The following is a 57,671-nucleotide window of genomic DNA, read 5'->3' on the forward strand; positions in this document are numbered from 1 at the left end:
GCCACAATTTCAGGTGGGGTTTGATATTTTTCTTTAACTTTTTATGAATTTTCTTTTATTTGATATGTTAATACTTCTAATTCATCTACTAAATTTGAAATATAGTTAATTGTCTCTTTTAAAGGGGCGTCAGTCGTAATATCAACGCCAGCTATTTGCGCCAATTCAATTGGAGATTGACTACCACCAGCTTGTAGCGTTTTTAACCAGCGATCAACAGCAGGTTGACCTTCTTTCTTGATACATTGTGATACAACTGTACCAATTGTCAATCCAGCAGAGTACGTATATGAGTACAATCCCATATAATAATGTGGTTGTCTCATCCATGTTAATTCAACCCCATCTGTCATTTCAACAGTGTCACCGAAAAATGCTTTATAAGTGTTCAACATTATTTCATTTAGCAGTGGGGCAGTTAATGACTCTCCATTGTCGACTCGGCTATACACTTCACGTTGATAAGCTGCTTCTAAAAGGTGGGTAACCATATTATGATAATAAGTTCGAGATAAAATCGAACCAATAACCCAACGTTTAAATCGAGGATTATTACTACTATTAAATAAGTAATTTGCCATCAACATTTCATTCATTGTGGAAGGTGCTTCTACAAAATACATAGACGCTTCAGATTCCAACAAATTTTGATGATTCTGCGCTAATGTAAAATGACCTGCATGTCCTAATTCATGCGCAAGAACGAATGTTTCAGCCATTTTCCCAGTCCATGAAATAAATACATATGAATGTGTAATGTATGGACTTGCACAATATGCTCCAGTATCTTTTCCTTTATTCTGAGCAAAATCAATCCAACGGTAATCATAGGCAGACTCTAACATTTTGACATAATCATCACCAAGTACTTTGAGCGCTCCATAAATGTATTTTTTCGATTCTTCAATTGATATTTCTGGTTCAAAGTTAGGGTCTATTGAAATTTTTAAATCCTCAAATCGCATTTTATCCAGGTTATGTACACGTTGAATAATTTTTGCATACTTTTGCATAACTGGGGCTAAATCACTCATAATGACATCAATTTGTCTATCGAACATATCTTTTGTTACTTCTTGATCTTGTAGTAGATAATCAATAACAGAATCATATCCTCGTAAATCCGCTTCAATCTTTTCTTGTTGGACTTGCATATTATATGTTGCGGCCGTCGTATGTTGATATTGTCGTAATGCATCACTAAAAGCTCTAAAACTTTTACGTCTAAATTCAGGAGATGGATGATCTTCATATTCATTTTCAAATGTTGCATAATCCAATGGATAGGTAACACCCTCATAATCAAACGATTCAAAATTAATATCCAAACTCTTTGTAGTACCATACAATTCAAACGGACTTCTCAATGTTGGTGTTAATGTAGCTAATACTTTTTCAACATCAGCAGATAATTGATAAGGCTTACGATCTTGAAGTTGTTTAATAAAATGAGGGTATTTTGTTTGAGACCTCAATTCGCTTATTATCTCATCGGGTAACTCCAAAATCTCGGAATCAACAAAAGATAATAAACCAGCAAGTTTTCCAGAAGTCGTATTAAGTTTTGCGTTAACTTTTTGTGCTTCTTCATTAGACGTATCAACGCTTAATCTAAGTTCTGGATAATTATATAAACGATCTATTTCTATAAGTATCCTTTCATATTCATCTAATGCCTTTTCTATTGTTTCTATGTTATTAAGTTTCTGATAATATGTATGATTAAAATCTAAAGACATTTGTACTACTTGTTCCAATGTTTGATAGAATGCTTGATCACTTGTAAATAAATCTTTCAAATCCCAAGTTTCTTTTACCGGAACTTCTTCTCTCAAAGGTAAACCTTCACTCATTTATGACACTCCTTTATAAATCATTTAATGACATTATACTAAAATTCAATAACAAACTCACAAAGGACGCCTAAACAGATGATGTGTAACATTTAGTAATGTTATAATTAGTTTAATCATATTATGAGTATTAACATATTCTTGTTAAATAAATAATATTAAAAAATGATTACTTCTTAAGTCTGAATGATATTATATTAATAAGTTGTATAATAGTAACTAAATATTACTTATAGGAGCACGTGCAATGACAATATTTGATATGCCAAACTATTTGTGGATTACCATTCTTGGTATGATTTTATTAACTGTATTTTACACACTTGTATTAAATAAATGGTTCCAGTCTGCAATCATTACTTTTGTAGTTTTAGCAGTACTTGCCTTTTTTATACCAAATTTTCAAAACATTTCATATCAACCACTGCTTGGATATGCAGGATTCTTAGGCATAATGAGCTTAATCATAAGCTTTCTTATTTGGTATTTTTCTAGAAACTGGAGAAAAAATCGTAGAAAAATAAAATTGGAAAAAGAGATTCGCAAATATGATGATGAAGAGTCACTTCGTCGTCATAAATAACAACTTTTCAACTTTGCTACCATCTTATCTTAAGCAAAGTTGTTTTTTATTTCTTTTTTATCTCTTTTCCTATTAATTTAAAAAAAGTCATACTATAATAGATTTTGATGAAAACAATTTAATAAAATTTATTATTTAATATTTTTTATATTCGTTGAAAGTGAAAGGATGCCAACATATGTTTAAAATGATAATTTATAAACTTTCACAAATGATTGTCGTACTATTTATATTAACTACAATCACATTTATATTAATGAAACTCTCTCCAGGTAATCCTGTAGACAAAATTTTACATCTTGATATTTCGCATGTATCTAATGAGCAAATAGAAACGACAGAGAATAAGCTTGGCTTAAATAATCCTATTTTTATTCAATGGTGGGACTGGTTAAATCAATTGTTTCATTTTGATTTAGGAACAAGTTATCAAACAAGCGAGCCTGTAATTAGGGAAATAGCAAATTATCTTGGTCCTACACTTATTATTACTTTTGGTACGCTTATAGTGTCATTAGTTATTTCTATACCATTAGGGATTATAGCAGCGGTTTACTACCATAAAATTTGGGATAGGATAATCCGTGTTATGACATCATTATCCGTAAGCCTACCATCATTTTTTATCGGTCTTATCTTATTATATATATTTAGCTTGAAGTTGAATATTTTACCAACTTCAGATGAGGGGCGTTTCGTTTCATATATTTTACCAATAATTACCATGAGTATTGGAATGTGTGCTTATTATATTCGATTTATTCGTTCTACTTTATTAGAACAATATCAAACACCTATAGTTGAATCGTCTCGTCTCAGAGGTATGCCCGAAAGATATATACTTTTTCAAGATATCCTTAAACCTACGATACTACCAATCATACCTCTATTAGGATTATCCATTGGTAGTTTGATAGGTGGAACAGTAGTCATTGAAAATTTATTTGATATTCCTGGGTTAGGCTATTTTTTAGTTGACAGTATAAAGTCGAGAGATTATCCAGTCATTCAAGGTTGTGTATTATTTATTGGTTTCTTTGTAGTGATTATAAACACAATTGCAGATTTACTTTCATTACTTATCGATCCTAAACAACGTTATGCTATTACTCAGAAAGAAACATCAAAGTTTAAATGGTTTAATTCACATAGAAAAGAAGGTCGTAACGATGAAGTTTAAGTTGTCAAAGAAAAACACTATATTTTTCATTTTTACGGTCTATATTATATGTCTTATTGTATTGCAATTTATAATCAATGATGAAGCTGCGTATCAGGTACATTTGTCAAACTCATTTGAACCTATGAGTATGAATCATTTACTTGGCACAGATGATTACGGACGTGATTTATTCAGTCGTTTAGTCGTGGGCTCTCGTGCAACATTGTTTGTTACACTACTTACTTTACTTTTCACTGTAGTGGTTGGAGTACCTTTAGGGTTACTTGCAGGCTATAAAAAAGGTTGGATTGATACGATTATCATGCGAATTATTGATATAGGATTAAGCATACCAGAATTCGTTATTATGATTGCCTTAGCAAGTTTTTTTCATCCTAGTCTTTGGAATTTAGTAATAGCTATTACAATCATAAAATGGATGAATTATACTCGCGTGACAAGAGGGATTGTCAATACCGAAATGAATCAATCGTATATACAGATGGCACAATTTTTTAATGTCTCAACTTTGAATATCTTATTTAAACACTTATTACCAAAAGTTTTACCATCTATATTTGTTATTATGATAGTTGATTTTGGAAAAATCATTTTATACATTAGTTCATTATCATTTTTAGGTTTAGGTGCACAACCACCATCTCCAGAGTGGGGGGCAATGTTACAAGCAGGGCGTGAATTTATTACTTCACATCCTATCATGATTATCGCTCCAGCATCTTTGATATCAGGTACAATATTGATATTTAATTTAACTGGTGATGCTGTAAGAGATCGTTTATTAGAACAAAGAGGTGTAAAAGTTGAAACTTTTAACAATAAAAAATCTAAACATCAATGATAAAGAAGGGCAAGCAATTATTAAAAATGTCGACTTAAATATATATAATCAATCTCTAAATGTCATTATAGGTGAAAGTGGTGCTGGAAAAAGTTTGACTGTTAAAGCAATATTAAATCATTTACCTACTCAGTTACATATGAGTTTCGATGAATTTAAAATGCAAGGTCAAAATACTTCTGGTATCAAGCAACTTTTAGGTAAACATATCGGCTATATCTCTCAAAATTATGCTCAAAGTTTTAATGAATATACTCGTTTGGATAAACAACTTATAGCTATATATCGTTATCATTTTAATGTTTCTAAGGATAATGCATTGAAAAAGATAAAAAAAGCTTTAACTTGGGTTAACTTAAATGATGAATCAATCATTAATAAATATAGTTTCCAACTTTCAGGAGGACAATTAGAGCGAGTTAATATTGCTAGCGTTTTAATGTTAGATCCAGAATTAATTATTGCAGATGAACCTGTTGCATCTTTAGATGTAGTGAACGGTCATCAAATAATGCAACTCCTTCAACACATTGTTAAAGATCATCATAATACTGTATTACTTATCACTCATAACATGAATCATGTCCTCAAATATGCTGATTATTTTAATGTAATGAGAAATGGCATGATGATTGAATCTGGAGAAATAGACAAATTATTTAATCACCATCATCTTCATCGGTATACAGAACAATTATTAAACTATAGAAGCAAGCTGCAAAAGGAGGACAACATCTAATTATGATTCAATTTGATCATGTAGATTATTCATATCATCGAAAACAGCCTGTTTTAAAAGATATTAATATAAGTATTCAACGTGGTGAAAAAATAGGGGTTTTAGGGGAAAGCGGTGCTGGAAAAAGTACTATTGGTTCTTTAATATTAGGTCAATTAAAGCCAACAAAAGGAAAAATAAGTATCGATTCAGGAAAGGTTCTACCTATTTTTCAACATGCGACAGAAAGTTTTGATCGTCAATTCACGATTGAACAGTCTTTGAGAGAGCCACTTTTATTTTATCGACAATTAATACGACAAAATATCAAAAATATCATTCTTAACTATTTAATTGAATTTAATTTGTCTACAGATCTAATAACAAAGTTTCCTCAAGAGGTAAGTGGTGGGCAACTACAAAGATTAAATATTATACGTTCTCTCTTAGCACAACCAGATATATTGGTTTGTGATGAAATAACTTCGAACTTAGACGTCATGGCCGAACAAAATGTAATCAATATTTTACTTAACGAAAAAAACATTCAAAATAAAACACTAATCGTCATCTCGCATGATTTATCTGTTTTACAAAGGTTAACGAATAGGATAATAGTTATCAAAGACGGTCAAATAGTAGATGATTTTAAAAGTAAAGATTTATTTAGCCATAAAAGACATCCATATACAAAACTATTAATTCAAACGTATGAATATTGAATATAGTCATAGTCATTTAAATGATTAAGATATTTTTCATTCACATAATAACCCCCAAAAGTTGGAATTAAAATCTAACTTTTGGGGGTTATTAGTTAATCATTTGAGTAAATTTTACCGCTATATAATCATTTTACTTTAGGAATGCCTGTTTAATTCTCTTTAGTTGTTCAATCGTTATTTGATTGCCACCTTCACCAAAATACCATGCATTGGACTCAAATTGTTAATTACAGATATCGATCTAAAACCTCACATATTGCATATATTGTGTCATCAATAACTGTAATATTTTTATTTTTAAAAAATGATGTGTGTTCTATAAATTGATTAGTCACAAAATAACCTTGGCTCGCATGTTCAAGCATATGAACATCATTGTGATCATTACCAAAAGCGATATAATCACTATTAGTTCCTAAAATATATTGAATAGTAGTATACTTATCAACGCCACGTGCCGTTACATCAATATAGGACTCACTGTAATGACGAATTAATTCAATACCATGAGACTGACTTACTAATTGATGAGCAATCATGTCAAAATCTTTGTTATCTATATTTAATAGAATTGCTTTTATAGGATTTCGAATCTCATCCATATCTAGAGATTGTGCTTTACCATCAGGATCAATGCGTTGATACAGTTCATTATTACTATCCAAATTTGAAGCATAATTAAATTTATCATCAATGATGTATGATAATTGATATTTCTTTATAATTTTTTTAATTAGACTGATATCATGCTCATTGATTACCGAAACAATTTCGATTTGTCCATTTTTAGAGATAATTGAGCCATTACCACCAATCAAGGTATCATCCGCAAATTCAGGAATGACTGGAAGCAAGTCTCTAATGGGACGTGCTGAAGCAAATATTACATTGTGATTAGCTTGACGTAGCTTGAAAAGTCGTTGCTTAATAGATGAATCGATGGAACATCCATCAAAACAAATCGTACCATCAATATCAAAAATAAAATTCATTATTAGTCACTCCAAAATTTTAGAATGATTTAATTATAGCATATGAGCACGAACTCAAATTTAAATATTTTCATTTAAATTGTATAAACTTGAAACTTGGCATTCCAACTTGTTAGTTTATATAAATTAACAAATATAGATTGCTATAATGAACTCAACTAAAAAAGTAAATAAGAGAAAACTCTGTAGATAATAAATATAAATGCCATGTAGATTTAACTGTAAATTGAGTGAAGGGCTTTTATGATTATATATACAACTTCCTATAATATATATTATGTAAACTAAAATAAAGAATTAAGATACTTAGCCATATAGATGAACATATGCTTCATTTATGTTGTTACATATACTATATATTTTTTATTTGGAAGTATATACACGTATCAAAAGTTATGTATTGATCAAGAGTTCTTTATTCATTAAAGACTTAAATATTTAATTCTTTGTATTTACAAGAACGTTCCTTTAATTAGCATCAGTAATAATTAATTACGTATTACATAATTGCATTACGTATTTATTTATCATGTTTAAATGCTAGTAAGTAGTATCATGATAAATATTATACGTTACAACAACTTAGCAATGTAATTGCTATTATCATGAATATTCATTTTTATATTTAGATAAATCATCAAAAATCTTTTGTTACAACACCCAAATACACAACTACAAAATTTAATATAAGAGAATTATAAGTATTATTATTAAATCGCAGTATAAATATACCTTTAGTTTACATAATGTTTTTATAATCTTCTCACCGCACTAAAAGAATTACATTTAAAGCATTTTAGTATTACAAAATTATAATTCGTATATAAAAAATATATTGGCGAGCATTATTGTATAGTTTTCATAATATGCTATGATTAAATATGTAGGGAGCAACATGAATTTTCATCCTAGACTCAAACATCCTACGCCGAGTGCTTTAGAGTACACAATCCTTCTCTAAAGCTAAACGAGCAGATTGGATATCTCAATCTGCTCGTCATATACTTGTATCATTTATTTTTACTTTTTCAATTTATTACGTATGCAATCTAATGTATTGAATAACCAATATTTCACTTTATTGATTGGTTTATAGAAATCACCGATTAATTCCTCAATCCTAACATTAAAACCTCTCTTAAAGCGATAAACACCATAGTCTTCACTGTTTTCAGTAAAATCACCTGATAAGCCATAGAAATTATATCTATCATAACCGTTATCAAAACAATAATTAATCATGTGCCAATGCATTGCATATGGTCCCATATATTGATTATATTTTTCTGAAGACCCTCCAGAGAAATAGTTCACTTCATATGCATTAGCAAAGTATACTCCTGAAGCTAAATTTAAAATTTCGCCATCTGTTTGACGTAATTCACTAGCTTGAAGCAATTCTTTTTTATCGTGATCAATTTGTTTATCTAACTCAGCTATTTTCTTTAACTGTTTATCTGTTTTATTTTCTTTCGCCATCATATCATCACGTCGATTTTCTTTATCATTTAGTGATTCTTGCAAATGTTGTATATATTCATTTAAATCTATGTAAGCTAAAGGAACTAATACTTTATCGCCATAATGCTCTATAAAGTTATAGAAATAATCGTCAGTTTTAGAAGCAAATCCAGTTCTAGCTTCAGTCTCTCGGTATAAGTCTAAGAATAAATCAAATTCATCCTTACTAAGAAATCTAACTTTCACACCGTAGTTTATCGCTTTATTAATATTTCGTTTTCTTTGACTATCAAACTCTTTCCTTAGAGATGCAGGGGTTTTGCCTTCTAAATCTAATACCCCCATCCATCTAACTTGGCTGGAAGAATCATATTGGGTTGTAAATCCGTGATGATCATAACCATGTGATTTAAATAGATTTACTAAAGCATCATTTTTTTCTGTTAAAGGATTAATATCTTTATCATAAACTTGATACAACCAGTAAGGATCTAATTTTACATATAAGCATTGATGTTGATGTAAATATTTATCAAGCTCTTTTAAATAAAAATCCACTAAACCTAAATCTGAATAGTCCATTACAGGGCCTCTATTGGAATAATACACATAACTGCCCATTGTAGGGATTTTAGAAAACAGGCTAGCTGCTATCACTCTATTGTCGTCGTCTTTTACACCTAATAACACTACTTGAAACCCATCTGATTCACGTGTAGCAATATTTTCCTTCACTTGGAAATAATGACTTTCTAATGATGGATTTTGTACAAAGTTTTCAAATTCTTTAACTGTTAACTCTGTAAATTTCATAATTAGATAATTCCCTTCTTAAAATCTATTTCTTTAGTTTTTTAAGTGTTCTATAAATGTTATACATTGGTTTATTAATAGGTTTAATAAAGTCACCAACGTATTCTATAACATCGGCATCATAGCCCTTTTTAAACTTAACTACGCCAGCATCTTCAGCATCTTCACTAAAGTCACCACTAATACCATAGAAATTATACCGATTAATACCATGTTCAATTGCATAGTTAATCATCTTCCATTGAACCGCATAGCTCCCTGCAAAATGGCGATAACGATTTGAAGTTCCACCAGCGTAGTAAACTACTTCAAACGGATTAATTATAAAGAAGCCAGCAGAGATGGGTAATTCATTGCCATGTTCTTGTTTTAAGTTTTTAGCTTCATTAATTTTTTGCTGATTTGCATCGAGTTGTTGTTCTAAATTTTCCTTTTTGTTATGTGCTTTTTTATTCTCTGGACGTTTCTCAATGTCTTTTAAAGCTTTATTATAATCTTTATTAAGCACATTTCTTTCATTATTTAGTTCCTCTATATACTCATCAAAGTTAATATAGGCTAGTGGTACTAAAACACGGTCTTTATAATGTTTGAATCTGTTGTAATAAAAACTATCTTCTCTATCTGCAAAATCTTTAGTTTCAGAGGTATCCTCCATAAATGACCTAAATATAGGTAACTCTTCTTCAGATAAAAAGCGGACTTTAACTCCATTTTTCTTAACTTTTTTAGTATTACGCTTTCTTAAACCATCCATGTTTTTTAAAACATCATTAGCACTTTTGTTTGCTAAATTTAGAACAGAATGATATCGGATTTGTAATACAGGATCAAATCCTTTGTGGAATCCTTCGTGTTTATATCCTAAACTCTCTAATTCATCAAAAATCCAATCATGACCTGCATTTCCAGTTATTTCTCCCTCATGATTTAAATATTGATATGGAAGGTATGGGTCAACTCTTAAATATAAACAATTATATTTTTTTACATATTTACTCAATTCATTAAAGAAAAAATGTACAAGCTCTTTATTATTATAATCTATTACTGGACCGCGATTGGAATAAAAATATTTAAATATTTTCATTACAGGAACAGCTGTTAATAAACAAGCTGCAATCACTTCGTTATCATTATTTTTAATTCCAACTAAATGTGACTCGGTACCTTCAGCAACCTTTAATTCGTAATTACCTTCCATTTGTGTAAAATGACTATATGTCATACGATCAGTAAAGTCACTAAATTCTTTAGCTGTCAAATTCGTAAACTTCATCTTCATAACTCCCATTTATATCTTTATATCTATTTCTTTTTATTTTTAGAAAAATAGGTCGTTTTACTTCACCTTTTATATTTAACATTCGGTTCATTTAATACTATTTATATTTCTAATCTAAACAAGTATACAATAGTTGTAGTGAAAACTAAAATATTATCCTGCAAAACTTTTATATAAAATTAAAAGTTAAATCTCGTTTATTCTGTTTATGTATAAAATAATATGGGCTAAACACTAATGTCGCCCATATCACTAATTATTTACTATTATTTTAATTCATTTGCAAGTGCTTTACCAATGTCTTCACTTGATTGGGGATTTTGTCCAGTGATAAATTGACCGTCTTTTTCTACGTGAGATGTAAAGTCATCTTTCACTACAAAATTTGCACCTTGCTCTTCTAATTTAGATTGAGTTAAAAATGGTACTTTATTTTCAAATCCCATTGCTTTTTCTTCACTATCAGTAAATGAAGTTATTTTGACACCATCTACTAGATAGTGATTATTTGCATCTTTTACACCTACAAACGCACTAGGTCCATGACATACTGAAGAGATTATTTTATTACTATTTTTAAATTGAAGTAAAATATCAGCTAATTTCTCATTATTGGCAAAATCGTATACAGTACCATGTCCACCTGGTAGATAAATAGCGTCATACTCATCTGCATTTACATTTTCGATACTAGGTGTATCGTTTAAGTGTGACACGAATTTAGCATACTGATTCAGTGATTCATTAGAAACAGAATTAGGATCAAGATTTACTTTTCCACCTTTAATAGAAATAACATCAACATTGATACCTTCTTCAGTCAATATATTATATGGTGCTCCAGCTTCTTCTAACCATAATCCAGTTTCTGTACCGTCTGTAAATTGACTTGTACTTGTTAAAACAAATAAAACTTTTTTACTCATGAATATATACACCTCTTCAAATTAATTGTGATTATTATTTACCCACATTAGTAGTAGGTTATTCAATAGTGATCATTTAATTTTTTGAAGTTACTATTAGTATAGTAGTTAATTCATAGAGTAATCATTGTTTTTGATATGTATATTTTTCATCTATTTTCTTAACTTTGATTTAACTTAATATTAATTTTTATAAAGAATTCAACGTGGTTCTTATTGATTTGATATAAGTGATAAATTCTTTTCTTGAATCTATTTCAATACGTTTTACAATTTCACTACCAATTACAATACCATCTGCAACGGACGCTATATCTTTAACATGTTCAGGATTTTTGATACCAAATCCAGCAACCACAGGAATTTTTGAAACTTTTTTTATATATTCAATTTTTCTCTTTAAATCTGGATGGAACTCCCCACTGTTACCTGTTGTGGCATTCATTGTTACCGTGTAAATAAATCCTTCTGAGTTCTTTGCAATTTGCATAATCCTAGCATCACTTGCGGTCATGGCAATTAACGATATTATTTTAACAGAATGATGATAAAAATCTTTTTTAAACTTTTTTGTAAGTTCGTAAGGTAAATCTGGAATAATTAAACCATAAACACCAGCTTCATCACACTTATCCAAAAATAATTCTTCTCCATAAGCACTTAGAATATTATAATAAGTCATTAATACATACTTAGATGAAATAGTATTTTTATTTTTTATTAATTCATCAAAAATGAATTTAATGTTTGAACCCTCGTCAATAGCGTTGCGCCCTGCTTTCATGATTATAGGTCCATCTGCAACAGGATCAGAAAATGGCACACCAATTTCAACAATGTCTGCTCCATTCTCAGTTAATGTTTTTAAATGATGAATAAAATTTAAATCACCCATAATATACGGAATGAATAATTTACTCATTTTGTTCACCACCGTTTTCTTTGTATTGTTTAATTGTTTCCATATCTTTATCTCCACGACCTGAAATAGTCACAACAATAATTTCTTTTTCATCCATATTTGGCGCTAATTTTTCAACATAACTCAATGCATGTGCACTTTCAATTGCTGGAATGATACCTTCAACTTTTGAGAATGTTATAAGTGCTTCCATAGCTTCATTATCTGTAGCACTTACATATGATACACGACCAATATCATTATAATACGAATGTTCAGGTCCAATACCTGGATAATCTAGTCCCGCTGATATAGAGTGTGCCAATTCAATTTGTCCATCATCATTTTGAATAAGGTACATTTTGGAACCATGTAATACACCTGGTTTACCTTTCCCTATAGCTAAAGCATGATTATGCGTATGACTTCCTTTTCCCGCAGCTTCTACCCCATATAATTTAACATCATCTTGTATAAATGGATAGAACGTACCTATTGAATTGGATCCTCCACCAACACACGCGACTAACGCATCTGGAAGTCGTCCTTCTTTACTTAAAATTTGGCTTTTAATTTCATTACCAATCACACTCTGAAAATCTCTGACCATAGTTGGAAACGGATCAGGTCCCAACGCTGAGCCTAATAAATAATGTGTATCCTCGACATGATTCACCCAATATTGCAAAGCTTTATTTACAGCATCTGATAGTGTTCCTTGCCCATCTGACACAGACACTACTTTAGCTCCTAGCAATTCCATTCTAAATACGTTAAGTTGTTGACGTTTGATATCTTCACTTCCCATGAAAACAATAAGATCCATATCGAATAAAGCAGCGATGGTGGCACTTGCTACACCATGTTGACCAGCACCTGTTTCGGCTACTAATTTAGTTTTCCCCATCCTTTTAGCTAATAGTGCCTGTCCTATCGCGTTATTAATTTTATGAGCACCAGTGTGATTTAAGTCTTCTCTTTTAAGATATATTTTGGCACCACCTAACAATTTTGTGTATGATTCAGCAAATGTTAAAGGCGTTTCTCTACCAACATATTCACTTAAATAATAATTAAATTCTTTCTTGAAGTGAGTATCTGATTTCGCGTCCTCATATGCTTTTTTAAGTTCAATAATAGCTGGCATCAATGTTTCAGGTACATATTGGCCACCATATTCACCGAAAAAGCCCAATTCATCTACTTCTGTTTGAATTTTCATTAATCATTCGTCTCCTTTCAAAAATTTTAATATTCGAGTCATCTTATTAAAATCTTTTTCATTATGTGACTCAATGCCAGTTGAGATGTCATAACCACATTGTCCAAATGAATATATTTCTAATCGTTTTATCTTTTCAAAATCCAAACCACCCGCAATGAGAAAATCAACGCCCTTTATTTTTTTTAATAATTTCCAGTCAAAACTTTGACCTGTCCCTCCGTATGTGATTGATGGTGTATCTATAATAAACATGTCTATCTCATCTTTATACTTTTGAATGTTATTATTTAAATTTCTTGTTGCTGGAATTGCTTTTATGATTCTTATTTTTGAATTAAGTTTCTTAATATTTCTAATTAATTGAATGCTTTCATTTCCATGTAATTGGATTGTGTTAATATCAGTTTGATTAATTATTCTCTTTATGGTGGACATTTGAGGATTTACTACGACCACTACTTTCTCTATATGATCTGGCACTATTTTAGCCAAATATTTTAATTGTTTCAGTGAGACATGTCTCTTACTATCGGGATAATGTATAAACCCTACTGCATCAACTTCTAATTTTTTAATTTTCTTAATATCACTTTCGGTTTTAAAACCACAAAATTTAACTATCATAGAGATTCTTCTTTAACTTTAAACTAGGCAAAAACTGACTTAAGTCATTTGTTTTCATTAATGCCTCCCCTACAAGTAAACCGTCAATACTTGAATCTACTATTTTCTCAACATCTTCTTTTGTATGAATGCCACTCTCTGAAATGTAGCAGCAATTAGACTTTTTAAACTTAAGTAATTTATTTGTATGTAGAACATCGGTTTCAAATCGTTTTAAATCACGATTATTAACACCAATAATTTTAGGGTTAATTTGGTGTGCACGTTCAAGTTCTCTAATTGTATGAACTTCTACTAGAGCTTCTAAATTATGGTTTGTTGCATATGAATACAATTCTTTTAATTGGTCATCACTTAAAATATTTACTATTAATAAAATAATAGATGCACCAGCTCGTTTTGCAACATCTATTTGAATTTTATCAATAATAAAATCTTTACATAAAACTGGTAACGATGTTATCTTTGATAACTGATTTAATCGTTCAAAACTACCGCCAAAGTATTTTTCATCAGTTAATATTGAAATAGCATTAGCACCATATTTTTGATAATCTTTAACTTGTTGAACAAGATCACGTTGCGGTAATTGAGGTACAGATGGGCTTTTCGATTTTATTTCAGCAATAACTGATAATGTTCTATCATAGTTAAGTGAATCAATCAGCTTTCTCCTCTTAACATTTCCGTTATCTTGTAAAATTTCAAGTTTTTTATCATAGTATTTACGCTCAAGCAAAGTTTTTTTATACTCAATAATTTCATTTAAAATAGTCATTACTTAACCTCCCATTTTTAAATATTGTTTCATTGCCATACCTGTATCAATGAGATATTTCGCTCTCTCTACGCCATGTTTGATACTTTCCACTTGCTCAGCAACATATAAAGCAATTCCAGCATTTAACAAAACTACATCTCGTTTACTTGAGTGATCCGTGCCACTTAGGATATTCAATGCAATTTGTTTATTTGTTTGAGGTGAACCACCTATCAACGTGTCATTATTTGCATAAGCTAAACCGACTTCTTCTGCTTTTAAACTATATTTTTTTAATGCTCTTTCGCTGCTAACTTCATAAATGATATTTTCACCAGAAAGCGTGGCCTCATCCATCCCATTTGCACCATGAATTAAAATTGCTCGTTTTCTACCTAAATCCTTTAATGTTTGTGCTATATTTTCAAGTTGTGAAGCTTCATATACCCCCATCACTTGATAAGTTAATTTGAAAGGATTAATTAATGGTCCAATCAAGTTAAAAATTGTAGGTGTTGCAATCGATTTTCTAATTGATTGAAGCTTTTTCATCATTGGATAAGAATCAGTTGCACTTATGAATGCTAATCCTTTCAAATTTAATTGTTGCTCTACTTCGTTCATTTTGTTTGTTTTTATATTCATTTCATGTAATACATCTGTACTTCCTGAATGTGAAGTAATACTTTTATTACCGTGTTTAATGACTGGCACTCCTGCACTTGCTACAACAAAAGCTACAGTTGTAGAAATATTAAAGCTATTTGATTGATCTCCACCTGTGCCACAAACACACATAGCTTTATTATAAAATGGTTGGTTTGGATAGTTTGTCTGGATAAAATATTCAACTAAATACGTTAGCTCATATTGACCCATGTCTTTATTTGTATAAGCTTTCAATAATTCAACCTTTACATTGGTTTCTATATTTGAATCAAACAGTGTAACAATAAATGATTGCATATCTTTTTTAGATAAAGATTTATTTTGTTTAATTTTCTCAAGAAGGGTCATTTTCAACTTCCTCTCGTTGCTATATTTATAAAATTAATAATGATTTGTTTCCCATTTTCTGTAGCGAATGACTCTGGATGAAACTGTATGCCATAATGTTTTCTGTTTTTGTGTTGGAAAGATTGTATACTATCATATGTTTGGCCAGTGATTAATAAACTTTCTGGAAATGAGCATGGATCACTAATTAATGAATGATAACGCATAACTTTGAAACTTGACTTAATTCCTTTGTATAGTGGTGACTGATTAACAATAGTTAAAGTATCTACTTTTCCATGTTTGACACAACTACCTTGTATAACATCGCCACCGTAATAACAAGTGAGCGCTTGTGCACCTAAGCAAACACCTAAAATAGGTAAATTTTCGAAATTTTCAATTAATTTAATTAATAATTGATTGTCTAATGGATGTCCAGGTCCTGGTGAAATAATAACTGCTGTAATACCTTTCAGATTACATATATCTGTATCATCGGGATATTTAACAATCGTTTCACATTGTTTTTCTACAATATCTACAAGATTGTAGGTAAAAGAATCATAGTTATCTATTATTAATATCATGGAGTTACCTCCAATAAACTTTTAGCTTTAAGTTTTGTTTCTTCAAGTTCTTTCTCTGGAATAGAATCATATACTACTCCACATCCTGCCTCGACACTGACTTTTTCCTCATCGATAATCATGGTACGTATAGCCAATGCAAAATCTAAATGATGATTACAGTTGATATACCCAACACCACCGCTATAGATACCTCTTTTATAAGGATAAGATTCGTATATTCTCTGTATAGCTCTAAGTTTAGGTGCACCTGAGACAGTACCCGTTGGTAGCAAACTTGCGATGACGCTCATAGGAGATAGATGGGGTTTTAATTCTCCAATAACTTCACTAACGATATGCATGACATGTTCATAACGTTCTATTGTCATTAGTTTGGTAATTTGTGAAGTGCCTGTTTTACTTATTCGATGAATATCATTTCTTCCTAAATCTACGAGCATACGATGTTCACTCAATTCCTTTTCATCTTTCATTAATGTCTTTTCATTATTTTCATCTTCTTTTTTATTTTGACCTCTTTTAATTGTTCCAGCTATAGGATTCGTATAAACTTTTCCATCTTTTACCTTTACAAAACTTTCAGGAGAACTTCCTATTACAATCGGTACATCTTTATTAATATAATACATATATGGACTAGGATTTTGTCGCTTTAAATTTTGATATAACTGAAAAGTTAATTGATGTAAATTGTGTTGAAAATGGTGTTTATAACTATAAATTCTTGAAGGAACTACTTGAAACATATCTCCTTCAGTAATTTTCTTTTTTAAAATTCTAATAGTTTGAACAAATTGTTGCTCTGATATATTGGTGGTTATATGTCGAGGGATGGATTTATAATTTATATCCTCAACCGAAAAATGTATGTTTTTTAAATCTTCAATTTTACGTTCAATAGATTCCTTTAATCTCTCTTTTGTTCTATCAGAAAATAAGTTACTTGCGATAATATATAATTCATCTTTATAATGATCAAAAACAAATACATCTTCCACTAGATAAAATTGGACATCATGAGTTTGATGATCTTCTAATTTAATATCTTGTAATTTTTTAAATTCATGTCGTACTAAATCAAAGCTACATGTCCCTATAAAGCCCGAAATAAAAGGTAAATCTTTTAAATATTTATCTTTGATTTCAAAATAATATTTATCTACAAATTCCTTAAGTCGTTGATACGGTTGATTCTTAACTATTTCACAATGATTGTCTAACTTAATTAAAAGTTGAGAATTATCTAATGTAATTTTGCCATAATGATCGAATACTACTATCGAGTACCTACCTTTAAGTTTCTGTTGATTTGTACTTTCAAAAATGATCTTTTTTTGTTTTAATTTTGCTAAAGCTTCTGGCGTAATTTGAGCATTCACCTTTTTGTATACAATATCCATTGATTTCCTCCTTTTCCGAAAAAAATCAGCCTCCTTCGTTATAAGGACGCTGACGCGCGGTACCACCTTTATTAGCAGAATATAATATATTCATAGCTCACTTGTTCAATTTATGTTAAGTTGTTCCACAAAACCCAATTTCACTAAAGACGGTGTTAGTTCTCATCTACCACTAACTTTCTGGTGCTACCTCAACTTTAGTTACTTCACTTTGCTTCAAAAAAACCACAATAACGCTATCATTCTATAAGGACGCGTTACCGTGGTGCCACCTTAGTTAACATATATGTTCACTTTAATGATTAAGTTAAAATTTGAAAGCCCATTTCATCTATTATCATGTGCTAATTTACATCTACCATTAGCTTTCTGCTTGCTACAAAATATAATGATTACTCTATCAATCAAATTATCTGATTTTTCTAATTATTTAGTATAATACCTATCCTCCTCCAGTTTGTCAACTAGCTTAAAATGAAAATGAAAAATTTGTTGTGTTTATCTTTATTTCCTATACAAAATGTACTGAAATCAAACTATAAATCTTTCTTTATTTAATATCTTAAAATCATACATAAGTTATATTTGTTATTGAATACTTGAAATGACTCATATACAATATTGTTATTCTGAAAATTCTGAAACAAGGAGGCGCTCTATGCGAAATATTTTATTTGTAGGGTTAGGCCTTATTGGCGGTAGCTTGGCGAGTAATTTAAAATATCATTACAGTAATTTCAATATTCTTGCATACGATTCGGACTACACACAACTTGATGAAGCCCTTTCTATAGGTATTATTGATCAAAAAGTTAATGATTATGCTACTGCTGTTGAGATAGCGGATATAATCATCTTTGCAACTCCTGTTGAGCAAACAATTAAATATCTATCTGAACTTACAAATTACAATACAAAAACTCATTTGATTGTAACAGACACAGGTAGTACCAAACTTACTATACAATCATTCGAAAAAGAATTATTAAAACATGATATTCATTTAATTAGTGGTCATCCTATGGCAGGAAGTCATAAATCTGGTGTTTTAAACGCGAAAAAACATTTATTTGAAAATGCTTATTACATTCTTGTATTTAATGAAATCGAAAATAATGAAGCCGCGACATATTTAAAGAAATTACTTAAACCTACGTTAGCAAAATTTATCGTTACTCATGCAAATGAACATGATTTCGTAACCGGTATAGTGAGTCATGTTCCACATATCATCGCTTCAATTTTAGTTCATCTAAGTGCTAATCATGTCAAAGACCATTCTTTAATCGAAAAATTAGCAGCCGGTGGCTTTAGAGATATAACTCGTATAGCAAGTAGTAATGCTCAGATGTGGAAGGATATCACTTTAAATAATCAAAATCATATTTTATCTTTACTTAACGAGATTAAAGAACAAATTACTGGTATTGAAAATTTGATACGAGAACAAAATAGTAATAGTATTTACGATTTCTTCGTTAAAGCTAAAGATTATCGTGATCAACTTCCTGTTAAACAACACGGTGCAATATCTACTGCGTATGATCTTTATGTTGATATCCCTGATAAGCCGGGTATGATAAGTCAAATTACAAACATCATAAGTTCACATAATATTTCTATTATAAACTTAAAGATTTTAGAAGTACGGGAAGATATTTATGGAGCTTTACAAATCAGTTTTAAAAGTCCCGAAGATCGAGAGAATGCTATAAAAGCCCTCGCAAATTTTGATACTTATTATTAAATAAATCCCCTTCAAGTCGTTATCTTTTCGCTTCTATATGTTGCACGACGAGGGGGACTCTCTTTGTATATCTACATTTTATGACCAGCCATTAGTCCTAATCGACCATGCTTTGTACCAGCTTCGGTGTATGAAGTCGCTTTTGACACAATTCCTTTTCCATATTTTAAATGTAAGTGATCAATGGTTTTAGCAAGTTTTACATCTTTCTTACGTTCATATTCATCAATGAATAAGTTGAGTTGTCGATCGCTTTCTTTAATAAACTGAGTTAACGATACACTTAACGTTCTATACAATGCTTTTTTGTCACACAGACGATTTGCAAAATAATTAATGACTTTGAATATATCTCTTTCTAAATTTGTAGGATCCTCCAAAGTATATTGCTTATGTATGCCACCACCTTCAGCATAACCGAAAGAAAAATGAATTGTTCGAGCAAGCTTCTTTTCTGCTCTTAAACGACTTGCTACATCTTCTATCAATTCTTGCATGACAACTTTGGATTCTTCAAATTGATAATCTCGCATTAGAATCTGACTTTTACATATTGAAGGATTTGTTACTTTATATTTTTCTCTTACTTTACTTTGATCAATACCGTTTGCATGTAGATGCATATCTATACCTAAAACTCCAAAATCTCTTTTTAAATAATGATATGGATACTTTGCTAAATCTCCTATTGTAAATATTCCTCTTTTATTCAATTTCTTTTCTGTACGCTTATTAATCCCCCAAAAATCTCTAAGTGGTTGAATTGGCCATAATTTTTCAGGTACATCTTGATAACGCCATTCAGCTATACCGTTTTCCGAATGCTTAGCTTCAATATCCATTGCAACCTTGCTCAATAGCATATTCGAGCCTATTCCAATGGTACAGTGAATACCTGTTTCTTCTAATATTTCATTTTGAAATCTTTTACAAAAAGCAAAAACTGTTGAATTAAATCTATGGTAACTATCCGTTACATCCATGAAAAATTCATCAATACTATACTGATGTAAATCTTCAGGTGGAACGTACCGCAGTGCAATCTTTGAAATTGCAACAGATACATTTAAATACTTTCTCATACTTGGATTAATAATATAAATGTCATTACGATGTGGTATCTCAAAAAGTCTTGATCCCGTTTTAATACCTAATTCTTTTAACTTTGGAGTTGCTGCTAGAACGACCGAACCTTGCCTTTTCGTATCTGCTACAACTGCTAGTTTAGTTGTTAATGGGTCCAATCCTTTTTCCATACATGATACACTCGCAAAAAAGCTTTTTTGGTCTATGCAGAGTACATCCCTATCTTCTAATAAATTGTAATCATACATAACTGATCCTCCCTTACAAAAACATTATATAAGAACACGTGTTCTATTTCAATATTTATAAGAACATTTGTTCTTATTCATTCTTCTCATTTTCATGCTATACTAAAAGAGCCAACGTTATATAGCAAAGGAGAATGTTGATTATGCCAATCATTAATGTGAAATTATTAGAAGGCCGTTCTGATGAACAACTTAAGGATTTAGTTACAGAAGTCACTCATGCTGTAGAAAAAACTACAGGTGCAAATAAAGAAGCGATTCACGTGGTCATTGAAGAAATGAGAAAAGATCATTATGCTGTCGGTGGCGTAAGAAAATCTGATCAGTAAACATAAAATCCCTGAAGAGGCTGGGACATAATTCCCTAGCATAATAGCCAGTAAATGAGTTTTCATAAATTCATTTACTGGCTATTTATTTACAATACTTCGTATTGTTGGCTCGCTTTCTTAGGGGACAGCTTCAGCCTGTAGTCTTCAGCTTGTCCTGTTCCCTCAAGAGTCTCGCCAAAATACTTTAAAAAAATAAAGCCCTTTCGTATAATTTAATAAATATCAATAAACTAAATTAACGAGGTGCCTTATGTATAAAGAATATAACTTGACTCAACATACTCTATGGAAACTTCAGTTCTTATCCCCACAAATGATATTTCACGACATGTAAATGATATTGTAGAAACAATTCCCGATACTGAATTTGATGAATTCAGACATCATCGTGGCTTAATATAAGAAAAGTAACAGCTCAACGAGCTGAAAATAATCAAAAAAATTATAAAAAAGACAATTTCTATATTTTTTCAATAGAAATTGTCTTTTTTACTTATCTTGAACCTTTTTGTCCCAGCCTCTTCAGGGATTCATTTTTTAATTATCTTCAAAGAAATTTTTGATTGCTTGCTTATTTTTCTCAGAGTCTATTTGAAGCGCACTACCATCATTATTTGTATTAATATCTTGATAGCTTCCTTTAATAGGGACTGTCAAAGATTGCACATCTTTATCTCCACGAATTCCAAAACTTATACCTGTTTGAAAAATCGCAGAGTTAGGCATATTTGTATTAACATAACCTCTTAAAATACCAGCAACTTTTGGTAGTTTCGCAACTGTATTGAAATTAACTAACTCTTGCTTTAATGTTTGCATCACTTGTTGTTGTCTTCTCACACGACCAAAATCGCCTTCCGGATCATGACGGAATCTAGCATAACCAAGTAATTCTTTACCATTTAACTTATGATGTCCTTTTTTCAAAGACACACCTATATTTTCAGACATGTCTTTTTCCACATCAATTGGGACACCATTAGGCTGTAGTTCATCTATCATTTTTTCAAATCCAGTAAAATCTACTACAGCGTAATACTCAGGATTAACACCTAAATTTTTGTTAAGTGTTTTTCTTAACAATTCCGGGCCTCCAAGTGAATATGCGGCATTAATTTTATATTTATCATAACCAGGAATATCAGCATAAATATCTCTCATGACAGACATCATTTTCATTTTTTTATGTACGTAATCATATTGAACAATCATAATCGAGTCAGTACGTGATTTACCACCTTGAGCCTTATCCGCGCCAAGGACAAGAACTGAAATCTTCCCATCATTTTTCATATTCCCATTAAATTTATGCACCTTAACATCCTTAGCATGTTCTTTAGCATACTTCATACCACTGTTATACTGATGGGTAATATACACAATGATAGAAATTAAAATAATAAGGATGACTAAAATGATAAAAGGTAACTTCCGCATTCTTTTTTTATTTCTTCGCCTAGAAGGTGTCGAAGTTGTTCCTTTCTGTCGTCGATACTCTGTTTCTTTAATATCCTTCTGTTCAGTCATATTTACCTACCTTATACCTTCAAAATTACATATCTATATACTATAATTAATATGTATTAACGTTATAGAAAAAGTATTCAAATTGCAAGAGTTTTTTAATAAATGGTACTAAGGTCCAATGAGAGGATGGCATAAATGAATATCAATACTGCATACTTTGCTGGTGGCTGTTTTTGGTGTATGACTAAACCTTTTGATACATTCGATGGTATCGAAAAAGTCACGTCGGGATATATGGGAGGACACTTAGTTAATCCTTCTTATGAAGAAGTAAAAACTGGATCTACTGGGCATTATGAAGTGGTTAAAATTGAGTATGATGTTGCTCTATTTTCATATCATAAATTATTAGAAATTTTCTTTTCAGTTATCGATCCTTTGGATGATGGTGGTCAATTTCAAGATAGAGGTTCTCAATATAAGACTGCTATTTTCTATTCAAATGAACATCAAAGACAGTTAGCAGAACAATATATATGTGAACTCCAAGATAGTTTTAACGCTGATAAAGCAATTGCAACAAAAATTTTACCGGCATCAACTTTTTATGAAGCGGAAGCATACCATCAAGATTTCTACAAAAAGAACCCTGAACGTTATGAACAAGAACAACAAGATCGTGCTAGTTATGTCAAAAATAATCATATGTAAATAATAGATTGGACCATGATTCATTTTGAATATATCATTCCATCTTGAGAATAAAAAATATGAATGAAGAATTTTGATAAAAATATTTTTTCAATTAAGTCAACAACTACCTTACATTAAAAATGCCTGGAACAACAATTGATGTTCCAGGCTATATTTATGGATGTTTAGAGATAAATGTTTAAAATATTCATTATTTATGGCGTATGACTCTCATCACTTTAAGCATACTCTCCCACAGAGAATAATGCTTTTGATAAACTAAAAATCTAGGTTCCCAATTGGGGCTATATTTTTCTTTATAACGTCTTAATCCTTGAAAACGGTATAAACCATTGAAATGTTCAAATACACGTCCTGCCATTCTCTCTCTTAAATAAGAATAATGCAATTGACCTACATTCGAGAGTGTCGCCATTCCCATATTAAATGCTTTATACCCCTTTTCTTTACTCCATAACAACATATGAAGATATAATCCATCCATTAAAGGTAAATCCAATTCAGGCAACCATCTAATTAAATCAACAGATATTGCATTATTAGAATAAGTAGGCATCAAACTACAAAATGCAATCATCTTGCCAGAGTGATCTCTCATTACTCCAATAGGTGCTTTCGATAAATAAGTTTGAGTAAATTGACCTACAGAAAAATGCATTTCACTTCTTCCATCCAACCATTTATCACTCACAAATTTAAGTTCATCAAAGAAATCTTGAGTAAATGGTGGTTCAATAATTTCAAAATTGATATTTAAATCATCAAATTTATTGAGCGTCGCTCTGAAACCACGTCGCTTTTTACCAGATGTTGTAAACGTTGTTAAATCAATAATAGCTTCTTCACCTAATTTGAAGAATTGATTCCCAAAATTATGATATAAAGGCATATATTGATCACTTATTTGATAAAAAATAATCTCATAACCTTGATACTCTGCAAACTGATAAAATGCTTCTAATAATGACTCGAATGATTTAGTATTGCCAATTGGATCACCCAAAACGACAAGGGCATTGGACTTATATCGATACATAATAAATGAATCTTTATTTTCATTAAAGAAACAATCTTTGTCACCACTATAAACAAGGTGACTTAAATAATTACCACCGTATTTTTGAATAATTGCATCGCAAAGTGTTAAATCAATGCTATGATGAGGGCATTTATACTTATAGTCAAAAAGCCAAGCAATAACGCCAACGAGTAGCATAATAATAACAATGGTCATCCAAAAGTAATATCGTAATAAAGACGTATCAATCTCAATATGATAAACATCTAATGCATATAAAGTTCCTGATATTAAAATATGATTTAAATAAAGAATAAAGATACTAAGAAGTAGCATAACCGCCAACTTTTTAAAGCGTAATGGTCGTTTAAGTACTTGAGCACGTTGATAAGCTAAAATCAGTAACACAAATATGATAATGAGCCATGACAATAATAAAAATGACGCATAAGTATATATAGTCGCACTAGCAATTAAAATAATAGAAATAAAGGCATAAATTATTGCACGACGACTGCCTTTATAAATACCTCTTACATTTAAAATAAGTAACAAACAAGCACTCGTTTGTACAGCTAAAGCAATATAATAGGCAAAATGATTTCCATCATACAATCCATCATAGACAATAGTTAAATTATTAATAAAGAAAATAATACTAGTTAAAAATATTAAAATCGCTAACGAAAATGAAGGCACTTTAGCTAAAATATCTTTCTGATAAGACCTCAAAAATGAAGTGAAGTCTTTTACAGGTATAAAGTACTTCGAATTGTCGAGATATTTTTTAGCAGTATTTCCAAATTCAAATGAAGATAGTATAAGTGCAATCATCACTGGCACAAAATAATAAGCAAATCGATATAAAACTAATGCTAGAAGTATCTTTTCTTCAGAAATACCAAGTGATTTCAGTCCTAGTAACACGACTAAATCAAACGCGCCAAAACCACCTGGAATAAAACTAACTAAACCAGATAAAGCTGCAATAACAAATATACCTACAAAAGTCATAAATGAGATATGTATATCGACAATCAATGCAGCAAAATATAATACAGTAGCTGCTGCCATCCACTCAACACATGATACAACTGTACAATACACACCCATATAACGATTATTTCTATCTACAGGTCGTGCGACGGTATAAAAAATAAAAATTGGTAAAAATAATGCAACAATATATAAAATCCAACGTACCCACGAAATTTCATCAATCATGTGAGAAGCATTAAATATACGCAGGACAACTAAGATGGATAATAAACTTAATCCCGTAAGCATAGATACTAAAATAATAGAAATATATTGTACAAGTTTTTTCGTGTCATTAGTATAATTTTTATACACAAAAGCTCTTACGCCTGCACCTATAAACCCTCCAAAACCAATTATAGAATTAAGGGCGTTGATAATATAACTCACTCTAAAGACTCTAATCAACGGCATTTTAAGTTTAAGAGCCTTTACTAAAATAATATCGTACAGTGATAATAAGATGAGTGACAGTCCCCCACCAGCAAATAGTAGTACGAGCCATAATCTATTAATTTTGCCGAACTGTATGAATGTCTCTTTAAAATTGATATGTGATAATTCTCTATAGAGTGTAAAAATTACAAAGATAAATAAAGCAGTGGCGAAAATAAATTTAAAAAAAGAAAGTAATTTACTTTTTAATTCTTGTGTCATGTTTTCACTTCGATTCTAATTCAATATGATATATATCAAAATATATCATAAAGCTATGTCATATAGAATATCAATAAGCAAGATGAACCTTACATTATTGTAATACAATTTTCACATCATCCGCGAGATTAATTTGAATAAAATCATTTATCATATGATTACTAAGCATATCATGATTGCAAATGTATGTGATTTAAAAATAAAAAAGACTGGAACATTGTTGTTTTGTTGTTCCAGTCTAAAATTATATATATTATTGTTTAATTCCTTTTTCTTCTTCAGTGATAATGTACTCACCAGCATCATTTCCATAGTAGCGATTGTATCTTCGTTTAAATAACATAAATATGTGTGAAACCAATACCTTAAGTACAGCGTATAGAGGAATACCAATAATCACACCAACAATGCCCATTAAATTTCCTGCACATAATAAAATGAAAATAATTGTTAAAGGATGAATTTTCAATGTTTTCCCCATAACGTTAGGAGAGATAAAGTGGCCTTCAAAGAATTGGACAAGCGTCCATACAACAGCTAACTTTAATAACATTAAAGGTGAAGTAATAATCGCGATAACAATCGCAGGTGATATTGCTATTGTCGGTCCTAAATAAGGAACCACACTAGTTACTGCAGCAATACTTGCTAAAACTAAGGCGTACTTAAGACCAATAATTGAATAGCCAATAAATAGTAATAATCCAATACAAAATGACACAATAATTTGACCTTGAATGTATGAACCAACTTGTACACTCATCTTTTCTAACAAGTCATGAAAATCTTTTCTAAATTTAGGTGGCATAATTTTTGTAGTATAATCTTTAAATTTATGACCATCTTTTAACATAAAGAATAACACAAAAGGTGTAGTCCCAATAACAATACCGATATTTGCGACTGCCTCAGCAAAAGTTGCGAGTTTAGATCCAAATCCGTCTGAGTAATCTGAAACCATAGATGGTATCTTTTTCTGAGCAGATTCTAACCATTCGTTCACTTGTCCCATGTAACCAGATAAAATGGTATTATTATTAAGTTTATCAAGTGAACGCGTAATTTTATGTAAATAATTAGGTGTATTTTTGATAAAACTTTCTATCTGTGATCCAATAATTGGAATAAGTAAATTAACTATTAATGTAATAATACCAACAATTGCAACATAAATAATTGTTATACCTAATAGTCTTGGAATACGATATCTCTCCATCATATTTACAATAGGATTGAATAAATAAAATAGCACTAATGAAACAATAATAGGTGCTGCTATTGTATTAAATACAATAATAAATGGTTGAAAGACATATGAAATTTTATCAAAGATAAAAATGACAATACCTAAAAGAACCAATGCAATTAAAGCATAAATAAGGTCATTTCCGCCTAAAAACCTCATAAATCTAGACTCTGACAAACTAAAAAAATGGCTTTTTTTTCCATTTATTTCTTTTTCATTTTTCATTAAATTCACCACGCCTTAAAAATACATCTATTTACTTTTTAATTTATTGTAAAAATAAGCTTAAAAACACAATATTTATCTTACCACAAATAACAATACTCTAATCATTAAAGTCACTTTTCTTATTAAAAGAATATTTTAAGATTTATTCACTACTAATTTGAACTTCAAAATGATTGATATGTAATGTTAAATAAACTATTTCCGCTTCGTATACATACACACTAAACTCACGTTGAATCATTTTTAATATTTTATAAGCCGTATTAAAACTACGAGGATACATAGTTTTTATCATCGATATAAAATTCTCCTGTGCTTCTAAATACTCACCTTTAGTTAATCGATATATTAAAAATTGTATGTGTCTTATAAAACGCTGATATTGTATTGTTTGTTTATCAATTGAATGTTGTAAATCAGTTTCAATAATTGTAATACTCTTATTGATTAACTTGTTTATTACTGAAATATCGTGAATTGATAATTTTTCAGAGTTGGATGCAATATGTAATGCGATGAATCCAATTTCATCTTCTGGAAAATGTACGTCTAAGGTTTTATTTAATTTATCGATTACCTTTCGAGCAACATTGTATGCATTACTATAGAGATGTTTTGTTTCAATCACAAATGGATTTGTAATCATTTGATGTTGCTTAAGTCTTTTATAGGCATAAATGATGTGATCTGTAAGTGCAACAACCAAATTTTTATCATCTGTAATTAGACCAGATTCATTGATAATATTAACTGATTCTATCACCGCTTGAACAACATGATCTTCTCCGAGCTCCAAAAGTGTTTTGTAGTGTTCTTGTTGCTCTTGTTGTTCTAATTTATAAATTTTTTCTATTGAAGCATTCTCTTGAACTGTCATACCAACCTTTTTATTAAAACCAATACCTTTACCAATTAAAACAACCTCTTGATGATTTTTTGTGCATATGATGACATTGTTATTGAGTGTTTTCGTTATTACATACTTGCTCATCATAATCACCTTTCTAATATCATTATTAAAATTATAATGCTTAATACCTAAATTGAAAAGGAATCTATTTTGAAATTTTTTACTGTTATATAGAGATTGAATCAATGACATCAATACTTTAAATCTTGCCAAAAATAAAGCGGCTTGATACATCAAGGGATATGTATCAAGCCGTTATTTTATTGATTTATTCACTATTTTTTTGGCATTTTTGCATGTTGTCCCCAAGTCTCAATGCCAAATAAATTTATTTCTAAGTTTTCGGGTTTAAACACAGGTCTCTGACCTTCTTTACGCTGTCTTTGATAATCTTTCATCACTGCAAACGCAATATTCGACAAACCTATAATTGATATGATATTTACTATTGCCATAAGACCCATAAATAAATCGGCAGTACTCCAAACTGTTTCTGTTTTAGCAACAGCACCTACAAATACTAAAAGTACTACAAAACATCTAAAAATAAATAATATCATCTTATTGTTAGATAAAAATTCAATATTGGATTGTCCATAGTAATAGTTACCTACAACAGATGAAAATGCAAATAAGGTAACTGCTACAGTTAAGAAAATACCTCCTGCTGAACCTAAATGTTCGTTCAACGCTGATTGCGTAACTGCTACACCTTGAGGCGCGCTATCACCAAATTGCAAACCAGAATATAATAAAATCATAATTGCTGTAGCTGTACAAACAAGCATAGTGTCAAAGAATACACCTAATGATTGAATTAAACCTTGTTTAACGGGATGGGGCACAGCAGATGTAGCAGCAGCATTAGGTGCAGATCCCATACCAGCTTCGTTTGAGAATAAACCACGTTTAATACCTTGAAGAATAGCAGCTCCTACAGCACCACCAGTAACCTGCTGAACTCCGAATGCACTTTTAATAATAGTGCCAATCATAGGTACAATTTGATCTATATTGAGTAATAAAATGATTAAAACCATACCTATATAAACAATAGCCATAATAGGCACAATAAGTGAAGATAGTGTAGCTATGCTACGAACACCACCAAAGATGATAATACCTGTAATAACTGCAAGTACTATTCCAGTAATTACCGGGCTAATATTGTATTGTGTATTTAATGATTCAGCAATTGTATTCGCTTGAACAGTATTAAATACAAAAGCAAATGTAACTGTAATTAAAACAGCAAATACAATTCCAAGCCATTTTTGGTTTAGCCCTTTTGTTATGTAATAGGCTGGTCCGCCACGGAATCCACCTTCTTTGTCATGTACCTTATAAACTTGAGCAAGCGTTGCTTCCATAAATGCACTAGCTGCACCAATAAAAGCAATAATCCACATCCAGAAGACTGCACCGGGGCCACCAAGAACAATAGCAGTTGCAACACCGGCAATATTTCCAGTTCCTACTCTTGACCCAGCACTAATCGCAAAAGCTTGAAATGGTGAAATACCCTTCTCACCACTACTTAAAGTTTCTGGCTTTTCAGTTAATGCTCTAAACATCTCTGGTAACATTCTGAGTTGAATAAATTTAGAACTAATTGTAAAGAAAAAACCTGCTGTTAATAATAATCCAATAAGATATTGAGACCAAATTAAGTCATTCCCGACTTGAACAAATGTTTTAAACCAGCCAGGAATTAAGTTATCAAAATCTTGCAAAACGAATCCCTCTCATCCACTTAAATTTATCGTTTTAAATACACCAAGAGATTTATGCTTTAATTTCATTAACAAAGATTAAACATTCATATTAACAATAAATGTATATTATCACTTTGATAGTTCAAATTAGACATAAATCCCTTGTGCTCATTTTAGTTGCTATTATTAATTTTTATTTTATCATTTTATTTTGTGATTGCATATACTTTTACTCTAGAATCATACTTTCTACTTCTCCAAAATCATCAGTATCAATAATAAATGATCCATTAGTATATTGTTCAGATAAGTGTACATCATCGATATTACCATATTCTTCATGATGTTGAGAGAATACAATATATTTCGTGTGATTTTCTTTAACTACTGCACCTGCCACAATTCGATGCGGTTTTTTCTTTAATTCTTTTAGTAAAGTAATTCCACGTTGTGCGCGTTTAGCTTCTTGAAGAACATTAAAATCAATACGCTTCATAGCACCACGTTGTGTAACCATTATTATGGAATCTGAGTCGTTCACATCTTCTGTCATAACAACATAGTCTTCATCTTTAAGATTAATTGATTTAACACCAGCTGCTCTTAAGCCTGTATCCGATAATTCATTAGTTGAATAAGTTAATGACATGCCTTTATGGGTTAGAACAGTAATTAACTGATCAGACTCTAATCGAACGACATTAATAAGTTCATCTTTGTCTTTAACCTTCATATTTATGAGTGGTTTATTAAACCGAGTAGTTTTAAATTGTGAAGCACTACTTTTCTTAATCATGCCGTTTTTTGTAGCCATAATATAAAAGGCTTCATTTTTAAAATCTTTTTCGTTGTATACATTTACCACTTCTTCATCTTCATCTATTGGCACAATTTGTGATATGTGTTGACCAAGCTCTTTCCAACGGATATCGGCTAATTTATGAACAGGTATAAACAAATATCTACCTTTATTTGTAAATACAAGAACAGTATCTTGAGTATTCACGCTTTCATGTTTTAATAAACGGTCGCCGTCCTTCAAACCGATTTCAGTCACACCACTTGCGTTAAAACTACGTGTAGATGTACGTTTTATATAGCCATGTTGCGTCAAACTTAAAATCACTTCTTCACTAGGCACCATAACTTCTTTATCAATTTTGATTTCGGAAATTTCAGCTTCGATTGTAGATAGTCGATCCACTTTAAATTTCTTTTTAATTTCATTTAGTTCATCTTTAATTACTGCTAAAAGTGCCTCATGATTATCTAAGATATTTCTTAATTCTTTTATTAAAGCTTCTAACTCTTCATGTTCTTTTTTCAAAGCTTCAATGTCAGTATTTGTTAATCTATACAGCTGTAACATGACAATAGCTTCTGCTTGAGCTTCAGTAAAGTCATACTCTGCAACTAAATTATCTTTAGCATCTTTTTTATTTTTAGAATTACGTATCAATGCAATAACTTCATCAAGTATAGATAAAGCTTTCATTAATCCTTCCACAATATGCATACGTTTTTCAGCTTGCTCTAAGTCATAACGCGTTCTATTTGTAACCACTTCAATTTGATGATTTAAATAACTTTCTATAATTTCACGTAATCCCATCAACTTAGGGCGACCTTCACTAATAGCAACCATATTAAAATTATATGAAATTTGTAAATCCGAATTCTTATATAAATAGTTTTTGATTGATTCGCTATTAGCATCTTTTTTTAATTCGATTGCAATTCGTAATCCAGTTCTATCAGTCTCATCTCGAACTTCTACAATACCATCAACCTTTTTATCGGCACGTAATTCGTCAATTCTTTTAACTAAACTACTTTTATTCACTTCATACGGAATTTCAGTCACAATTAATTGTTTACGTCCACTTCTTAAAGGCTCTTCATCTACTCGTGAACGCACGACAACCTTTCCTTTACCGGTCTCATACGCTTTTTTTATACCTTCTATTCCTTGAATGATACCACCTGTAGGAAAGTCAGGCCCTTTGATATATTTCATCAGTTGATTAATTGTAATATCAGGTTGATCGATATACTTCAATGTGCCTTGTATTACTTCGGCGAGGTTATGCGGCGGGATATCAGTAGCATATCCTGAAGAAATCCCCGTAGATCCATTAATTAATAAATTAGGGAATCTCGCTGGTAATACCATTGGTTCCAAAGTTGTGTCATCATAGTTTGGAATAAATGATACTGTTTCCTTATTAATATCCCTTAATAGTTCTTCTGATAATTGACTAAGTTTAGCTTCTGTGTAACGCATAGCAGCTGGAGGATCGTTATCGATACTACCATTATTACCATGCATTTCAATTAGAACATGACGTAACTTCCAATCTTGACTTAAGCGCACCATAGCATCATATACTGAAGAGTCTCCATGAGGATGATATTGACCTATTACATCACCGACAGTTTTCGCACTTTTACGGAAATTTTTATCATACGTATTCCCACTTGAATACATTGCGAATAGTATACGTCGTTGTACTGGTTTTAAACCATCACGTACATCAGGTAATGCACGTTCTTGAATGATATATTTACTATAACGTCCAAATCGGTCACCAATAACATCTTCAAGTGACAAATCTTGAATTATCTCACTCAATTCGTTTCCTCCTCAATATATTTTTCATTCTCTAGTATTTGGACTTCTTTATTATCCAAAATGCTTTGATCTTCTTGCATACCAAATTCAACGTGTTTTTCAATCCACTCTCTTCGTGGGGCAACCTTATCCCCCATCAAAGTAGTGACACGTTTTGATGAACGAACTTCATCTTCAACTTGAACTCTAATTAATGTCCGAGTTTCTGGATTCATGGTAGTTTCCCATAATTGTTCTGGATTCATTTCACCAAGACCTTTATAACGCTGTAATATGAAACCTTTTCCTAATTGCTTTTGTAAATTTTCTAATTCTTCATCAGTCCAAGCGTACTCAACTTTTTTATTCTTACCTTTGCCTTTTTCTAATTTGTATAAAGGCGGTAACGCAATAAAGACACGCCCAGCTTGAACAAGTGGTTTCATATATTTAAAGAAAAATGTAAGCAATAATACTTGAATATGTGCACCATCCGTATCAGCATCTGTCATGATAATAATTCTGTTGTAATTACTATCCTCAATTTTAAAGTCAGTACCAACACCAGCACCAATAGTATGAATAATCGTATTAATTTCTTCATTTTTAAAAATATCCTCTAAACGTGCCTTTTCTGTATTAATAACCTTTCCACGAAGAGGTAAAATAGCTTGGAATTTACGGTCGCGTCCCAATTTTGCAGAACCTCCCGCTGAATCACCCTCAACTAGATATAACTCGTTTTTATCAGTATTTTTACTTTGCGCAGGAGTTAACTTACCTGATAACAATGTATCTTTACGTTTATTTTTCTTTCCGGAGCGTGCATCTTCTCTAGCTTTACGAGCAGCCTCGCGTGCTTGTTGAGCTTTAATTGCTTTTTTAACTAATGATTTAGATAATTGGCCCTTTTCTTCTAAGTAATATGGTAATTTTTCTGAAACAACAGAGTCTACAGCACTCCTTGCTTCTGAAGTGCCAAGTTTTGATTTCGTTTGCCCTTCAAATTGAAGAAGTTCTTCTGGTATACGTACTGAAATTATCGCTGTTAAACCTTCGCGTATATCATTACCGTCTAAATTTTTATCTTTATCTTTCAGTTCGTTTATACGACGTGCATATTCATTAAAAACACGAGTCATCGCCGTTTTGAAACCAACTTCATGAGTACCTCCGTCCTTTGTACGAACATTATTTACAAAACTTAATATGCTCTCAGAGTACTGATCATTATATTGGAATGCTACGTCTACCTCTATTCCATTGGAATGCCCTGCAAATGTAGTAACATCATGTAATACTTCTTTACCTTCATTGACATAACTAACAAATTCTTTAATTCCTTCTTCGTAATGGTAAATTTCTTCTCGTTCTTTTCCACTACGTAAATCAGTAAGTGTAATTTTTAAATCTTTAAGTAAAAATGCAGATTCTTGTAAACGCTCACTTAAAATATCAAAATTAAAAGTCGTCGTTGACTTAAATATTTCTGAGTCTGGTTTAAATGTAACTTTAGTACCAGTTTTTTTTGTTTTTCCAGTTTTTACTAAACCTGTCGCTGGAATACCACCATTTTTGAAATTTTGTGTGTAGATATTACCATCTCTATGAATTTCAACTTCAAGCCATTCACTAAGGGCATTTACTACAGAAGCACCCACCCCATGGAGACCTCCAGATGTTTTATAACCTCCTTGTCCAAATTTACCTCCAGCATGTAAAACAGTAAATATAACTTCTGCAGTAGGTTTGCCAGACGCATGTATACCTGTTGGCATACCTCGACCATTATCTTCTATAGAAATACTACCATCCTGATTAATTGTTACTGTAATCGCATCACCATAACCATTTAATACTTCATCGACGGAGTTATCGACAACTTCATATACAAGATGATGTAATCCTCGTTTATCAGTTGATCCAATGTACATACCAGGTCTCTTCCTAACTGCTTCTAGTCCTTCAAGTACCTGAATTGAATCATCTGAATAATTATTTTGTTTATTCATTGCCAATGATTTCGCCCTCCTACAAACGTACGTTCGTTATTAAAACTATACAATAGTTATTCTTATATAAATTCACCTAAATTGCAAGTGTCATTTAAATTACTAAGTTGTTTGAGTAACTTTATTGAATTAAATTAAATTAACAATGTTCTAATTAATATTGAGTGTGGTAGAATGAAGCTAAGTTTCTAAAGGATGTGTAAGTTTTTATGATGATCATCGTCATGTTAATCTTGAGTTATCTGATTGGTGCATTCCCAAGCGGGTTAATTATTGGTAAATTATTTTTTAAAAAAGATATAAGACAATACGGTAGTGGAAATACTGGAGCAACTAACAGTTTTCGTGTTCTTGGAAGACCAGCTGGATTTATAGTTACGTTTTTAGATATTTTCAAGGGATTTATTACAGTCTTTTTTCCACTATGGTTCCCAGTTCATGCGGATGGTGTTATAAGCACCTTCTTTACAAATGGTTTAATAGTAGGATTGTTTGCAATACTCGGTCACGTGTATCCAATATATCTGAAATTTAATGGCGGAAAAGCAGTAGCTACCAGTGCAGGAGTTGTATTAGGTGTCAATCCTATTTTACTTCTTATCTTGGCAATTATCTTTTTTAGTGTATTAAAAATCTTTAAATATGTTTCTTTATCAAGTATCATTGCAGCAATTAGTTGTGTGATTGGTTCAATCATCATTCATGATTATATTTTACTTGCTGTTAGCGGAATTGTTTCAATCATATTAATAATTCGACACAAATCTAATATAGTTAGAATTTTTAAAGGAGAAGAACCTAAAATTAAATGGATGTAACTCAAATTTCTAATTGCTTAGAGCCTGGGACTTCAAATCAATGTTCCAGGCATTATTAATATATTAGCGATTAATAACTTAATTGCCAAAATAAAATAAAGACTTAAAATTTTGAAAAGATTCATTATTTTCCATGAATTTATATTTACTCGATTACAATAAAAGAGCATATCCAATGTATTATGCTATCATGCCTTTAAAATTTAGATAAATAAAAATTTAAAAAAGTAAGGTGATAACACTATGAATATAAAATTAACTCAAAAGGCAGTAGAATGGTTTAAAAACGAATTGGATTTACCTATAAGCAATAAAGTTCTTCAATTTTATGTAAAATATGGAGGAGAATTCCAATTAAAACAAGGATTTAGTCCAGCGTTCACCGTAGAAAATAAAGATGCTATTGATATAGGTTTTGAACAAACATTCTATGAAATAAATGTCGTTATTGCGGAAAAAGATTTATGGTATTTTCAAGATGAAAAACTAACTGTAGATGCAATCGATCATGAAGATGAGATCATCTACAAACGAAATTAATATAATTATACATATAAAAAAAGAAGCGATAAAAACTACTTCGCTTCTTTTTATAAATGATTAATGCCAAACGTAACCTCAGCATCTTTACCTTCTTTATTTAACTGGTTAACTTTACTATAAGTCTCATGCCACTCAGGAAAATATCTATCCAAGCGTATGGGTTTAAATGTATCTGCTTTAATACAGATAAGTTCTGTTGAACCAGTAGTAGCTAACTCTCCATTTTCATTATAAACCTTATAACAATAAGTTGAACGTAATCTAGAATATTTTTCCACCCATGTTTTTACTGTCACCTTTTCAGGATAGTAAATTGATTTTTTATATTGCACTTTTAAATCTACAACTGGTGAAATAACACCTTGTTCTTCCATAGAGGCATAACTGAAGCCAAGCTTTCTTATATAGTCTGTTCTCGCAACTTCAAACCATGTTGCGTAGTTACCGTGATAGATAACCCCCATTTTATCGGTTTCTTGATATCTTGCTTCAATTTCAGTCAAACTGTATATCATTGGAATAATCCTTCTTTCAACTTTAACTTATTCTTTCAATTAAGGATAACATAAAGCAGTCATGCCAACACAATAGTTAGCATGACTGCTTGTACTCAATAGTGAGTCAAAATCATATTAAATTACTGCGCAAGTTTATTTCTTAGTACCATTTGTAAAATACCACCATGACGATAATAATCTAATTCTACTAGTGAATCAAAACGTACAATAGCTTTGAAATTAATGATTTCACCATTTTCTTTTTTTGCAGTCACATTTACAAGATCATGTGGCTGTACATCTTCATTAATATCTACAGATATTTCTTCTTTTCCATCAAGACCCAGTGCTTCTGCAGATTCTCCTTGTTGGAATTGAAGCGGTAGTACACCCATCATAACTAAGTTAGAGCGATGAATACGTTCATAGCTTTGTGCAATGACAGTTTTAACTCCTAATAAATTGGTACCTTTTGCAGCCCAGTCACGAGAAGATCCCATTCCATAGTCATTACCAGCTAAGACAACTAAGCCAGTTCCATCTTCTTTATATTTCATTGCTGCATCATATATAGGCATTATTTCTCCGGTAGGCCAATATGTTGTAAATCCGCCTTCAGTACCTGGAGCAAGTTGGTTTTTGATACGAATATTGGCAAATGTACCACGTACCATAACTTCGTGGTTACCGCGACGGGAACCATAAGAGTTAAAGTTGCGAATTGCAACATCATGATCTAATAAGTATTTTCCTGCTGGTGTATCTTTACCGATAGCACCTGCTGGAGAAATATGGTCTGTTGTAACAGAATCACCAAATTTACCCATAACTCTCAAACTTTTAAGTGGTTCAATTTTACCCGGCTCTTTAGATAATCCTTGGAAAAATGTTGGATTTTGAATATATGTTGAATTAGGATCGAAATCATATAATGGTTCATCGGTTACATCTATTTCATTCCACATTTCATTGTTATGATATACATTTTTATATTCTTCTAAGAATAGTTCAGGTGTAACAACTTTATCTACAGTATCAGAAACTTCTTGTATTGAAGGCCAAATGTCTTGTAAATATACATCTTTACCATCTTTACCTTTACCAATTGGTTCATTTTGTAAATCAATATCTACTGTACCAGCAAGCGCATAAGCTACAACAAGTTGTGGTGAGGCTAAATAGTTTGCTTTCACTAATGGATGGATTCGCCCCTCAAAATTACGATTACCTGATAAAACTGAAGTTACTAATAAATCTTCATCCGCAACTGCCTTTTCAATTTCAATTAATAGTGGCCCTGAGTTACCAATACATGTAGTACAACCATAACCAACAAGATTGAAACCTAAATCATCTAAATACTGTTGTAATCCAGAATCTCTTAAATATCCTGTAACAACTTTTGAACCTGGAGCAAGTGACGTCTTAACAAACTCTGGTACTTTCAATCCTTTTTCTACAGCTTTTTTAGCAACTAAACCAGCACCTAACATAACATATGGATTAGAAGTGTTAGTACATGAGGTAATAGCAGCAATTGCTATATCTCCTGTTTTCATTGTTGCTTTAGATCCATCATTAAAATTAATTTCTGCTTTTTTATCAAATTCACTTTGATCAAGTCCATGTCCTTGATTACCAGCAGGAGCAGTTACTGATTTTTCAAATTCTTTTTTCATATCACTTAAGAAAATTAAGTCTTGTGGACGCTTTGGACCAGAAAGTGATGCCTCTACTGTAGATAAGTCTAAATCAATAACATCTGTATATTCAGGATCCTCTTTTTCTACATCAAAGAACATATGGTTTTGTTGTAAATATTCTTTAACCAATTCAATATGTTCTTCGTCACGGCCTGTAAGTTTCATATATTTCAATGATTCTTCATCTACTGGGAAGAAACCACACGTTGCACCATATTCTGGAGCCATGTTAGCAATTGTAGCTCTGTCTGCTAATGGTAAATGTTGAACACCTGGACCGAAGAATTCAACAAATTTTCCAACTACACCTTTTTTACGTAATTCTTCAGTCACACGTAAAGCTAAATCCGTAGCTGTTGAGCCTTGTGGTAAAGAGTGAGTTAAACGCACTCCGATAACTTCAGGAATTGGGAAATATGATGGTTGTCCTAACATACCTGCTTCGGCTTCGATACCACCAACGCCCCAACCTAGAACACCAATACCATTAATCATTGTAGTATGTGAATCAGTACCTACTAAAGTGTCAGGAAATGCTGTTTTTTCACCATCAACATCTCTTACATGTACTACATTTGCTAAATACTCTAAGTTTACTTGATGGACAATACCTGTAGCAGGAGGTACTGCATTATAGTTATCAAAAGCTTTTGTTGCCCAGTTTAAAAATTGATAACGTTCATAGTTACGTTCAAATTCTAATTTCATATTACGTTCTAATGCTTCTGGATTAGCGTAACTATCAACTTGAACTGAATGGTCGATAACTAAATCCACAGGTACTTCTGGGTTGATTTTATTAATATCCCCACCAACATCATTCATAGCTTTACGTAAAGAAGCCAAATCTACTACTGCTGGCACACCTGTAAAGTCTTGTAAAATAACTCTAGAAGGTTTGAATGGAACTTCACCTTCGTTACCTGCATTTCCGAATTTACTTAATGCTTTGATATGATCATCTGTTATAACAAAATCATCCTCTTGTCGTAACACAGATTCTAACAATACGCGAATTGAGTATGGTAATTTAGAAATTTTAGCTAGCCCTTTTTCTTCTAATGTTTGTAAGTCATAGTAAGTATATGATTGGCCATTTAATTCGAATTGTTTCTTTGCTTGTTCTTTAATATTAGAAGCCATTTTATATCCCCCTTGATATTTATATATATTTATATGCCGTTAATTAAATTGTATTATTATATGTTTATCAAAACAACTATGTACCGTTAGAAAACGCTTTATTTTCATTTCGCTTTTGTAATCAGTTTATATAAGAAAAACTTATCTTAAAATATTTGTGCAATAAGAAAATGTTATTAATTGAGAATGGTTATCAATAATGAACATCATTTTAAATCTCAAACTACTATTCGGTTTCTTCATACATATTGAATGACTAAAACTTATAAGCGTATGCACTCAAAAATGAAATGATATCAATTTGATACTGTATCTATATGCAGATATGATAATAAAATTTTAGTTGTGAGACATTAATGATTTTTATTAAAAAAACCTGAGACAATTTTGTTTGTCTCAGGTTAATAAAGCAATTACACACTATTCTTCTTTTTCTTTATTTCTTCTAACTTCTCTTTTTTCAAGAATATCTGTTTCATAATCTTCTTGTTGATATTTAACATATTCTTGTAAGCGATGTTTATTTGGCGTAAGTGTTAATCCAAGGAATTTACGTTCCTTATTTGCATCTTTGTAGAAACTTATCATCATCATTATGACGACGAATGAGAATGGGAAGGCACTTATAATGGCAGCACTTTGAATAGCATTCAAGGCTTTAGAGCCATCTCCTCCACCAGCTAATAATAGTACAAAGGCAATAAGTGCTTGCGCAACTCCCCAGGTTACTTTAACTAGACTACTTGGATTTAATGATCCAAATGTAGTTTGCATACCTAATACGAATGTTGCTGAGTCAGCTGAAGTAACAAAGAAAGAAGCGATAAGCAATAATGCAATGATAGATAAAACAATACCTAACGGAATATGGTTGAATACACCAAATAACTGTGTTTCAGGTGACATTTTAAAGAGACCCGAATCTTTTTTACCAGCTTCAATGCCTAATACGCCGAAAACACTGAACCATATAAAGCTAACAAGTGCCGGTACTAATAAAACACCTGAAATAAATTCTCTTATAGAACGTCCTTTAGATACACGTGCGATGAATACACCAACGAATGGACTCCAACTTAGCCACCAACCCCAATAGTATAATGTCCAAGTTGACATCCAATCACGCTTTTGACCGTTTAACGCAGCAGTATCAAAACTGTTAAATAAGAATGAATTTAATAAGCTACCCGTAGAACTTGTCATCATATTTAAGATTAAAACAGTTGGTCCAACAATTAAGGTTACAATCATTAATATCGTACCAAGACCTATATTTAAATTACTTAAATATTGAATTCCCTTGCTTAAACCTGACCAAGCACTAGCAATAAATAAAATTGTTACGACAACAATAATAATACCTTGAACAAAAGTGTTGTTCGGCACACCAAATAAATAATGCAAGCCACCATTAATTTGAAGTGCGCCCATACCTAGAGACACAGCTACACCAACTAATGTAGCAAAAACAGAAAGTACATCAATAAGAGTACCTATTGGTCCTTCAACTTTATCTCCCAATAATGGACGTAAGGTTCTAGAAATTAATCCAGGTTCACCTTTACGGAATTGAGAATAAGCAAGTGCTAAAGCTACCACGCCATAAATTGCCCAAGCATGGAATCCCCAATGGAAAAATGTAGATCTTAAAGACTCAGTGTAGGCCTTTGTCGTTTCAGGATCAGCTGTTGGTGGAGCAGCAAAATGTGCCATAGGTTCAGCTGCACCATAGAATACTAAACCAATACCCATACCAGCACTGAATAGCATTGCGAACCAAGAAATTGTATTAAATTCTGGTTTGTCATTAGGTTTACCTAATTTAAGTTTCCCAATTGGACTGAAAATCAAGAAAACACAGAAGAATACAATTACTGTTGTTAAAATAAGGTAATACCAACCCAAATTATTAGTAATCCACATCTTAGCCGTATTAGTAACGCTATCGAATTTCTCAGGCCAAACAGCACCGATAATCACTACTATAGCTGCAATAATTGAACTATAGATGAAAACCGAAGAAAACTTTTTATTTTTCTTCTCTTGTGAAGAAGAATTCATAATTAATTACTCCCTTCATTCGAATATTTAATTTTTCAAGGCAGTAAAATCAAAAAATTAAATTTTATTTTAAAATTTTTAACTTTACCAATACACTTTAATAGATTAACAAAGGTCTTCAACATTATCAAATTTACATAATTATAGTATTTGCTAAAATATTTATATGTTGTATAATCAGAAATATATTTTAAAAGAAGGGTTATGCTTTATGTTAAAAGAATTTAAAGAGTTTGCACTCAAAGGCAATGTTTTAGACTTAGCTATTGCTGTAGTTATGGGAGCAGCGTTTAATAAAATAGTTACATCCCTAGTCCAATACATCATCATGCCATTAATTGGTAAATTATTTGGTTCAGTTAATTTTGCTGAAGATTGGTCTTTTTGGGGGATTAAGTATGGACTTTTCATACAATCAATAATTGACTTCATCATAATTGCTTTTGCTTTATTTATCTTTGTTAAGATAGCTAATACAGTTATGAAAAAAGAAGAGAAAGAAGAAGAAGTAGAAGAAAATACTGTTTTATTAACAGAAATTAGAGACTTGCTTAAAAAATAATCAAATCACTATATCCAATTATAGAGACTTAAAGAAATTATACGTGTTCTTATTAAAGTATTGAAAAATCAATAGCTTTAAATTAGAGCATGTCACAAAATCTTAAGTCTCTATTTTTTAATTTTTTCTAAATTGTGTATGACTTTCGTATTGGTTACTTGTCACTTCTAAAATCAAAGGTATGCGTTGCTTAAGTTCGCTTACATGTGAGATTATACCAACCATGCGCCCAGATGATTTTAAATTAATTAATGTATCTATCGCAGTTTCGAGTGTTTCTTGATCTAAAGTGCCAAATCCTTCATCTATAAACATAGAATCTAAAGTGATTCCACCTGATTCTTGTTGTACAACTTCACTTAATCCTAAAGCTAAAGCTAGTGATGCTTGAAATGTTTCTCCTCCTGAAAGTGAACTTATGTGTCTCGATTTATTTGAATGAAAATCAAACACGTCAATTTCCAATCCACTTAACCCTAAGGAAATGGCCTCTCTTCTAATCAGTTGATATCTATTTCCACTCATAAATGAAAGTCGTTGATTCGCTTGAAAAATTATTTTTTCCAAGTAATAAATTAAAACATAATTTTCTAGTGTTAATTTATAATCATTTTTACCAGCTAATATTTCTGATAGCAAGAAAATTTCTTTTTGCACTTTTAATTCATCATCGAGAATCTGAATTATATTTTTTATTTTATTAAATTTGTTAGAGTTATTATCTATTTTATAGCTAATCGTAGCTATTTGTGAATTCGTTTCATCTAGTTTCAAGTTTGTTTTTTCTATAGATTGTCGTAATTCTTCTAAATTTAATAATTTTTTGCCCTTAACCAATTCTTTGAGTCTGTTAATCTCTATTTCATAACTTTGATAGTTCTTATTATAAATATTAATTTCTCTTTCTATTTCATCTTTTTGAGCACTTAAATCTGCAGCGCTTTTGACTTGATCATAAGACTCAAAACCAAGTTGTTGCATTTCTTTTTCCATTTTTAATTCTAAATTATTTATTTCCTTACTTGTTTGAGTTAAATTCTCAGTTAAATGTTTTTGATCATTCATTTCTATCTTTAACTTATTATTCAACTCGTTCAATTTATCTTTAGTTTTCTCATTCTCATACTCATACGTCTCAACTTGTTTTTTAGCATGAGAATAATAAGTTTCAAAATCATTTACTGATGAAAATTGTGAATGTCGTTCAAAATCATTAATTTGAATTTCCAGTTTTTCTTTTTGCGTGTTCTTTCGACTCAAATCTAAATCAAACTGATGTATTTTATTAACTATTTCTTTTTCTTGTTTCTCAAAATTTTCTACTAACTTATTTATGCTTTGTTGCTCGTCTTTTAGTTGATTCAAATGATTAAGCTGTTTTTGAAGCTCACTAATATCCTTCTTTTCTTGTTTCTCAAAATTTAATTCATTTTCTCTATGATTTAATTCTTCAATTCGAGTTTCTATTTTGATTATTTCATCACGAATTTTTACCTTCTTACTTTCTAACCGTTTTATTTTATTATTTTTTTGAGCAATTGATTCAAAATCAATATGTTCACCCAATGAATGTATTTCATTACCACAAATTGGACAGGTATCTCCAATTGACATAGCGGACTTTATTTCATTTACAAAATCCTTTTTGTCATTCAAATCAATTAAAGTCGCATCTATATTGGTGATTGATGATTCAATTTCATTTAACTGTTCTTTCTTCTCTTTTAATTTGCTAAGATAAGATGATTTATCTAGTTGTAATTTATCAAATAATTTCTCATCCTTTTTTTGTCTTTCAGATTCATCTATAATCTTTTTCAGCTTATAAATCTCTTCAGTGTAATGTTCAATAATTGCAAAATCTTTGTTCTTGTTGTTCATTTCTTTCGTCAATTCTTCTTTTTTGGTTATTAAATCATTATATTCACTGTATAATCTTTTTATTTCTTCTTCAATTACCGGTTTTTGTTGATAACTACTAATAATCTTATCTAATTGATTGAAGAAAACTTGGTTTTTTTCTAGATACTGATTAAATTGAGTTATTTCATTTTCTCGTGTTGATAAATGTTCGAGTTGTTTTTGAAAACCTTTAATTTCATTGTGATAGTTTGTTTCGTTTAATTTTGATTGCTCATGAAGTGACACTAATTCATCTTTATCTTTTTTTAAACTTTGTAACCTAGTAAAATAAGTGATTAATACTTTAGATTCCTGAATCATTTTTAATTCTTGCTTTAATTTATCAATATAATTTTGTTCTTTTTTCAAATCGTCAAATTTGATTTTTTCCGCTTTTAATTTTTTAGTATTCTCACTTAATTCAACATTCACTTTATATTTATGATTTAAATCATCTAATTCCTTAGTTATTTTATTCTTAGCTTCTTCAAATGACTTGAGAATTTTGCATCCATAATCATTAAATTGTGGGAATTTTTCAATCATTTTATCTGTCTGAGAACTCTCTAATTCTTTATATAAGGCCAATTCATCATTATTAAATGTATCTATATCATTCCATAAATTTTCAATTTGAGTGTATCTATTTTCAATTTGTACTTTTTCTTGCTTTACATTTTCTACAAGTAGATGTCTAATCTCATCAAATCGCTCACTATTAAAAAGTGTTCTAAGAATCGATTGTTTGTCTTTACTATTTGACTGAAGAAACTTTTTAAATTCTCCTTGAGGCAAAATAAATAATTGACGAAATTGTTCAGCATTAACGCCTAATAATTGTACGATAAATTGATTACCTTGATTCACTTTACTTTCTCTTAATTCAAATTGATTATCAACTAATTCATATATATTTAACTTGGCTTGTGTTTTAGTTATATTCCCCTCTTTAATAAATGGCGCTTCTCTATGAATTTTAAAAGTTTGATTATTAACTTTAAATTGATAAATTACAGACATTGGCGATTTACCGTCTGCAAAATGACTTCTTAAATCTCCTTCTTTTCTAGTTTTGGTCGAAGCCATACCGTATAATGCGTATACTATAGCATCAAAAATCATTGTTTTACCAGATCCAGTTTTACCACTAATTAAAAAGAGTTGATCAGTTTCAACTTGCTCAAAATCAATAGTTTCTTTAATAAAAGGGCCAAAGTTCTCCATAACTATATGTAAAGGCTTCAAATCTTACCCCTCCCTATCCAATATAAAACTTAACAAGTGCTTTATTTTGTCTGATTGAACTTGACTCAGATGTTGATCTGTCATATTTTTATAAAAATTTTCTATAATTGTCTGATCATCTTGTTTTTTGATTTCAACATGGCTAAAATTCTCACTATGATCAAATACTACATTCGATAGTGCTAATATATTGGGATAAATTTGTTTCAGTTTCATCATTGGATCAGTAATATGAGAAACATTCGTTAACTTAAAATGAAAATAATTATTTTTATTTTTTACTTTAATTCTTTCTTGAATAATATCCTCATAATCACCTTCAATAACTTCTAGTTCTCTTAGAGGTTTTAAAGGAACGAAGGTTTCATTTAATAGTTGGTTGTTTTCAATATCAAGAACTCTATATCCTTTAGATTGATTTACTTCAGAGAAAGAGTATTGCAAAATCGAACCGCTATATTTGATAAAAGAGTTATTTATACTAAATGGATGATGTAGGTGCCCGAGCATTACATAATCAAACAACCGAAAAGAATGCATATCAACTGATTCTACTGTTCCAATAGTTAATGGTCTTTCTGAATCTGAAGTTTTACCGCCCTCAATAGTTAAATGACCAATTAATATATTCACCTTATTATTATCTATGGAACTAGACATTTGCTCTAAGCATTCGTTTAATGCTTGTTGATATGTTTCTATTTGCTTATCTTTAAAATAATTTTGTACTTCACTCACAGTTGCGAAAGGTAAAGTGAAAAATTGAACACCACTCAATTCTATTGGATCATCAATATTTTCTAGTTGAGTTCTTATGTAAAGTTGATTATTCTCAAACCATTTAGAGCCATAATTCAATCTTTCCCTACCATCATGGTTACCGCTTATCATGATTATTGGAATTTTAAGTTCTATATTTAGGTATTCAATAGTCTCTTCAAGTAAACCTATCGCTTCTTTACTTGGATATGAGGTATCATACAAATCACCTGCAATTACTATTAAATCTGGCTGTTCTTTCTCCATATGTTGTTTAAACTGAGTTAAAATATATTTTTGATCTTCAAGCAATTGTTTTCCATTTAAAATTTTACCCAGATGCCAATCAGCGGTATGTACAATTTTCATAATTATCCTCCTGATAAGAACGTTTGTTCGTTTTAATTCTATATGCTTTTTTTATCTTTTTCAAGTAAAAAACCACCTATCAAGATAATGATAAGTGGTTAAATATATTACTTAATAAGATTCTTTTGCAATTTTTTATATTTATAAAGCATTGCACATCTCCAAGGTACTATCATACAAAATGCGAGTAAAAAAAACATACCAGCAATTTCACCTGGATCAATTTCGCTACTTATAAATATTTTAATAACTGTTCTTATTATTAATAATGATATTAAAATAATTGGAAATGCTTTAGACCGTTTCATATAAATATTATCATCTTTAACTTCGAATCTAGAAGTCCAGATTAAAACAGTAGAAAACAAAACACCTAATATCAATGATTCTAACATTTCCATACCAGTTAATCGAAAGTATGGTACCACATACATCAATGCACCGGTAGCCATGAAAAATGGTGGTAAGATAATTTTCTTTTCATTGACTGGAAACTGTTGTGCTTTCATTCTTATCACTATAACGACAGCACCCATTAGAAATGCAAATACAATGGAAAAGACTAAATAAGTCAAATTGACACCCTCTTTTGACATAAACTTATTCGCTTAAATAATCATTTGATAGTATATCATTATCACTATAAAATTGACACTTTAAACGTTCAATTTTTAACATTTAAATACATATATAGTATTTAATTCATTACTAGAACATAAAATTAATATATTAATAATAATAAAAAAAGAGCGCTACAGTTATTCGATAAGTTTCTGTAACACTCGTTAATATAATGTCTATGAACCTTACATTTTTTGATTCATATTTTTATTCATCATTGTCATCATTTGATTAATTTTCTTTTGAGATGGTTTTTGTCCCATTTGCATCATCATCATACGTAGCATTTCCTCATTGATAGGTGGATTTTTCTTTAAGTAATCTTTCATATATTTTCTAGCTAATAAGAAACCACCAATTAAACCTGCAATAAGTGCTATAACGATTAGAATAATTGCTACCCAAATTGCCATTGTTTCACCCGCTTTCTTTATCCTTATGCATTTTACTAAATTCGTTCTGTTATTTCAAGACATTCTTGAATAATAACGATTAGTACTCCAATTATTATCATAACAAAGCCAAAGATATTATTAAATTCTATTTTAAAATCTAAAAGGTTACTAACCAAATTTGATGGTTAGTAACCTAAAAAGTTCAACTAAATCATTGTCTAGATTTATAATGAACGGACTTGTTTTAAAATATTTTCTTTAGTGAATCCATACTTTTCAACTACTAAATCTCCAGGAGCACTAGCGCCAAAACTATTTATACCAATGACTTTACCTTCAATTCCAACATATTTATGCCAACCAAGTGGTGATGCCATTTCGATAGCTATACGTTTAGTAACATCAGAAGGTAAAATTGATTCTTTATATTCAGAAGATTGTTGTTCAAATGCGTACCAGTTTGGCATAGAAATAACTCGTACACCTTTACCTTGTTGCTCTAATTCTTTTGCGGCTTCTACAGCTAAATTAACTTCTGATCCAGATGCCAATAATAAATATTCAAGTTGTTGTTCTGTTTCAAAAACAATATATGCGCCTTTTCTCACACCATTTTCAACTGTTTGTTTATCAACATCCAAAGTTGGTAAATTTTGACGAGTTAACACTAATGATGTTGGTGTGTGTTCTGATTCAAGTGCAACTTCCCAAGCTACACGTGTTTCATTACCATCAGCTGGACGAATAACATTCATGTTAGGAATAGCACGAAGACCTGCTAATTGTTCAATAGGTTCGTGTGTAGGGCCATCTTCACCTACAGCAATTGAATCATGAGTAAAGATGAACGTTGAATTGAGTCCCATGATTGATGATAATCGTAAAGCTGGTTTTAGGTAATCACTGAATACAAAGAATGTTGCTGCATATGGATGAAGTCCACCATGTGCTGCCATGCCGTTTATTGCTGCTCCCATTGCAAATTCACGTACACCAAACCATACGTTTTTACCTTCTGGAGTATCTTTATTATAATCTTTAGCTTCTTTAACGTTAGATTTATTTGAACCTGCTAAGTCTGCTGATCCACCAAAGAATGAAGGTACAAACTCGCTTAATTTTTGAATTATTTCTCCTGAATCAGCTCTAGAAGCACCACTGTGATTTAAATCATATTCTGGTAAGGCATCAGCGTAATTATTTGGTAACTTACCACTCATTGCTAATTTAAATTCTTCAGCTAATTCCGGATAGGCTTCACTATAATTTTTAAGCATATTATTCCAAGCCTCTTCATTTTCATTTGCACGTTTTAACATTGTTGATTTAAATATTTCGTATACATCTTCAGGAACATTAAAACGTTTTTCAGGATCTAATCCATATTCTTTAAATGTAAGTGCACGTTCTTCTTCACCAAGTGGGGCACCATGAACTCCATTTGAACCAGCTTTATTAGGAGAACCAAAACCGATAATAGTTTTAACTTCGATAATAGTAGGTCCTTGTTGTGATTTAGCTTGAGTGATTGCATTATCAATCTCATCTAAATCGTTACCATTTTCAACTAGAATATAGTTCCAACCATAGGCTTCGAAACGCTGTTTTGTATCTTCAGAAAATGATTTATCTAAATCTCCATCTAAAGATATATCATTTGAATCATAAAGGACAATTAATTTATCTAACTGATTATGACCTGCAAAAGATGCAGCTTCATGTGAGATACCTTCCATTAAGTCACCATCTGACGCTAATACATAAGTGTAATGATTAACTATATCAAATTGGTCCTTATTAAATTTACCTGCTAAATGACTTTCTGCTAACGCCATCCCTACAGACATGGCAAAACCTTGACCTAATGGACCAGTAGTAACTTCTACGCCATCAGTATGTCTATATTCTGGATGTCCAGGCGTCTTCGAACCCCATTGTCTAAATTGTTTAAGTTCTTCAAGTTCTAAACTACCAGAGACATGTAATAAGCTATACAATAAAGCCGAACCATGACCTGCTGATAGAATAAATCTATCTCTATTAAAAAAATCTTTAGATTGAGGGTTAAAATTAAGGTGGCGCGTCCATAAAGTATACGCCATAGGTGCTGCTCCCATAGGTAATCCAGGGTGTCCTGAATTTGCTTTTTCGATTGCATCAATGCTTAAAGCACGTATCGTATCTATAGCTAATTGATCTTTTTCATTAAACATCGTTGTGTCTTCCCTTCTACAATTAATATCTATTTTTAATTATAACTTATTTTATTTTAAAATGATAAAGAAAAATCAGATAAATTAGATCTAAGGATATAACTGGATTCAAACTATATACGTAGTTTAACTCCCTAAAAGTTAATTAAAAATAAATTATTTCTAAGTAAATCATCAATGACTACGAAAATTTTCAACTTATATATCAATGATGGGTCGAGCTCTATTGTTTTATTTATTGTGTTTCTCTTCTTGTATCTTTTTTAACTTTTCAGGTGTCACATCATTTCCTTCAGGGTCAATGACCTTAGTATTTTCTATCTGTTGCTTAAACCCTTTTCTAAATTCTTCTAAATACTGTCTTCTTAATTTAGTCTGTTCTTTAGCCTCTTCATTGGTTAAGCCATGTTCTTTCTTTTTTCTGGCTAATTCATTTATTCTATCAATATTTAAATTTTCTTTACTCATTTGAAACCTCTTTCTTAATGCATTAAATTTTATTATTGCTATCATAATAATTAACAAATATTCTGTTAGTTTTAATAATACTTATTACTTGAGTAGAATATATCAAAAAAATAAGCATAACCAAATTGTTACGCTCATTTTACAGTAGATAATATGAAAGTTAATTAACTAATGCGAACACAGACTGATCATTCTGTTCGCTATTTTGTTTGTCTTTATAGTTTTGAGTAGTTCCTTGTTGATTATGTTGATGAATCTTGTGGTCAGTCATTTCGTACGTTTGTTCTGATTGAGCACCTTGGTTAACGCTTAAAAAGAAAGTTGAAAAAATAATACAAGATACTATTACTATTGTCATATATGTTAAAAATTTATATTTGTATTTTAAAATCATCCAATATCACTCCTAGAACATTTGTTTGTATAAGTAATTTATCAGAACATAAATTCTGTGTCAACAACATTACGAACAAATGTTTGTTAGAAAATGTAATTAATGATATAATAATCTCAAACAACAATAAGGAGTGCCTATTTATGAGAGAACTCACTAAGCGACAAAGTGAAATATATGATTATATTAAGAAAATTGTTCAAACAAAAGGTTATCCACCAAGTGTTCGAGAAATTGGCGAAGCTGTCGGTTTAGCTTCAAGTTCTACAGTACATGGACATTTATCTAGATTAGAAGAAAAAGGATATATAAGAAGAGATCCTACTAAACCTAGAGCTATCGAGATAGTTAGTGAACAATTAGATGAGGTAAATGTAGAGGAAACAATACATGTTCCGGTTATCGGTAAAGTTACAGCCGGCGTTCCAATTACAGCTGTAGAAAATATAGAAGAATATTTTCCACTACCAGAGCACTTAACTTCAACACATAACAGCGATATATTTATTTTAAATGTAGTTGGGGAAAGTATGATTGAAGCTGGAATATTAGATGGCGACAAAGTAATTGTACGAAGTCAAACTATTGCTGAAAATGGTGATATTATAGTAGCTATGACTGAAGATGAAGAAGCTACTGTTAAACGCTTCTATAAAGAAAAAAATCGTTATAGACTACAACCTGAAAATAGTACTATGGAGCCTATTTACTTAGATAATGTCATTGTAGTAGGTAAAGTAATAGGATTATATAGAGAAATGTAATAAATTTATAATCAATATCTTATTTTTAAGTGTAGGCCTCCTTATATTTTTTATATGGTTTAAAAAACAAATACCCTAGGACAGCAACTGATGTCCTAGGGTTATTTAATATATTAATTTCGATGCCAGTGTTAGTGTTAAGATAACGCTTTTATCAATTTTTTCACTCTAAACCACACCTGTTGCGAGAGAAAAATTCAATACAACTTCTGACCAACCGATTTTGTTTTTTTTTCTTATCTAATATTTCTTTCACTTTTTCAAGTATATCAGTTTGTTTTTTATTTTTTTGCTTCATATTTATCTACATCCTTACGGACTATATTTACCCATAAGTCATATATATAAACATTTAACTTGTATAATTTTCGGTCCAAAAGGGTTGTCTTCGATCATTGAAATATACACCTACGCCCAAATAATCAAAATGGGTGTTTAAAATATTCTTTCTATGCCCCAATGAATTCATCAAACCTTCATGTGCATAGATACTATTCAATTGTCCATATGCTAAGTTTTCTCCAGCAGCATTAAATTCTATTCCATCTTTTTTTAATCTATCAAAAGGAGAAAGTTTCTTTTGATTTACATGGTCAAAATAATTATGCTTAACCATGTCAACACTATGCTTACGCGCAGTATGAGAAACATCCTTAGAATAATCTAATGTTTTTAAGCCATGCTGTTTTCTTTCAGCATTGACAATGTCAAAATTTTGCAACTCAAAACTCTTTGCAAGTAATTTAGATGGTTTCCCATATTGATATCTTAATCGATTTTCCATTTTCTCACTAACTTGTAATAATGACTTCACACCATTATCTCTGTGCTTATCATAAAATACTGTGGTATAAATATGGTCTTTATGGAAAACATCATATTCATTACTTTTTACATCAAAACCAACTTTCCCTTTTTTTATAACTTGAATCGGGGGCCCATATCTTTCCCTAACAACATCTTTAGGAGTATCATACTTAATTTGAGATTTTGATGAAATAAGATTTTGATTTGTATACAGTGCATTAACATGATTGTTAATATAACTCACCATCAAAAATTGATTATAATCATTTGAATAATATGTGTACCAATTTGTGCCATACACACTCGAAGTCATACGCTTATGTTGTCCCAATTGTGCTTCAACATCTTTTTTAGTCATATTCATCTGTATATTGTTGATTGCAAATTCTTGCTTTTTAGGAATCGCTAATTGAGTATTATCGTCATTTGAATCAGAATCAATCCATCGATTAATTTGATGACGTATATCATTTTGAGCTTTAATCATAAAAGTAGTTTCTTTGACTGGCGTAAAAATAACGATGCAAAGTAAAACTGTAATCAATAAAAGAAATCTTTTAATTGTATTCACCTACTACTTTTTACTAATCTCTATCACCATTAAAGATTGAATTTCTTACTATGACGTAATCAACTGTTCTTAATGACTTCAAGTCCTTTCCTCCTGCATATGAAATTGAACTCTGTAAATCTTGTTCCATTTCAGTAAGGGTATCTTTAAGAGATCCTTTGTGTTCTACAAACATTTTTTTACCTTCAACGTTCTTATGTTCACCTTTTTGATATTCTGAGGCACTACCAAAATATTCTTTATATTTTTTGCCATCTAGCTCGACGGTTTCACCCGGTGATTCCTCGTGGGCAGCAAATAAAGAGCCAATCATTACCATAGTGGCACCAAAACGAATTGATTTGGCTATATCACCGTGGGTTCTTAACCCTCCATCTGCAATAATAGGTTTTCTAGCTGCCTTATTACAAAGATTTAACGCAGAAAGTTGCCAACCTCCTGTACCAAATCCAGTTTTAATTTTAGTAATACATACTCTTCCTGGACCAATACCTACTTTTGTAGCATCTGCACCGGCATTCTCAAGTTCTCTTACTCCTTCAGGCGTCCCAACATTACCAGCTATCACAAAACTATTTGGTAAATGTTTTTTTATATGCTTAATCATATTTATAACTGAATTTGAGTGACCATGAGCAATATCAATTGTTATATATTCTGGTATGAGCGATGAAGAAGCTAATTTTTCAATAAAATTAAATTCGTTTTCTTTAACTCCAACAGAAATAGAAGCAAATAACCCTGCATGATGCATTTTTTTTATAAATGGAATTCTATTTTCTTCATTAAATCTATGCATGATATAAAAATAATCGTTTTCTGCAAACCATTGTGCAAGTTCTTCATTCATGACTGTTTGCATATTTGCTGGAACAACTGGCAATTTAAAAGTACGAGGCCCAAATTTAACCGAAGTATTACACTCAGATCTGCTTTCAACAATACATTTATTGGGAATTAATTGTATATCTTCATAATCAAAAATTTTCATCTTTTTTAACCCCTTACAATAGAATTAATCTTCAAAATGTTTAATGAAAATACGAATAATACCTTTAATTTTGTAAAAATCATTCATATTATTCATCCTTTTTAAATGTACATTGTTTTTCTTCTATTGTAAATGGACCTAAGTAGTAAATTTTTACCAACTAGATTTTTTTACACCTGGAATTTGACCTTTATGCGCATGTTCTCTAAATGCAATTCTAGACATTTCAAATTTACGTAACACACCTCTAGGTCTACCAGTTACTTTACATCTTCTAGTTAATCTAGTTGGAGATGAATCTCTTGGCAACTTTCTTAATGCTTCATAGTCCCCTTTTGCTTTTAATTCTTTACGTAACTCGTAATATTTATTTACTAATTCTTGTCTTTTTTGTTCTTTTGCTATTTTAGATTTCTTCGCCATATATTATAACCTCTTTCTACAAATCGTAATAATTACGTTTTATAGAATAACATATATTTCAAAATATACAAGTGAAAATTCTTCTAAGTACAAACTATAAAAAAAACTCCCCTATGAGTTAAGGAGAGTTTTCGTTTCAAATTGTCGTATTTGAAAGATAAGTAATTATTTTGTTTCACGATGTAACGTATATTTATTTAATCTTGGACAATATTTTTTCATTTCAATGCGTTCAGGATTATTACGTTTATTTTTAGTAGTAATATAGTTACGATCGCCACACTCTGTGCAAGCTAATGTAATATTTACGCGCACGTTAAACACCCTTTCTAATGTTGTTAGGAATTCTTACGATTTAAGATTGTATCATATAATTCAGTGGTAAGCAATCTAAGAATTTTAGATTATTTAAAGTTTTCATATGTTTCGTCTTGATTTGTCTCTAAATCTATTTGATTGATATCAATACCTAAAGCTTTTGCTACACCTTTCCCATATTCTGGATCAGCTTTATAGCAATGGCGAATGTGGCGAACTTTGACATCTTTAGAAACCCCATCCATTGCATTAGCTGTATTTGTGAAGATACGCTCTTTTGCATCTTCAGACTGTAATCTGAATAATTTACCTGGCTGTTCAAAGTAATTGTCATCATCCTGGCGATAATTATATTCATAACCATCACCATCTGTCGGGAATGGTGGCTTCTTGTGTTCAGGCTGTGACTCATATATACCTTGATTATTAGGATAATAATGTGGGCCTCCACCTTGGTTATTATCTAAGAAACGCATTTGTCCATCACGACTAAATGGACATAAGTTCTCAACTCCAACTCCCTTAGGTTGATTGACAGGAATCTGCCAATGATTAACTCCTAAACGATAACGTTGGGCATCTCCATATGAGAATAAACGTCCTTGTAGCATTTTATCTGGTGAATAATCTAACCCAGGAACAATATTTGTAGGCGTAAACGCTGCCTGCTCTACATCAAGAAAATAATTCTCAGGATTACGATTCAATTCAAATTCTCCCACTTCAATCAGTGGATAGTCTTTTTTATACCATACCTTTGTTAAATCAAAAGGATTGTCTGGATGATTTTTAGCTTGTTCCTCTGTCATAACTTGAATGTACATTTTCCATTTTGGATAATCTCCATTTTCGATAGCATTATATAAATCCCTCTGTGAAGAATCTCTATCCATACCTACAATTTTAGCTGCTTCCTCGTCAGTATAGTTTTCAATTCCTTGTTGTGTACGGAAATGATATTTTACCCATACACGTTCACCTTTATCATTATACATAGAATACGTATGAGAACCGAATCCATGCATATTTCGGAATCCTTTTGGCATACCTCTATCTGACATTAATATTGTCACTTGATGCAATGCTTCCGGTAGACCTGTCCAAAAGTCCCAGTTATTTTGTGCACTTCTCATATTTGTACGTGGATCTCGTTTTACAGCACGATTCAAACTAATAAATAGTTTAGGATCTCTAAAGAAGAAAACTGGCGTATTGTTACCTACTAAATCCCAGTTTCCATCTTCAGTGTAGAATTTCAAGGCAAACCCACGTATATCACGTTCTAAATCTGCTGCTCCACGTTCTCCTGAAACAGTAGAAAAACGTGCAAACATCTCTGTTTGTTTTCCGACTTCTGAGAATATTTTCGCATTTGTATATTGTGTGATGTCATTTGTAACTGTGAACGTACCAAATGCACCTGAACCTTTCGCATGCATACGACGTTCAGGAATCACTTCTCTATCGAAGTGAGAAATTTGTTCTAAATAATAAACGTCTTGCATTAATAATGGTCCACGTTGTCCTGCTGTCATACTATTTTCTCTATCCGAAACTGGCGCACCAAAAAGTCCAGTTAATTTTCCATCCTGTTTTGACATAGCAAGCTCCCCCTCACTTTTATATTTAATATTGATTACTATGTAGTATCTATTTTAATTAAACCCTTTTCCGATAGCAAATAAACTTATTTTAAAGTTATTGATAGAAAAATATAAGAAATATCAGAAAAATTTAACAATTACGCTTTAAAGTACTAAAAAGTTATTGAATAGTATCTTTAAAAAGATTAAAATGAGGGATATATTTTAAGATAGATGGGAGACGGCATATGGAAGATAATAATATGAAACGTGGTCTCAATTCGAGACATATATCCATGATAGCAATAGGTGGCGCTATAGGTACTGGACTTTTTGTGGCAACTGGAAGTGTCATTTCTCAAGCTGGCCCAGGAGGAGCTATATTAGCTTATATACTAATTGGTATTATGCTTTATTTTTTAATGTCATCAATAGGAGAATTAGCAACTTTCTATCCGGTTTCTGGTTCTTTTAGTTCATACTCTACCAGATTTGTTGATTCGTCACTTGGTTTTACAATGGGTTGGTTGTATTGGGGTATGTGGTCACTTGTAACAAGTGTAGATATCATTGTTGCTTCCAATGTATTACAATATTGGGATGTATTTAAAGTTTTAAATCCACTTACATGGAGCTTAATTTTCTTAACTCTGTTGTTTTTAATTAATATTTTTTCTGTTAAAGCTTTTGGAGAAACTGAGTTTTGGTTATCACTGATCAAAGTCATTACTATAATTGTATTTATTATTTTTGGAATTATGATGATTTTCGGTATTCTTGGTGGTCATACATATGGCTTTGAGAATTATACTAAAGGTCAAGCACCTTTTGTCGGTGGAATATCAGGCATATTAAGCGTTCTTTTAGTTGCAGGTTTTTCAGTTGGTGGTACTGAAGTAGTCGCAGTAACAGCTGGTGAATCAAATAATCCCGAAAAATCAATGCCTAAAGCTATAAAACAGGTATTTTGGAGAATATTACTCTTTTACGTATTGTCTATAGCTGTGATAGCTGCCATCATTCCATATACGGATCCACTTTTACTTAATGAAAATGAGTCTGTATCACAAAGTCCGTTTACAATTGTTTTCGATAGAATAGGGATCGCTTTTGCTGCATCAGTCATCAACGCTGTTATCTTAACATCATTATTATCAGCAGCTAACTCTGGTATTTATACAACAAGTAGAATGCTATTTTCTTTAAGTGCTGATAAACAAGCACCTAAATTCTTTGGAAAACTCAATGATAAAACTAAATTACCTATGCGTGCATTAATTACAACATATATTATTATTGTATTAGTCATTGTTTATGCTAATTTTAATGCTAATGCTGTATTTAACTTATTAAATATCATAGGATCTATGGTTATTGTAGTTTGGGGATCTAGTATTTGGTCACAAATTAGATTAAGACAAGCAATTAAAAAACAGGGTAAAAATCCAGATAAACTGTTGCCATATAAAGCACCTTTTTACCCAGTCGGACCTATTATTGTCCTTTTCACATTATTATTCTTATTATTAGGTAGTTCCTTTGGTAGTATCGCATCTGGTGATATTTTAGGTGTCATTCGAAACTTTACACCATTATTTATTCTAGCTATCATC

Annotated in this window: 49 protein-coding genes (1 of these 49 only partly in view); 13 read left to right on the forward strand and 36 right to left on the reverse strand. The window is 30.9% G+C overall.

Translation table 11 applies throughout. The features are described from left to right. Positions 1-41: 41 nt before the first annotated feature. Positions 42-1,853: an oligoendopeptidase F gene (gene pepF, locus AC1Q7N_RS00300; RefSeq protein WP_001831236.1), complete on the reverse strand. Its 1,812-nt coding sequence runs from the start codon at positions 1,851-1,853 to the stop codon at positions 42-44. Between the two features lie 247 nt (positions 1,854-2,100). On the opposite strand from pepF, the gene AC1Q7N_RS00305 reads away from it, so the two are divergent. The 5 genes from AC1Q7N_RS00305 to AC1Q7N_RS00325 all read left to right on the forward strand — a co-directional run bounded on the left by AC1Q7N_RS00305 (position 2,101) and on the right by AC1Q7N_RS00325 (position 5,900). Then, entirely contained in the window at positions 2,101-2,436 is a 336-nt protein-coding gene (locus tag AC1Q7N_RS00305) for a hypothetical protein (protein WP_001831305.1), read from the forward strand. A 178-nt stretch (positions 2,437-2,614) separates the two neighbouring features. Beyond that, positions 2,615-3,616 (forward strand): nickel ABC transporter permease, encoded by a 1,002-nt coding sequence (nikB, locus tag AC1Q7N_RS00310; RefSeq protein ID WP_001831013.1) that lies wholly within the window; start codon positions 2,615-2,617, stop codon positions 3,614-3,616. Beyond that, positions 3,606-4,460, forward strand: coding sequence for a nickel transporter permease (nikC, locus tag AC1Q7N_RS00315; RefSeq protein WP_001831062.1), 855 nt, complete (start codon positions 3,606-3,608; stop codon positions 4,458-4,460). The genes nikB and nikC overlap by 11 nt, the downstream gene beginning before the upstream one ends. Then, the gene (locus AC1Q7N_RS00320) at positions 4,423-5,199 is read left to right on the forward strand and encodes an ATP-binding cassette domain-containing protein (protein WP_001831134.1); all 777 of its coding nucleotides are present in this window, start codon (positions 4,423-4,425) and stop codon (positions 5,197-5,199) included. Before nikC ends, AC1Q7N_RS00320 begins: the two co-directional genes overlap by 38 nt. Positions 5,200-5,201: 2 nt before the next feature. Further along, a complete protein-coding gene (locus AC1Q7N_RS00325; RefSeq protein ID WP_001831327.1) occupies positions 5,202-5,900 on the forward strand; it encodes an ABC transporter ATP-binding protein in 699 nt (232 codons plus the stop codon). A gap of 230 nt (positions 5,901-6,130) precedes the next feature. On the opposite strand, the gene AC1Q7N_RS00330 is transcribed toward AC1Q7N_RS00325, so the two are convergent. From AC1Q7N_RS00330 to AC1Q7N_RS00380, 11 genes are all read right to left on the reverse strand, one after another. Further along, positions 6,131-6,895, reverse strand: a complete 765-nt coding sequence (locus tag AC1Q7N_RS00330; protein ID WP_001831126.1) for an HAD-IIB family hydrolase — start codon at positions 6,893-6,895, stop codon at positions 6,131-6,133. A gap of 1,020 nt (positions 6,896-7,915) precedes the next feature. Further along, entirely contained in the window at positions 7,916-9,169 is a 1,254-nt protein-coding gene (locus tag AC1Q7N_RS00335; protein WP_001831101.1) for an aminoacyltransferase, read from the reverse strand. 25 nt (positions 9,170-9,194) lie between these two features. Continuing rightward, entirely contained in the window at positions 9,195-10,448 is a 1,254-nt protein-coding gene (locus AC1Q7N_RS00340) for an aminoacyltransferase (protein ID WP_001830979.1), read from the reverse strand. Positions 10,449-10,720: 272 nt separating this feature from the next. After that, positions 10,721-11,380, reverse strand: a complete 660-nt coding sequence (locus AC1Q7N_RS00345) for a type 1 glutamine amidotransferase domain-containing protein (protein WP_001830963.1) — start codon at positions 11,378-11,380, stop codon at positions 10,721-10,723. A 190-nt stretch (positions 11,381-11,570) separates the two neighbouring features. After that, on the reverse strand, positions 11,571-12,302 hold the full coding sequence (trpA, locus tag AC1Q7N_RS00350; protein ID WP_002456200.1) for a tryptophan synthase subunit alpha: 732 nt from the start codon (positions 12,300-12,302) through the stop codon (positions 11,571-11,573). After that, positions 12,295-13,503, reverse strand: coding sequence for a tryptophan synthase subunit beta (gene trpB / locus AC1Q7N_RS00355; RefSeq protein ID WP_001831324.1), 1,209 nt, complete (start codon positions 13,501-13,503; stop codon positions 12,295-12,297). Before trpB ends, trpA begins: the two co-directional genes overlap by 8 nt. Before the next feature lie 3 nt (positions 13,504-13,506). Next, positions 13,507-14,130 (reverse strand): phosphoribosylanthranilate isomerase, encoded by a 624-nt coding sequence (locus AC1Q7N_RS00360; RefSeq protein WP_001832767.1) that lies wholly within the window; start codon positions 14,128-14,130, stop codon positions 13,507-13,509. After that, a complete protein-coding gene (gene trpC, locus AC1Q7N_RS00365; RefSeq protein WP_001831115.1) occupies positions 14,120-14,908 on the reverse strand; it encodes an indole-3-glycerol phosphate synthase TrpC in 789 nt (262 codons plus the stop codon). Before trpC ends, AC1Q7N_RS00360 begins: the two co-directional genes overlap by 11 nt. A 3-nt stretch (positions 14,909-14,911) precedes the next feature. Then, a complete protein-coding gene (gene trpD / locus AC1Q7N_RS00370; protein WP_001830976.1) occupies positions 14,912-15,907 on the reverse strand; it encodes an anthranilate phosphoribosyltransferase in 996 nt (331 codons plus the stop codon). Between the two features lie 2 nt (positions 15,908-15,909). Beyond that, complete coding sequence (locus AC1Q7N_RS00375; protein WP_001831157.1) at positions 15,910-16,476, reverse strand: anthranilate synthase component II; 567 nt, start codon at positions 16,474-16,476, stop codon at positions 15,910-15,912. Beyond that, positions 16,473-17,879: an anthranilate synthase component I gene (locus tag AC1Q7N_RS00380; protein ID WP_001831072.1), complete on the reverse strand. Its 1,407-nt coding sequence runs from the start codon at positions 17,877-17,879 to the stop codon at positions 16,473-16,475. Before AC1Q7N_RS00380 ends, AC1Q7N_RS00375 begins: the two co-directional genes overlap by 4 nt. Positions 17,880-18,537: 658 nt before the next feature. On the opposite strand from AC1Q7N_RS00380, the gene AC1Q7N_RS00385 reads away from it, so the two are divergent. Next, positions 18,538-19,626, forward strand: a complete 1,089-nt coding sequence (locus AC1Q7N_RS00385; protein ID WP_001831297.1) for a prephenate dehydrogenase — start codon at positions 18,538-18,540, stop codon at positions 19,624-19,626. A gap of 71 nt (positions 19,627-19,697) precedes the next feature. On the opposite strand, the gene AC1Q7N_RS00390 is transcribed toward AC1Q7N_RS00385, so the two are convergent. Next, the gene (locus AC1Q7N_RS00390) at positions 19,698-20,960 is read right to left on the reverse strand and encodes a Y-family DNA polymerase (protein ID WP_001831129.1); all 1,263 of its coding nucleotides are present in this window, start codon (positions 20,958-20,960) and stop codon (positions 19,698-19,700) included. Positions 20,961-21,103: 143 nt separating this feature from the next. On the opposite strand from AC1Q7N_RS00390, the gene thmT reads away from it, so the two are divergent. After that, positions 21,104-21,289 (forward strand): 2-hydroxymuconate tautomerase, encoded by a 186-nt coding sequence (gene thmT / locus AC1Q7N_RS00395; protein WP_001831035.1) that lies wholly within the window; start codon positions 21,104-21,106, stop codon positions 21,287-21,289. 540 nt (positions 21,290-21,829) lie between these two features. Here the strand turns inward: thmT and AC1Q7N_RS00400 are convergent. Beyond that, positions 21,830-22,819, reverse strand: coding sequence for an LCP family protein (locus tag AC1Q7N_RS00400; protein WP_001831067.1), 990 nt, complete (start codon positions 22,817-22,819; stop codon positions 21,830-21,832). A gap of 135 nt (positions 22,820-22,954) precedes the next feature. On the opposite strand from AC1Q7N_RS00400, the gene msrA reads away from it, so the two are divergent. Next, positions 22,955-23,470, forward strand: coding sequence for a peptide-methionine (S)-S-oxide reductase MsrA (msrA, locus tag AC1Q7N_RS00405; protein ID WP_001831153.1), 516 nt, complete (start codon positions 22,955-22,957; stop codon positions 23,468-23,470). 193 nt (positions 23,471-23,663) lie between these two features. On the opposite strand, the gene mprF is transcribed toward msrA, so the two are convergent. The 6 genes from mprF to parE form a co-directional block, all read right to left on the reverse strand. Next, positions 23,664-26,186: a bifunctional lysylphosphatidylglycerol flippase/synthetase MprF gene (gene mprF / locus AC1Q7N_RS00410; RefSeq protein ID WP_001831275.1), complete on the reverse strand. Its 2,523-nt coding sequence runs from the start codon at positions 26,184-26,186 to the stop codon at positions 23,664-23,666. A gap of 253 nt (positions 26,187-26,439) precedes the next feature. Next, positions 26,440-27,657, reverse strand: coding sequence for an AI-2E family transporter (locus AC1Q7N_RS00415; RefSeq protein ID WP_001832647.1), 1,218 nt, complete (start codon positions 27,655-27,657; stop codon positions 26,440-26,442). A 145-nt stretch (positions 27,658-27,802) separates the two neighbouring features. After that, positions 27,803-28,651 carry a glucose PTS transporter transcription antiterminator GlcT gene (gene glcT / locus AC1Q7N_RS00420; RefSeq protein WP_002456203.1) on the reverse strand — a complete coding sequence of 283 codons (849 nt, stop codon included), beginning with the start codon at positions 28,649-28,651 and terminating at the stop codon, positions 27,803-27,805. A 194-nt stretch (positions 28,652-28,845) separates the two neighbouring features. Continuing rightward, the gene (gene alsT, locus AC1Q7N_RS00425) at positions 28,846-30,303 is read right to left on the reverse strand and encodes a glutamine transporter AlsT (protein WP_049387431.1); all 1,458 of its coding nucleotides are present in this window, start codon (positions 30,301-30,303) and stop codon (positions 28,846-28,848) included. 211 nt (positions 30,304-30,514) lie between these two features. Beyond that, positions 30,515-32,917, reverse strand: coding sequence for a DNA topoisomerase IV subunit A (gene parC, locus AC1Q7N_RS00430; RefSeq protein WP_002439655.1), 2,403 nt, complete (start codon positions 32,915-32,917; stop codon positions 30,515-30,517). Then, positions 32,914-34,908: a DNA topoisomerase IV subunit B gene (parE, locus tag AC1Q7N_RS00435; RefSeq protein ID WP_002456533.1), complete on the reverse strand. Its 1,995-nt coding sequence runs from the start codon at positions 34,906-34,908 to the stop codon at positions 32,914-32,916. Before parE ends, parC begins: the two co-directional genes overlap by 4 nt. A gap of 209 nt (positions 34,909-35,117) precedes the next feature. On the opposite strand from parE, the gene plsY reads away from it, so the two are divergent. After that, positions 35,118-35,726: a glycerol-3-phosphate 1-O-acyltransferase PlsY gene (gene plsY / locus AC1Q7N_RS00440; RefSeq protein ID WP_002439653.1), complete on the forward strand. Its 609-nt coding sequence runs from the start codon at positions 35,118-35,120 to the stop codon at positions 35,724-35,726. A 243-nt stretch (positions 35,727-35,969) separates the two neighbouring features. After that, on the forward strand, positions 35,970-36,266 hold the full coding sequence (locus tag AC1Q7N_RS00445) for a HesB/YadR/YfhF family protein (protein ID WP_001831009.1): 297 nt from the start codon (positions 35,970-35,972) through the stop codon (positions 36,264-36,266). A 50-nt stretch (positions 36,267-36,316) separates the two neighbouring features. Here the strand turns inward: AC1Q7N_RS00445 and menI are convergent, their stop codons facing one another. The 3 genes from menI to AC1Q7N_RS00460 form a co-directional block, all read right to left on the reverse strand. After that, a complete protein-coding gene (menI, locus tag AC1Q7N_RS00450; protein ID WP_002487683.1) occupies positions 36,317-36,784 on the reverse strand; it encodes a 1,4-dihydroxy-2-naphthoyl-CoA hydrolase MenI in 468 nt (155 codons plus the stop codon). A gap of 122 nt (positions 36,785-36,906) precedes the next feature. Next, positions 36,907-39,612, reverse strand: a complete 2,706-nt coding sequence (gene acnA / locus AC1Q7N_RS00455) for an aconitate hydratase AcnA (protein WP_002487711.1) — start codon at positions 39,610-39,612, stop codon at positions 36,907-36,909. A 420-nt stretch (positions 39,613-40,032) separates the two neighbouring features. After that, positions 40,033-41,673, reverse strand: a complete 1,641-nt coding sequence (locus tag AC1Q7N_RS00460) for a BCCT family transporter (RefSeq protein WP_001831122.1) — start codon at positions 41,671-41,673, stop codon at positions 40,033-40,035. 211 nt (positions 41,674-41,884) lie between these two features. On the opposite strand from AC1Q7N_RS00460, the gene mscL reads away from it, so the two are divergent. Beyond that, positions 41,885-42,235, forward strand: a complete 351-nt coding sequence (gene mscL, locus AC1Q7N_RS00465; RefSeq protein ID WP_001831237.1) for a large conductance mechanosensitive channel protein MscL — start codon at positions 41,885-41,887, stop codon at positions 42,233-42,235. 117 nt (positions 42,236-42,352) lie between these two features. On the opposite strand, the gene sbcC is transcribed toward mscL, so the two are convergent. The 7 genes from sbcC to sosA form a co-directional block, all read right to left on the reverse strand. Continuing rightward, positions 42,353-45,382, reverse strand: coding sequence for an exonuclease subunit SbcC (gene sbcC / locus AC1Q7N_RS00470; RefSeq protein ID WP_002456208.1), 3,030 nt, complete (start codon positions 45,380-45,382; stop codon positions 42,353-42,355). Between the two features lie 3 nt (positions 45,383-45,385). Continuing rightward, entirely contained in the window at positions 45,386-46,510 is a 1,125-nt protein-coding gene (gene sbcD, locus AC1Q7N_RS00475; protein ID WP_001830960.1) for an exonuclease subunit SbcD, read from the reverse strand. A 107-nt stretch (positions 46,511-46,617) separates the two neighbouring features. Next, positions 46,618-47,085 carry a CcdC family protein gene (locus AC1Q7N_RS00480; protein WP_001831312.1) on the reverse strand — a complete coding sequence of 156 codons (468 nt, stop codon included), beginning with the start codon at positions 47,083-47,085 and terminating at the stop codon, positions 46,618-46,620. Between the two features lie 231 nt (positions 47,086-47,316). Next, the gene (locus AC1Q7N_RS00485) at positions 47,317-47,544 is read right to left on the reverse strand and encodes a YneF family protein (RefSeq protein ID WP_001831215.1); all 228 of its coding nucleotides are present in this window, start codon (positions 47,542-47,544) and stop codon (positions 47,317-47,319) included. Positions 47,545-47,750: 206 nt separating this feature from the next. Continuing rightward, positions 47,751-49,739, reverse strand: coding sequence for a transketolase (tkt, locus tag AC1Q7N_RS00490; protein WP_001831061.1), 1,989 nt, complete (start codon positions 49,737-49,739; stop codon positions 47,751-47,753). 231 nt (positions 49,740-49,970) lie between these two features. Then, on the reverse strand, positions 49,971-50,207 hold the full coding sequence (locus AC1Q7N_RS00495) for a DUF896 domain-containing protein (protein ID WP_001831015.1): 237 nt from the start codon (positions 50,205-50,207) through the stop codon (positions 49,971-49,973). Between the two features lie 160 nt (positions 50,208-50,367). After that, positions 50,368-50,601, reverse strand: coding sequence for a DNA damage-induced cell division inhibitor SosA (sosA, locus tag AC1Q7N_RS00500; RefSeq protein ID WP_001831148.1), 234 nt, complete (start codon positions 50,599-50,601; stop codon positions 50,368-50,370). A gap of 143 nt (positions 50,602-50,744) precedes the next feature. Between sosA and lexA the strand changes: the two genes are divergently transcribed. After that, positions 50,745-51,365 (forward strand): transcriptional repressor LexA, encoded by a 621-nt coding sequence (gene lexA / locus AC1Q7N_RS00505; RefSeq protein ID WP_001831182.1) that lies wholly within the window; start codon positions 50,745-50,747, stop codon positions 51,363-51,365. A gap of 163 nt (positions 51,366-51,528) precedes the next feature. On the opposite strand, the gene AC1Q7N_RS00510 is transcribed toward lexA, so the two are convergent. From AC1Q7N_RS00510 to AC1Q7N_RS00535, 6 genes are all read right to left on the reverse strand, one after another. Next, on the reverse strand, positions 51,529-51,663 hold the full coding sequence (locus AC1Q7N_RS00510) for a hypothetical protein (protein ID WP_002456209.1): 135 nt from the start codon (positions 51,661-51,663) through the stop codon (positions 51,529-51,531). Positions 51,664-51,717: 54 nt separating this feature from the next. Beyond that, positions 51,718-52,743: a CAP domain-containing protein gene (locus AC1Q7N_RS00515; RefSeq protein WP_002439636.1), complete on the reverse strand. Its 1,026-nt coding sequence runs from the start codon at positions 52,741-52,743 to the stop codon at positions 51,718-51,720. 13 nt (positions 52,744-52,756) lie between these two features. Beyond that, a complete protein-coding gene (gene guaC, locus AC1Q7N_RS00520) occupies positions 52,757-53,734 on the reverse strand; it encodes a GMP reductase (RefSeq protein ID WP_001832645.1) in 978 nt (325 codons plus the stop codon). 153 nt (positions 53,735-53,887) lie between these two features. Beyond that, entirely contained in the window at positions 53,888-54,157 is a 270-nt protein-coding gene (rpsN, locus tag AC1Q7N_RS00525) for a 30S ribosomal protein S14 (protein ID WP_001831302.1), read from the reverse strand. Positions 54,158-54,322: 165 nt separating this feature from the next. After that, positions 54,323-54,472: a 50S ribosomal protein L33 gene (gene rpmG, locus AC1Q7N_RS00530; RefSeq protein ID WP_001831295.1), complete on the reverse strand. Its 150-nt coding sequence runs from the start codon at positions 54,470-54,472 to the stop codon at positions 54,323-54,325. An 89-nt stretch (positions 54,473-54,561) separates the two neighbouring features. Beyond that, complete coding sequence (locus AC1Q7N_RS00535; protein WP_001831169.1) at positions 54,562-56,076, reverse strand: catalase; 1,515 nt, start codon at positions 56,074-56,076, stop codon at positions 54,562-54,564. 230 nt (positions 56,077-56,306) lie between these two features. On the opposite strand from AC1Q7N_RS00535, the gene AC1Q7N_RS00540 reads away from it, so the two are divergent. Then, positions 56,307-57,671, forward strand: partial view of an amino acid permease gene (locus AC1Q7N_RS00540; RefSeq protein ID WP_002456211.1) — the 5' portion only. The gene runs 84 nt beyond the window's last position; only the first 1,365 of its 1,449 coding nucleotides appear in the window; the start codon lies at positions 56,307-56,309; its stop codon lies beyond the right edge, outside the window.

This window comes from Staphylococcus sp. GW823-FHT05F06 (assembly GCF_058795495.1).

Excerpts from the sequence above, each read along its gene's own strand:
- pepF (WP_001831236.1), bottom strand. The coding sequence starts at position 1,853 with ATGAGTGAAGGTTTACCTTTGAGAGAAGAAGTTCCGGTAAAAGAAACT.
- AC1Q7N_RS00305 (WP_001831305.1), top strand. The coding sequence starts at position 2,101 with ATGACAATATTTGATATGCCAAACTATTTGTGGATTACCATTCTTGGT.
- nikB (WP_001831013.1), top strand. The coding sequence starts at position 2,615 with ATGTTTAAAATGATAATTTATAAACTTTCACAAATGATTGTCGTACTA.
- nikC (WP_001831062.1), top strand. The coding sequence starts at position 3,606 with ATGAAGTTTAAGTTGTCAAAGAAAAACACTATATTTTTCATTTTTACG.
- AC1Q7N_RS00325 (WP_001831327.1), top strand. The coding sequence starts at position 5,202 with ATGATTCAATTTGATCATGTAGATTATTCATATCATCGAAAACAGCCT.
- AC1Q7N_RS00330 (WP_001831126.1), bottom strand. The coding sequence starts at position 6,895 with ATGAATTTTATTTTTGATATTGATGGTACGATTTGTTTTGATGGATGT.
- AC1Q7N_RS00335 (WP_001831101.1), bottom strand. The coding sequence starts at position 9,169 with ATGAAATTTACAGAGTTAACAGTTAAAGAATTTGAAAACTTTGTACAA.
- AC1Q7N_RS00340 (WP_001830979.1), bottom strand. The coding sequence starts at position 10,448 with ATGAAGTTTACGAATTTGACAGCTAAAGAATTTAGTGACTTTACTGAT.
- AC1Q7N_RS00345 (WP_001830963.1), bottom strand. The coding sequence starts at position 11,380 with ATGAGTAAAAAAGTTTTATTTGTTTTAACAAGTACAAGTCAATTTACA.
- trpA (WP_002456200.1), bottom strand. The coding sequence starts at position 12,302 with ATGAGTAAATTATTCATTCCGTATATTATGGGTGATTTAAATTTTATT.
- trpB (WP_001831324.1), bottom strand. The coding sequence starts at position 13,503 with ATGAAAATTCAAACAGAAGTAGATGAATTGGGCTTTTTCGGTGAATAT.
- AC1Q7N_RS00360 (WP_001832767.1), bottom strand. The coding sequence starts at position 14,130 with ATGATAGTTAAATTTTGTGGTTTTAAAACCGAAAGTGATATTAAGAAA.
- trpC (WP_001831115.1), bottom strand. The coding sequence starts at position 14,908 with ATGACTATTTTAAATGAAATTATTGAGTATAAAAAAACTTTGCTTGAG.
- trpD (WP_001830976.1), bottom strand. The coding sequence starts at position 15,907 with ATGACCCTTCTTGAGAAAATTAAACAAAATAAATCTTTATCTAAAAAA.
- AC1Q7N_RS00375 (WP_001831157.1), bottom strand. The coding sequence starts at position 16,476 with ATGATATTAATAATAGATAACTATGATTCTTTTACCTACAATCTTGTA.
- AC1Q7N_RS00380 (WP_001831072.1), bottom strand. The coding sequence starts at position 17,879 with ATGGATATTGTATACAAAAAGGTGAATGCTCAAATTACGCCAGAAGCT.
- AC1Q7N_RS00385 (WP_001831297.1), top strand. The coding sequence starts at position 18,538 with ATGCGAAATATTTTATTTGTAGGGTTAGGCCTTATTGGCGGTAGCTTG.
- AC1Q7N_RS00390 (WP_001831129.1), bottom strand. The coding sequence starts at position 20,960 with ATGTATGATTACAATTTATTAGAAGATAGGGATGTACTCTGCATAGAC.
- thmT (WP_001831035.1), top strand. The coding sequence starts at position 21,104 with ATGCCAATCATTAATGTGAAATTATTAGAAGGCCGTTCTGATGAACAA.
- AC1Q7N_RS00400 (WP_001831067.1), bottom strand. The coding sequence starts at position 22,819 with ATGACTGAACAGAAGGATATTAAAGAAACAGAGTATCGACGACAGAAA.
- msrA (WP_001831153.1), top strand. The coding sequence starts at position 22,955 with ATGAATATCAATACTGCATACTTTGCTGGTGGCTGTTTTTGGTGTATG.
- mprF (WP_001831275.1), bottom strand. The coding sequence starts at position 26,186 with ATGACACAAGAATTAAAAAGTAAATTACTTTCTTTTTTTAAATTTATT.
- AC1Q7N_RS00415 (WP_001832647.1), bottom strand. The coding sequence starts at position 27,657 with ATGAAAAATGAAAAAGAAATAAATGGAAAAAAAAGCCATTTTTTTAGT.
- glcT (WP_002456203.1), bottom strand. The coding sequence starts at position 28,651 with ATGAGCAAGTATGTAATAACGAAAACACTCAATAACAATGTCATCATA.
- parE (WP_002456533.1), bottom strand. The coding sequence starts at position 34,908 with ATGAATAAACAAAATAATTATTCAGATGATTCAATTCAGGTACTTGAA.
- plsY (WP_002439653.1), top strand. The coding sequence starts at position 35,118 with ATGATGATCATCGTCATGTTAATCTTGAGTTATCTGATTGGTGCATTC.
- AC1Q7N_RS00445 (WP_001831009.1), top strand. The coding sequence starts at position 35,970 with ATGAATATAAAATTAACTCAAAAGGCAGTAGAATGGTTTAAAAACGAA.
- menI (WP_002487683.1), bottom strand. The coding sequence starts at position 36,784 with ATGATATACAGTTTGACTGAAATTGAAGCAAGATATCAAGAAACCGAT.
- acnA (WP_002487711.1), bottom strand. The coding sequence starts at position 39,612 with ATGGCTTCTAATATTAAAGAACAAGCAAAGAAACAATTCGAATTAAAT.
- AC1Q7N_RS00460 (WP_001831122.1), bottom strand. The coding sequence starts at position 41,673 with ATGAATTCTTCTTCACAAGAGAAGAAAAATAAAAAGTTTTCTTCGGTT.
- mscL (WP_001831237.1), top strand. The coding sequence starts at position 41,885 with ATGTTAAAAGAATTTAAAGAGTTTGCACTCAAAGGCAATGTTTTAGAC.
- sbcD (WP_001830960.1), bottom strand. The coding sequence starts at position 46,510 with ATGAAAATTGTACATACCGCTGATTGGCATCTGGGTAAAATTTTAAAT.
- AC1Q7N_RS00485 (WP_001831215.1), bottom strand. The coding sequence starts at position 47,544 with ATGGCAATTTGGGTAGCAATTATTCTAATCGTTATAGCACTTATTGCA.
- tkt (WP_001831061.1), bottom strand. The coding sequence starts at position 49,739 with ATGTTTAATGAAAAAGATCAATTAGCTATAGATACGATACGTGCTTTA.
- AC1Q7N_RS00495 (WP_001831015.1), bottom strand. The coding sequence starts at position 50,207 with ATGAGTAAAGAAAATTTAAATATTGATAGAATAAATGAATTAGCCAGA.
- sosA (WP_001831148.1), bottom strand. The coding sequence starts at position 50,601 with ATGATTTTAAAATACAAATATAAATTTTTAACATATATGACAATAGTA.
- lexA (WP_001831182.1), top strand. The coding sequence starts at position 50,745 with ATGAGAGAACTCACTAAGCGACAAAGTGAAATATATGATTATATTAAG.
- AC1Q7N_RS00510 (WP_002456209.1), bottom strand. The coding sequence starts at position 51,663 with ATGAAGCAAAAAAATAAAAAACAAACTGATATACTTGAAAAAGTGAAA.
- guaC (WP_001832645.1), bottom strand. The coding sequence starts at position 53,734 with ATGAAAATTTTTGATTATGAAGATATACAATTAATTCCCAATAAATGT.
- rpsN (WP_001831302.1), bottom strand. The coding sequence starts at position 54,157 with ATGGCGAAGAAATCTAAAATAGCAAAAGAACAAAAAAGACAAGAATTA.
- AC1Q7N_RS00535 (WP_001831169.1), bottom strand. The coding sequence starts at position 56,076 with ATGTCAAAACAGGATGGAAAATTAACTGGACTTTTTGGTGCGCCAGTT.